The sequence below is a fragment of the Robertmurraya massiliosenegalensis JC6 genome (assembly GCF_000311725.1).
GTDB classification, from domain to species: Bacteria; Bacillota; Bacilli; order Bacillales; family Cytobacillaceae; genus Robertmurraya; species Robertmurraya massiliosenegalensis.
Genome location: NZ_HE978515.1, coordinates 241,502 through 299,172, shown reverse-complemented (window position 1 = coordinate 299,172; position 57,671 = coordinate 241,502). Strand labels below are relative to the sequence as shown.

Below are 57,671 nucleotides of genomic sequence, written 5' to 3'. Positions count from 1 at the left end.
CTAGAAAATATTGTTCAAGGAAGTATGAACACCCAAATATTCAGAGCCATGAATGATATCATTGAGGAAAAAGAAGAAGACAAGGAAAAAGAGAAAGAGAAATAAAAGAAGAGGGACTGGGAACTGATGTGAGCCCGGTCCATTTTTTATAAAATTTCTTTGATCCCCTCATACATAAAATAAAGACCAAATCCTATTAGGGATAAGCCAGAGACAATCGAGATCGCTTTTAGACTATACGTGTTTAAAAATCTGCGCATCCCCGTTGTTAAGCCCGCTATGAGTAAATCCCATAATGTTAGCCCAAGAAAGATCATGCTACTGTAAAGAAGCAGGGATCCAGGCGCATTAACTTGTGCTGTTTTTGCTAATACTGACCCGTAAATCCCGAGCCAAAAAAGAATAGACAGTGGGCTTGTAATGGACATAATGAACCCAGTTAGGAAGCACTTCCCTAAGCTATCCCTTCCACGACGTGCGTCTAGTGAGACGGAACCAGCACTGTTTATTCCTTCAATTCCAGAATAAATGAGAATAAATCCACCAAACAGCCATAGAAATATTTGTACGATGGGAATCTCAAGAAATTGGACCATTCCTAAATAGACAATTAACATAAAGATTCCATCTGCAATCATCGAGCCAGCACCGACTATCCACGCATGCCAAAAACCATTTTTAATGCCTTTATCTAAACGAGCAGAGTTAACAGGTCCAATTGGTGCAGCCAAAGTGAACCCTAACAAAATATAACTAAATAAAAGACTTATACTCAAAATAACCACTCCACAACAACATAGCTTGTACATTGTATGTAGGAAAAAAATAACTATGAGTATTTGTTTCGAAAAAAATGAAAAATAGTGCTTTTGATGAGAAGCATGACAACCTCTTTAGGATTGACATATAAGAATATTTACCATATTCTAAAAATAGATAGTAGAGTCGATTGAAAAAACGAGCAGGTGCACGGTTTGAAAATCGATTTAGACAAGAGTATAAGATTAGTGAGTGATTGCCTATGGCTTTACACAAAGAACATCGAATTGGACGACACGCCACCTTACTTTTACTAGCGGATGATCGTAGCGATTTATCGAAACTGGCTGGCGAATTAGGTTGGAAAAGCTGTTTAGGAAAAGTGGGTTCAATGGAGTCGCAAAAAGTTGTTGCTGCAATTGAGGTGGCAGCGAAGCAGCAAGGAGTTATTAGTCAGGAGCTGTACAGAGAAACACACGCTTTATACCATGCGATCATGGAAGCGCTCCACGGGATTACACGAGGTCAAATGCAGTTAGGTTCTGTAATGAGAACGGTCGGTTTACGCTTTGCTGTAGTCCGCGGGAATCCATATGAGGATCATTCTGAAGGTGAGTGGCTCGCTGTTGCTATCTATGGAACGATTGGAGCGCCCGTCAGAGGGCTAGAGCACGAGACGTTAGGTCTTGGAATTAATCATATTTAAATTCAATAAGAAAGCCCAGAGCTATTAGATACTAGGGGGCTGTACGTTCAAAATCAAAAAAATGATTTTGAGCGTATAGTCCCCTTTTTATGTGGCGCTTTATCTTGGTAAAGGAATACAACGAAAGCAGGTGGACATATGGTGGTATTAACAGGAAATACGTTGACACTAGAGGAAATGAAAAAAATTCTTTTTGATGGAAAAGTGGTTTCTGCTTCTGATGAAAGTTGGGAACGGGTTGAAGAAAGCCGTAAAGCAGTAGAACAAATTGTACAAGAAAATCGTGTTGTATATGGGATCACGACAGGGTTTGGCAAATTTAGCGATGTCTTAATCGAGAAAGAAAATGTTGAGGATCTCCAGTTGAATCTCATTCATTCACATGCAGTAGGGGTAGGTGCTGCTTTTCCAGAAATCGTCTCGCGAGCGATGCTCGTTTTAAGGGCAAACGCACTTTTAAAAGGCTATTCTGGCGTTCGAAAAATCGTCATTGAACAATTACTTGAGTTTGTCAATAAAGGCATTCACCCCGTTGTACCTCAGCAAGGTTCGTTGGGGGCAAGTGGAGATTTAGCCCCACTTTCCCATTTAGTTCTTCCACTATTAGGCGAAGGGGAAGTATTTTACAAAGGTGACAGAGTCGAAGCATTGGATGCAATGTCAAAAGAGGGAATTTTCCCTATTACATTAACAGCAAAGGAAGGGCTTGCTCTTATTAATGGAACACAAGCGATGACGGCAATGGGTGTGATTGGAGTTTTGGAAGCAGAAAAATTGGCCTATCAATCGGAAGTAATAGCGGCAATGACGATGGAGGGCTTAAATGGAATCATCGATGCCTTTGATAAGGATGTTCATATTGCCCGTGGTTATCCAGAACAAATTTTAGTTGCCGAGAGAATGAGAGAACTTCTTGACGGAAGTAAACTTGTGACAAAGCAAGGAGAAAAAAGAGTTCAGGATGCATATTCCTTAAGATGTATTCCACAAGTTCACGGGGCAACGTGGCAAGTATTAAATTACGTGAAAGAAAAATTAGAAATTGAAATGAATGCAGCTACTGACAATCCACTTATTTTTGAAGGTGGAAAAAAAGTGATCTCAGGTGGCAATTTTCATGGCCAACCGATAGCGTTTGCGATGGACTTTCTCGGTATAGCCATTGCTGAGCTTGCCAATATCTCTGAAAGAAGGATTGAACGATTAGTGAATCCGCAATTAAACGATTTGCCGCCATTTTTAAGTGCTGAACCAGGCCTTCAGTCAGGCGCTATGATTATGCAATATTGTGCGGCTTCTCTTGTCTCTGAAAATAAAACATTAGCTCACCCAGCAAGTGTAGACTCGATCCCGTCATCAGCCAATCAAGAGGATCATGTCAGTATGGGGACGATTGGTTCAAGACATGCGTATCAAATTATTACAAATGCAAGAAGAGTGTTAGCAATTGAATTAATCTGTGCCATGCAGGCAGCTGAACTAAAAGGAAAGGAAAATATGAGTCCCATCACAAAAGAAATCCTTATAGAAGGGAGAAAGCGGATACCTTTTATTGAAAAAGATAGAATCTTTTCCAAAGATATTGGCGTCGCTGAAGATTGGTTGAAAACATCGCTCTCTTTTACGAAAAAAAAAGTGAATGTTGAAGTCGAATTCTGTTGAAAAAAATATTTTTTTGAAATGAAGGAGGAGAAAAAATGGTAACTACAAATAAAGTAATTCGCTACCGAGGTATAGAATTAAATACAAAAGGCTGGCAACAGGAAGCAGTACTTCGCATGTTGATGAATAATTTAGATCCAGAAGTAGCAGAAAAACCAGAAGATTTGGTTGTATATGGCGGAATTGGCAAAGCGGCCCGAAATTGGGAATGCTTTGATGCGATCGTTGCTTCACTTAAAAAACTGGAAGCAGATGAAACATTAATGATTCAGTCAGGTAAGCCTGTCGCCATTTTTAAAACACACGCCAATGCACCGAGAGTACTCATTGCCAATTCCAATCTTGTTCCAGCATATGCGAACTGGGAAACCTTCCATGATTTAGACAAAAAAGGGCTGATGATGTATGGACAAATGACAGCGGGAAGCTGGATTTATATAGGCTCTCAAGGAATTGTTCAAGGAACATATGAAACGTTCGCAGAGTTAGCGAAGCAACATTTTAATGGTACATTACGACATACCATTACTGTAACAGCAGGTTTAGGAGGTATGGGTGGAGCTCAACCTCTGGCTGTGACAATGAACGGAGGTGTATGCATTGCTATTGAAGTCGATGAAAAGAGAATTGAGCGGAGAATTGAAACGAAATATACCGATGTCAAAACGAATTCTCTTGAGGAAGCCTTACGATTAGCTGAATCCGCAAAAAGAGATGGAAAAGCTCTTTCCATTGCGTTATTAGGAAATGCAGCTGACATTTTACCAGAAATGATCAGCAGGAATTTTATTCCAGATATCTTAACCGATCAAACATCTGCTCATGATCCATTAAACGGCTATATTCCGTCGCAAATGACATTAGCAGAAGCGGCACAATTAAGAACAGAACATCCAGAGAATTATGTAAAAGCATCGAAAGCTTCGATGGCAACCCATGTAAAAGCGATGTTAGAAATGATGGAAAAGGGCGCCATTACCTTCGATTATGGAAATAATATTCGTCAAGTGGCGAAAGATGAAGGGGTGGAAAACGCTTTTGATTTCCCAGGCTTTGTTCCAGCATATATTCGTCCGCAATTTTGCGAGGGAAAAGGTCCTTTTCGGTGGGTGGCTTTATCGGGAGATCCAGAAGACATTTATAAAACGGATGCAGCAATTGTTAGAGAATTTGCTGATAATGAACATTTATGTAATTGGATTCGCATGGCGCAGGAAAAAATTCAGTTTCAAGGTCTACCTTCTCGAATATGTTGGCTTGGATATGGTGAAAGGGCACGTTTTGGAAAAATAATCAACGACATGGTAGCAAGCGGTGAATTAAAGGCTCCTATCGTAATCGGGCGTGATCATCTAGATTCTGGCTCCGTTGCCTCACCGAATAGAGAGACAGAGTCTATGCTTGATGGATCTGATGCTGTATCCGATTGGCCAATTTTAAATGCGCTCATCAATGCTGTTGGCGGAGCTACTTGGGTTTCCGTTCATCATGGTGGTGGAGTTGGAATGGGCTATTCTCAGCATGCTGGAGTGGTGATTGTAGCAGACGGGACGAAGGATGCAGAAGAACGAATTGAACGTGTGTTAACGACAGATCCAGGGATGGGTGTAGTCCGACATGCGGATGCTGGTTATGAATTAGCAAAGAAAACAGCTCGAGAAAAAGGGATACGCATGCCGATGCTTGACAAGGATGGTGTGCGGTAATGTCAAAACCACTGTGGATCAAGCATGCTACACAACTAGCTACTCTCGCAACAAAACAGGAAGGACCACGTTCAAAAGAAGCGATGTCTGAGCTCGGTTTAATCGAGGATGGCAGCCTCTGGATTGAAAATGGGATCATACAAGCAGTTGGGACGACAAAAGACATAGAAAAACAATACGAAAAACGTTTAACTGAAGCAGAAGTCTATGATGCAAAAGGGTTATTAGTCACACCTGGATTAGTCGATCCCCATACTCATGTCGTATATGGAGGAAGTAGAGAGCGTGAATTTGAAATGCGACTTGAGGGTGCTACTTATATGGAAATTATGAATGAGGGCGGTGGAATTCACGCAACTGCGAGAATGACGAGAGAAGCAACAGAAGAAGAGCTGATTGAACAGACCTCAAAACGACTAGACTCATTTTTACAACATGGTGTAACCACGGTTGAGGGCAAAAGTGGTTATGGAATGGATCTGGAGACGGAGTTAAAGCAATTAAGAGTGATGAAAAAATTGCAAAAAGAACACGCCATCGATCTTGTTTCCACTTTTATGGGTGCACACGCCGTTCCATTTGAATATAAAGGCAAAGAAGATGAGTTTGTTACGTATCTGATAGATGAAATGCTCCCGCTAGTAGCACGTGAGAAGTTAGCAGAATTTAATGATGTATTTTGTGAGAAAGGGGTTTATACTCCTGCACAATCTGAAAGAATTTTAGAAGCTGGGAAGACGTACGGTTTAATTCCGAAAATCCATGCAGATGAAATTGAGCCATATGGCGGAGCAGAACTTGCAGCAAAGGTTGGGGCGATTTCCGCTGAACATTTATTAAAAGTGTCGGAGGAAGGGATGATAAAGATGGCGGAAGGGAACGTTATCGCTTGCCTCTTACCAGCAACGGCTCTTTACTTGAGAGAGGAAGCGGCAAAAGGCAGAAAAATGATCGATGCAGGAGTACCGGTAGCGATTTCTACCGATTGTAATCCTGGTTCCTCTCCCACAACTTCGATGCCATTAGTGATGAACCTTGCCTGTATTTCGATGCGGTTAACACCTGCAGAAGCCTTAACTGCAGCGACTTATAACGCAGCATGTGCGATAAATCGTCAGCAAGTTATAGGGTCTCTAGAGGTAGGAAAGCTTGCAGATATCGTCGTATGGAAGGTAAGCGATTATCGTGAATTGCAATACTTATTTGGTGTCAATCACGTCAAAGCTGTTTGGAAAAAAGGAGTTCAGGTGGTGAACCAAGAATGAGCGATCATTGGCTCCAAGCACCTGAATGGTGTTGGAACAAAGGCAGTGGCCATGTGGAATTTGTTCATCAGTGGGTTCTTCCTCTAGAACAATCATCATCTTCACCAGATATCGTACTTTATGGGGCACCTATTTCCCGTTCTTCTATCAGTGTTTCCGGTGCCTCTCAATATCCAGAAGAATTTCGCAAAATGTGGAAAAAATTCGCCACCTATCAAATAGAAGAGGATATTGATCTAACGAAACTCAATGTTCGAGATGCAGGGGATGTTCAAATGCACATGACTGATATTCTTCTCTCTCACAAACGAATCGAATCTGCAACTTCCTATTTAGTGGAAAAATTTCCTCGTTCCACAACTTGTCTTATTGGTGGCGACCATTCTGTTACGGCCTGTGCCATTCGCGGAATTAAGAAGCAATATCCAGATGAGTTAATAGGTATCCTCCAATTGGATACCCATCTTGATGTTAGAGATCCATCAGTGCTTGGCCCAGCCAATGGAACACCGATTCGACAACTAATTGATGGAGGGGTTGTTGAAGGTGAACATATTGTCAATGTTGGTCTTCATGGATTTTTTAATGCGAAGTCCCTAGTAGACTACGCTAAAGAGCAAAAAATTCAAGTCGTACCATTAAATAAGGCAAGAAAGCAAGGATTGGTGCATACGATAAAGAGGTCGCTTGAATATTTAATGGACCGAGTGGATCGAATCTATGTAACAGTTGATATGGATGTGCTAGATATCTCCATTGCTCCTGGAGTTCCCGCCTCGACACCAGGCGGTATGAGTTCTCAAGAATTATTTGAACTGATGCTTGAAATCGGGACATATCCAGAGGTAAAGCATATTGACTTTGTTTGTCTGGACCCGACGAAGGACTCAAACGTATCAGAAACGGTTAAAGTCGGACTATATGCTTGGTTACAGTTTTTATCTGGAATTGCATTACAAAAGTGAAAATATTTTAAACGATCTGCTTCTAAAATTGACCTACGACCTATAAGCGTTTAAAATTACATATGGTTGCTCACAACATTTGCTTACAGGTGGGGATAAAAATGGCCATTTTTGCACTAATCGTATGTATATATCTTGCCTATATTTTATTAAGGTATCTTCCTGTTTGGGGAGCACGGTGTATACAAATGTTAGAAATAGATGAGAAAAAGACGACAATTGTCGATGTTAGAGATTATAATCAATCCTACAAAGATTCTACTCAAGCAACGATTAACATACCAGTAGCTTACTTAAATAGATATTTTCACGAAATTCCTGGGCAACAAGTACATGTTGTCGCTGCCAATACGCTTGAAAAGAATATAAGTATTCGCTTCTTGCGAAAAAAAGGATATGCTGTTCATAGCTATACATTAACAGAATGTCAATGTCAAAATGAAAAACTTGCTTAAGTAAAATAAGGCTGGGTCAAAAAGTCGCTGGTAACGACTTTTTGATTCTAGTTTGGAGAGTATAAATTCCTTCGACTTGTGGATAAAGTGCTCGTATAGTCAATTGGAGTATCGGTATGAAAAAATAACAGGAAAATTTCCGCTTAATGAACAACCATCATGAAAAAGAGCCGAAATAACAGGAATATTTCCTGCTATTCCCTCAAAAAACACCAAAATAAACGATTTTGCCTTCCATAAGCGGAAAATCTTCCGTTATTTCCTCTAAAAGGGACTCCAATGAGGAGATAACAGGAAAATTTCCGCTTAAGGGTGAGAGATGTAATAGGGTCTTATAGGAGAAGTATAGACAAAGCGGAAATCGATGTCGATTATTGAAGCCTAATTTGCATATCACTCGATTTTTTTGTACGAGGAAAAATTCGAAGGTCTTGCGTTAAGACAAAAATAAAGAAAGGTGAATTTGAGTACCCTCAGGATTCACCTTTCTTATTATTTGAAGCTAGTTATGTCCCAGCCTTATTTACTTGTAAACATTTGTGTCCAGTAATTTCCACTCTCTACATAGCCAACACCGATATGGGTGAAGGAAGTATTTAAAATATTGGCACGATGTCCTTCGCTATTCATCCATGCTTGTACCACTTCTTCTGGTGAACGTTGTCCCATCGCAATATTTTCTCCTGCAGAACGATAAGAAATTCCAAATTGTTTCATCATATCAAATGGAGACCCATAAGTTGGGCTTGTATGACTAAAATAACCCTTTGCTTTCATATCTTCAGATTTTGCCCGTGCAACCTTGCTCAAATTAGTGTCAAGCTTTAAAGCTGGAAGACCTTGCTTTGCCCGTTCATCATTTGTTAAATCTACAACTTTTTGTTCAAATGCACTCACCTGAGTAGTAGCTACAGCCTGGTGATTTTCATTCGCTGCAGGTTTTTCAGCAGGTGCAGGATTTGACGCTACAGGCTTGTCTGTTGTTGATGTCGTTGGTTTATTTTTTATTTGCTGTTTTTGAATATGCTCAAGGTTAATCTCGAATTTTTGAAGATATTTAGTAAGTAGATTATTTAATTGAGCTTTATTGATGTCACGTGATTGGTCATAATAAACGTACTTAACTTGCTTTGTTTCCAGATTGGCTGCATCTGCATTGATCGTAGTTCCTGAGGTAAAGAGAAGAGCTGCTGTTGCTACGATTGGTACAATAAATTTCTTGTTCATTTGGTGTAACCTCCTAGAAAATTGTGATGTTTTGCTTGCCTCTACATGGTAGCATGCGTTTTTTGTCATATTTAAGGGAGGTTTTTCCAAATAAACGATTTATAATACATGGTCAATCATTCTAAATAAATTTAAATCAGTAAATATCTATGCTTTTCTGAAAAAAATGTTTGTAAGTATAACTAGTTAAAAATGGTTTAATTTCCAAGAATTACATCGAATATAGGGTTGACAACATGTGAAACGAGGAGTGTTTATTACATCTATAACGAAAATGTAACTAAGTTTAATGAAAAATAGCAAGAAGGGGTAAGTTACATTTCTTTACTAATATACTTATCCATTTTACCGTTTTTATGAAATGCTCTTTTCCAATTAAAACGATGTTTACCAGCTATATTTTAGTTCTCATCAATTAAAACTAAGGGAGTAGTTAGTACATTATAAAGGAGGAGTTTTGATTGATAAGGAAAACATCGAGTGTTGTACTGACTTCTGCTTTACTTTTCAGCCTTGCAGCATGTGGAGTAGGGAATGATCATGTTGCCTATGACCCATCCAATGACGGTAGAGCAGGGACGATTCCAGTTCGTAATGACGTCAATAATAATCGTGGTTTTTTTGAAAGGAATTTAGAAGATGGACGAAACTTTTTCGACAATGTTGTAAACGACAATCATAATCAAGGAAGAGACAGTACCAATCGCGGCAATGACAATGTTGACATTTCAGCATCCAATACGAACATTAATAGTGACAAATATCCACATACAAGAGCAGTGTTGATTCAAGATGCAAAGTACTCGTTTACATCAGCCAATGGAAATGACTTGGCTTCGATCCAAAAGCAAATTGAGGAACAACTAAAAGCAAGATTTGGTCAATTAACACCACAATTACGTCAACAAGCGAAGCAACAAGCGCAACAACAAACGCAGCGACAGCCAGCTCAACAGCAGCCTGCACAGCAACAACAAACGCAGCGACAGCCAGCTCAACAGCAGCCTGCACAGCAACAACAAACGCAGCAACAGCAACAGCAACAGCAAGCCAAACAGCAACAAACGCAGCAACAGCCAGCTCAACAGCCAAAACAACAGGAACCAGCTCAAGAGCAAGCAGGGAATATTAGTGAGTTTGCACAACAAGTCATCGATTTGACGAATCAAGAACGTGCAAAAGGTGGTTTGGCTGCATTAAAGGCGGATACCCAATTAAGCGGTGTTGCTTTGAAAAAGTCTCAAGATATGCAAGCTAATAATTACTTCTCTCACACCAGCCCTACGTATGGTTCCCCATTCGATATGATGAGGGACTTTGGGGTAACTTATAAGTCAGCTGGTGAAAATATTGCTCAAGGACAAAGAACGCCTCAAGAAGTTGTTCAAGCTTGGATGAATAGTGAAGGTCACCGAAAGAATATTATGAACGGCGATTTCACTCACATCGGTGTAGGTTATGAACAAAACGGAAACCATTGGACACAAATGTTTGTTGGAAGATAATAATGATTTTGGGAGTCTTATTGTCAGCAATAAGACTCCCTTTTATACATAAAGAATTTCATATAAATCAAAGGCTCTTTTCGTTAATAACCACAATCTATACGAAAACGTGTAATTCAAAGAATACAGTATAAAACGCAAAAAAATCCGTTCCTGAGATGGAACGGAGACAAGAGACGGTATTCGAGAAGGGAATCCCTATATGTAGTGGTGACTAAGATGATAAAATCAATATGTTGATTTTATTTTATCATACCGTTTCTAGAGAGGCAAACCCATTCTTTTTTCATATTTCTTTTAGCTCAGATATATCAACGGATGTACGCTCTTCTAATGGCCCTCTTAAATGAACAGTGGCAGTTTGGCCATCTTCATTAAGCTTATCAATCCAGACAGAAGCACCATTATACTCCACTTCAATATCTGCAGAAGAAGAAAGTATCTGTTTAACACGCTTTGTGTCCATCTTATCCCTCCTCAATTTTAGTTATTGTTAGTTTGTGGGGAGATAGGATTTTTTATGCTCTAAACAGTCTTGAATTAATTATTATGTCAGAAGTAGAACAGCATAAGGAATGATGATGAAAACAAGAGATATGGTTAAAAAGGTGGAAAATGATTTCTTCGTTAATTTATTTCCAACCCGTTTTATCGGTAATCCGTTTTTATAAATGATAAAAATGATCCCTAGCATTCCTAAAGCTTGCCCACTAAATAGAAGCTTATGAAACAAAGATGCCGCCATTAATTCTTGCGGGTTTGATTTTGAAATGACCTGAATGAAGCGATCGTTTATCGTTCCGAACAGACCATAAAATAAAATGAGAAGAATAAGGATGATGAAAAATTCGCGATAAAAGATTTTTATTTTTGACATGTATGGACCTCTCCTAGAAGTTAATAAATCATATACATGCTATCATTTCTTGATGTTGGAAACAATCCACCAGTCAGTTTTTGATTGATAATGAATGAATTTGATTATTTTTGAAAGAAAATGATTGATTTTGGTGGTATGCTGAGGTAAGATATAGTCATAAGAGGATGTAAACGCTTCAAAAGGAGGTGCTGTCTTGTTAGAGTCTGAAAGACATGACAAAATTTTAAAGCTTTTGAAAGAGAAAAATACAGTCAAAATTCATGAGCTGGTTGAACTTACGGATTCATCAGATTCAACGATACGTCGTGACTTAACATATTTAGAAAATAGAAAGTTTCTAAAAAGGGTTCATGGTGGAGCAGCTCGACTACAAGGCAAATTACAAGAACCAACAATGATTGAAAAATCATCCAAAAACCACCAAGCGAAGCAAAGAATCGCTCAATATGCCGTTGGATTAATAGAACAAGGTGATTCCATTTATTTAGATGCAGGTTCAACGATTCTTGAAATGATCCATCATCTTCCCGAAAATATCGTCGTCGTAACCAATGGAACGACACATCTACCATTATTATTGGAAAAAAATATTAGAACATATTTAATTGGTGGGTTTGTTAAGCCTTCAACAAAAGCCATAATTGGTCGCGATGCCTTGGCAAGCCTTCAGCATTATCGATTTGATAAGTGTTTTATGGGAGTCAATGGGATTCATCCTCACTATGGATATACGACGCCAGATCAAGAGGAGGCGACTATTAAGGAGTTAGCCATTTCATTATCTCGAGAAGCCTATATATTAGCCGATGATACGAAGTTTACAGAAGTTGCATTCGCAAAAATTGCCGATATTGATGCAGCAACGATCATTACCAATGATTTAGAACAAGATGTAAAAAAGCAATATGCAGGTAAAACAGAAATAAAGGTTGTGACATCATGATATACACAGTTACGTTAAATCCATCTTTAGACTATATTGTCAAATTAGACGAGGTCCGACTCGGTCAATTAAATCGTTCCGTTACGGAATCAAAATTTCCGGGTGGAAAAGGAATCAATGTTTCACAAGTTCTAAAAAGAGTGGGGGTTGACAGTAAGGCACTTGGATTTATAGGAGGCTTTACAGGAGTATATATTGAAGAATTTCTAGAGAACTATGGAATTACAACAGATTTTGTGAAAGTACAAGAAGATACAAGAATTAACGTTAAACTAAGTGCTCATGAAGAAACAGAAGTGAATGCTATTGGCCCAACGATTTTAGCAAGTGATTTTGAAGCATTGAAAGATAAAATAAAGACACTGACTGAGGAAGATATTCTCATTTTAGCTGGAAGTATTCCTAACTCAATGCCGAGAAGTACGTATGAGGAGTTAGCTAACATTTGTTTAGATTCCAATGTTAAATGTATTGTCGATGCAGAAGAAGAGTTGCTAAAGAGTATTCTCACATATAAACCTTTTCTTATTAAACCAAATCATCATGAACTGGGTGACTTTTTTAATGTGAAAATTGAAAGCGCAAAACAGGCTATTCCCTTTGCACGGCAATTAGTAGACATGGGAGCTGAAAATGTCATCGTATCCTTAGCCGATAAAGGAGCCATTTTTGTGAACGAGAATGTAACCTTTGTCTCAAATACTCCAAAAGGAAAGCTAAGGAGTTCTGTTGGTGCAGGGGATTCGATGGTTGCTGGTTTTATTGCGAAATATGAGCGTAATGGTAATTATGAAGAAGCGTTTCGCTATAGTGTTGCATGTGGAAGTGCTACGGCATTTTCATTAGGTTTATGTACGAGAGAGAAAGTTGAAGAGGTATTAACACAAGTAAAGATAGAAGAGGTAAAGGGGGAAGCATTATGAGGATTACAGAATTACTAACGAAACAAACCATTAAACTGTCACTCGATGGAAAAGAAAAAATAAATGCGATTGATGAGCTTGTTGAGGTTCTTGATCAAGCGAATAAATTAGTGGATCGGGAAACTTTTAAAAATGCGATTCTTGCTAGAGAAGAACAGAGTACAACTGGAATCGGGGAAGGGATTGCCATTCCGCATGCAAAGACGAAAGCCGTCAGAGAACCTGCGATTGCCTTTGGACGATCTGTTTCTGGAGTGAATTATCAATCATTAGATGGTGCACCTTCTCATTTATTCTTTATGATTGCAGCGACGGAAGGAGCTAATAATACACATCTGGAAGCCCTTTCGAGACTGTCGACTATCTTGATGAATCAGGAAGTGAGAGAGCAATTATTGACAGCGAAGACAGAAGAGGAAATTATAAATATTATTAATCGTTATGATGAAGAAAAAGAAGAAGAAGTGCAGTCCATGAGTGGGAAAAAAGATTTTATCGTCGCAGTAACAGCTTGTCCAACAGGCATTGCCCACACCTATATGGCGGCAGATTCATTAAAACAAAAAGCAGAAGAATTAGGGGTTGACATTAAAGTCGAAACAAATGGTTCTGGTGGTGCTAAAAATGTTTTGACTGAAGAGGAAATTGAAAACGCTGTTGCGGTGATTGTGGCAGCAGATACAAATGTAGAAATGAACCGATTCAATGGTAAGCATGTAATTGAAGCGCCAGTTGCCGATGGGATTCGTAAGTCTCAGCAGTTGATTGAAAGAGCACTAAAGCAAGATGCACCTATTTATCAAGGGCAAGGTGGAGCAAAAAAAGAAACGAAGCAAGAAACTAGAGGGATTGCAGCAACGATATATAAGCATTTAATGAGTGGTGTTTCAAATATGCTCCCATTTGTTGTTGGTGGGGGAATATTAATCGCCATTAGCTTTATGTTTGGAATTAATGCAAGCGATCCAGCTGATGCGTCCTATCACCCGATAGCTGAAGCGTTAAATACAATTGGTGGCGGGACAGCTTTTGGGTTAATGATACCGATTTTAGCAGGATTCATTGCCATGAGCATCGCAGATCGACCAGGATTTGCTGCTGGTATGGTAGGCGGTATGCTTGCTGCTACTGGTGGGGCAGGTTTCCTCGGTGGTCTTGTTGCAGGTTTTCTCGCAGGTTACTTAGTGGTAGGTTTGAAAAAAGTTTTCTCCGGTTTGCCAGCTTCGCTTGAAGGAATCAAAACGATCTTACTCTATCCATTACTAGGGATTGCTTTAACAGGATTTATTATGCTTTATGTTGTTAATAAACCAGTCGGTGCTTTAAATACGGCGATCTCTGATTGGCTATCCGGACTGGGAACAGGGAACGCAGTGCTATTAGGCATTATTCTTGGACTAATGATGTCTTTCGATATGGGTGGACCTGTTAATAAAGCTGCTTATGTATTTGGTACAGGACTACTAGCAAGTGGAGTTTACGAACCGATGGCAGCGATTATGGCTGCAGGAATGGTTCCACCATTAGGAATTGCTCTTGCAACAACCTTTTTCCCAAATCGCTTTAATAAACAAGAACGTGATGCAGGAAAAGTGAACTATATAATGGGGTTATCGTTTATTACAGAAGGTGCAATTCCTTTTGCGGCAGCTGACCCAGTTCGTGTCATTCCTTCGCTGATGGCAGGTTCAGCTGTTGCCGGCGGTTTATCGATGCTTTTCGGAATTGGTCTCCAAGCGCCACATGGTGGACTATTCGTTATCCCACTCGTTAATGGCGGCTGGTTCATGTATTTACTAGCTATTCTTATTGGTGCGATAGTATCAGCGATACTACTTGGTTTTCTTAAAAAACGTACAAATTAATAAGATAAACGAAACGAACAAAATCGACAAGATTTTGTTCGTTTTTTAAATTTTGTAAACTTGCCACTAAAGACTTAAATACGTTATCTGTACCAATTACGATTAAAATCCAATTCCAATACTTGACCGAACTTGTTAGCGAAGTCAATAAAATAGGCACCTTTTGCAGTCAAAATTCCTTTATCGAAGACATAGGGAGCATCAACATATCCTTTCTCTGAAAAGACTCCTAAAAATTCTCGAGCCTGTTTGGAAATACCTGTCGTATAAAATCGATCAAGTAAAATACCTGCTTTCGCTAATAAAAATGGTGCACTCGAAATGGCACCAATAACGGCATCTTGTTCGTAAACTTTGCGAATAAACTCAAAGAGTGCTTCTTTTTCCATTAAATGCTGAAAGTCGTCTACACCTGGTAGAACAAGGCTTTGTAGTTGGTCAAGATGGACGTTATCAATGGTCGCTTCTGGTAAACATGTTAACCCAGCCTCACCCTTTATTGGAGCGTCATTCAATCCGATGAATATTTTAGGGTGATTGGCTTGTGTGAGAACAGAGAGGATGACAGATAGTTCATACTCGCTGAATCTTGGATAAAGTAAGATGCCAGTTGTCATCACTTCACCTCCTAGGAAAAGGTTCATCTTCTTTCATACCATTTCTACATTTTTCTTAAATCTCCTTTAAGATTCATAAAATTACAAAAATTTAATTTGATCATAATGTACCCGCAAATACTCTATATATGGTAAGAGGTATGAAATTGGAAAGAATCTCGAACTAATTTCCAACAAATAGAAAGAAGGGAAGTTGCCATGACAAAGTATGAACCTGCTGCCAAGTTTGAACATCGTTTTTGGCTTCAAGTATTAGGGGACCATGCTAGATTTATTCATGATTCGCTAGGACCAAATGAGAGGGAGCTTATTGAACAAGCAAATGAGTTCATTACAATTTTTGATCGGTTATTAAAAAGAGTAGATGAGGCAGATTTAATGAAATTAAGCGAAGAGGCTGAAGTAGAGGCAAAGAAGCTTCGCCAATTTAAACTAGATATAATTGAGAGACATTTGACAGCAAAAATAACGATCCATTTAGGTCCTGCTTTTATTAGCCACATGGTGAATGAGTTGGAAGAATACTTGTTGTTATTAGGTTATTTAAAAAAAGGAGAAGTACCGCCACTGTTTCATGAACTTCATCATCACTTAATTTGGCTGTTAGATGGCGCCGGTCATGCAGGTACGATTTCCGATAATATGGAAACCGTTGAAAAGAAAATAAAACAAAAAAGTGATGAATTTACGAAAAATTTTGAAGCATTTTATTTAAAAGCTGTTGAGTTGACGGGGTTTTTACGAACGAATTTGTCGACTTTTCCTGCCCTAGAGAAATTCAATCATGATGTCCAGTTAGAAATGAATGTATTCATGGGGTTTTTAAATGAAATTGAGGAATTAGAGCTAAGCAATGTGGCATTAGGTACATTTGCACCGTTAATGGCAGACCATATGATGCGTGAGGAATGTTATTACTTAACAAAACTCGCAGAAACAACTGATATGGATCAGCCAAATTGCGACCCAACTAAGCCAAGATTAGAAACGTAACTTTTCATAACCATCTTTAGGACTCGTAATAGCAATAAAAACAATGCGATTCAAAAAAACTGAATCGCATTGTTTTTATTTAACTTAGTTGTTTAATAAACTCCCTCATAAAGCCAGGCAAATCTGGCCAAGCATGTCCTGAAACAAGATTCCCTTCAACATGTAAATGTTCCGCAATGTATGTAGCACCTGTTGCTTCTACGTCAGGTTTACACGCTATATAAGCTGTAAGCTCGCGGTCCTTTAAATATTCCTTTACAGTAGTTAAAATTAGGCTCGCATGACAAATTGCTGCAATGGGTTTATTCGTTTCAAAAAAATGAGAAACGATCGCTGGGACATTTTCATTTAGACGGATGTATTCAGGAGCTCTTCCACCAGGAATAATCAATCCATCGTATTCCTCAGGCTTTACATCTTCAAACGTTAAATGGGATTCGATTAAGTATCCTTTACTTTCCGTGTAAGTATCCCACCCAATAAAATCATGCACGACTGTTTGTAGTTGCTTCTTTGATGGAGCGGCAATTTGTACATCATAACCTTCTTCAAGACAGCGGAAATACGGGTAGTAAATTTCTAATGCCTCAACCGCATCTCCCGCAAGAATCAGTACTTTTTTTGACATAATGCATTCCTCCTCTCCAAATATAAAGGGTTATACCCTTCGATTATATATTCGTACAAGACCAGCGTGATTCCTTGTTGTTCACAAAAAATTCATGTCATTTTTACATTTTTGTATGAGAGATGAACGAGCAAGTCATATTAGATAGGAAGAGATATGTAATTTTGGGAGGTTGCTATGCCGATTTTTAAAAATGAAGATTTCAATATGTATTATGATGAACTTGGTTCGGGAGTACCAATCGTTTTTATTCATCCACCTGGAATGGGTAGAAAGGTATTTCTTTTTCAATCATATTTGCAAGAACACTTTCGAGTCATTTTTCCTGATCTAAGTGGTCATGGGGACTCATCAGTGGGTACATATTTAGACAGCTCGATCAGCAGCTATGCCAATGAAATAAAGTTTCTTCTCGATCATTTGCAAATATCGAAAGCAGTGATTTGTGGGTACTCAGCAGGTGGAATTATTGCACAGGAATTTGCCTTAATTTTTCCAGAGCGTACCACTGCAACTATTTTAGTCAGTAGTTATCCGAAAGTACAATCGCTAATTTTAAAAGAGGAGCACTTGATTGGAATGTATTTAGTAAAAAAATTCCCTCGTTTTCTTGCTAAATGTATTGCTAGTAGCCACACCAATCGTCGGGATATTGCTAAGGTGTTATTTGATCATATGATGAAAGCAAATAAGGAATTATGGTTCCAGTATTATGAGAAGACATTGACTTACTCTTGTGTCGAACGACTTACACAGTTGAAAAGTCCATTATTATTAGTGTACGGTTCGAACGATTTCACTAATCAGCACATAAGGTCTTATCGTGACATTCCTCATCAGCTTAAAGTGATCGAAAAGGTCTCCCATCAAGTATTAACTAAAAAATGGGAGATTTTCAACCGATTGGTAACGGATTTTATTACAAAAACGGTTCAGTAAAGAGAATGTAAAGCCAGCCAGTTTATTGAAATATTTTCATAAAATCTGGCTGGGACTTATTTTTTCTTCTTATCAGGTTTAATGGCTAATAAGGTAAGTAAAACCGCCGTGATACCAACGATGGCTAGTATATAAAAAAGGCTTCCCTCGATATGTTTCAGTAAAATCGCCATAACTGGTGGCCCCGCTGCTACTCCAATGAAACGCATCGAATGGTAGATTGATGTAATCGTCCCTCGCTGGTCCTTTTGAATTCCTTCTGTAATAATAGCATCAAGACAAGGTAAGCTTGCTCCTATGCCAATTCCACTTAACAAGAACATGATAATCATAAACCAAAGTCCTTTGGAAAAGCTTAGGCTTGCAATGGATAACGACATTAATAAAAGTGCAGCAAATGTTATCCATTTCATCAATACTTTATTTTCCTTGATGATCTTTCCTGTAATGAGCGAGGTAAGGCATAAAGCACCCAAAGGTAAAGCAAGATATAGTCCTTTTTTTACATTCATAATATGATGATCTCTCTCGAGAATTTCAGACAGATAAAAAAGAACCCCAAAAAGGACAAACATTAAAATAATCCCGATCGCAAAAATAGCGATTAACCATCTGCCGTTATTTTTAAAGATTTTCTTGATTTGCTGAATAAATTCCTTAAATGGAATGGGTTCGTATTCGGTGTTTCCTCGCCTGACAAAGATCGCCATTAAAAAGATAGATAATAAACAGAAAATGGGAAACGACAAAAATGGAATGAACCAAACAAAGGTTGCTAAAAAAGCTCCCAAAATGGGACTAATGACCTTTCCAAGTGTATTCGATGTTTCAATGATCCCAAGGGTACTACTAACTTCTTTTTCGCTTTTAAACATATCTCCTACAAGGGGCATAACAATCGGTGCAGCACCAGCTGCTCCAATTCCTTGAAGTGCTCGACCAATGAGAATAATCCAGTAAGGATCAGTTATTTTCCAAGCAGCCCATCCGGAAATCATTCCACCAATACCCGCAATGATAAGGCTAGGAATGATCACTTTTTTTCGGCCAATATGGTCAGAAATAAACCCCGCAATCGGAATTAAAATAATCGCAACAATGGAATAGACAGTAATGATCATGCTTGATTGGAAAGAAGTAATGTTCAATTCTTCTTTCATTGCTGGAAGAACAGGAATAAGCATTGAATTACCTAATGTCATGACAAGAGGGATCGAGGCTAACGCTAAAACACTCCATTTACTCCCTTGAGATTGTTGTGTTTTTTTACTATCCGCTCTCTTTGATAAAGAATTTTCAATGAAATCCATCTTTTGCTCCGCCTTTTTTATTATTGTTTATGCATTTTAGCAAGTAGAAGACTTCATATCTGATTAAAAATCGATAACTCCCAACATTAATATTTACATAAATGATGAAAAACTAACTGAAAAATGATTGACTATTTATGGATAATTAGAATCTTTTGATAAAATCGGTTGACTTTGAGGCAATATGTGTATATGATAATTAACAATAAAGTAAAGCGTTGACGAAGAAGAGTAACTTAGAAGGATTCTTTAGAGAGCTGATGGTTGGTGCAAATCAGTGTTGATTTTTAAGTGAATGGGCTTCTGAGCTTCCAAACCGAACCAATTTTTTGTAGTAGGCTTTGGCGAATGAGTCTCATCGTTACAAGAGACAGGTATTAAATGGCAAAATGCACATTTGATACTATGAGCGAGCTAATATTTTAGCTAATGAAGGTGGCACCACGGGTTTCTCGTCCTTTTCCTAGGATGAGAGACCCTTTTTGTGTTGGCGAAAAATGAATAGTGAACATCGTCGAGTAAGAAGAGTACATGGAAGATTGGTTTTTACAGAGAGCCGGGGCAGGTGTGAGCCGGTAAAATCAATTCCATCGAATGGGCTTACAAGAGACAGCCTGAAACATCAGTAGGGCTGTACGGAATTCCACCGTTACAAGGATAGGATTTACAAAGAAATTTGCGAATCTGAAAAAGGGAGAGCATGGATGAATGCTCTAACGTGAGGTGGCACCGCGGTAACCAATTATCGTCCTCTATAAGCACAGCTATGCGCTTATAGGGGATTTTTTTATTTTATTCAAAAAGAAGGGGTGTTTTGAGTGATGAAATTGGACGAAGGAGTCGTGTTAACTGAGTCCATACAAGGGGATACGTTAACACCGATTTCCATTTATCAAAAGCTTGGAGGGAGCAAGAAGTTTCTTTTAGAAAGTTCATTAAAGCATGAGGATTCAGGAAGGTATTCATTTATCGGCGCAAATCCTGCATTTGAAATTAAAGGATTTCAACATGAGACGATAATTGTGAAAAATGGCGTAGAAGAAATGGTACAGGAAAAACCTCTTGAAGTTTTAAAACGCTATATGCCAAAGATAGGTGTAAATGAAGTAGAGGGTATTCCTTTCATTGGAGGAGCAATTGGTTTTGTAGGTTATGATGTCATTCGTCACTACGAAAAGATTGGGGAGGCACCACGTGATGATTTTGCAATACCAGATGTGCATTTTATGATGTACGAAGAAATCATCGCTTTTGATCATTTAGAACAAAAGGTTCATTTAGTTGGGCTCCCGCTATTAGAGACAACAACAGAAGCAGTGCTAATGAAACGCCTACAAACAAGGAAAAAGGAAATATCTGAACGAGATGAAGTAGGGGAGCAACCATTTACACTCACTTCATTTGAAGCGGCTATGACAAAAGAACAATTTATGGAGAAAGTGAGAAAAGCAAAGGAGTACATTGTTGAAGGAGATATTTTTCAAGTCGTATTATCCCAGCGGATGACGGCGAAAATGAGCGGAGATCCGTTCTCGTTTTATCGAAAGTTACGTGTACAAAATCCATCTCCTTACATGTACTATTTAGATTTTGAAGATTACATCATAGCAGGTGCATCACCTGAGAGTTTGATCAAAGCAACTAACAATAAGGTTATCACCAATCCAATTGCCGGAACAAGACCAAGAGGAAGAACTGCTGAAGAAGACGAAAGACTTGCCGAAGAGTTAAAGCATGATGAAAAGGAGCTTGCCGAACACCAAATGCTTGTAGATTTAGGCCGCAATGATATCGGCAGAGTAAGTAAGTTTGGAACGATCAAACTTGAAAAATATATGGAGATTGAAAAATACAAGCATGTCATGCATTTAGTTTCTGAAGTGAGCGGGATTTTAACTGAAAAGTACAGTCCACTGGATGCTTTAATAGCTTGCTTACCAGCAGGTACTGTATCTGGTGCTCCGAAAATCAGAGCGATGGAAATTATCAATGAGCTTGAGGAAGTGAAAAGAGGTGTTTACTCAGGGGCGATTGGATATCTTTCAGCAAACGGCAATATGGATTTTGCCTTAGCGATTCGTACGATGGTAATGAAAGGTGAAGACGTCTATATTCAAGCAGGTGCTGGAATTGTGTACGATTCTGTTCCAGAAAAAGAGTATCAAGAGACCTTACACAAACTTAGGGCTTATCTGGAGGATGAGAAATGATTTTATTAATTGATAATTATGATTCGTTTACCTTTAACTTGTATCAATATTTTGGTGAACTAGGAGAGAAAATCATCGTTCGCCGCAATGATATGGTGACAATTGATGAAATAAAATCACTGAATCCAGATGCTATCTGCTTATCTCCTGGTCCTGGAAGACCTGAAAATGCAGGAATCTGTGTGGAGTTGATTCAGACCTTTTACCAACAAATCCCGATTCTCGGAATTTGCTTAGGTCATCAGGCGATTGGGTATGCCTTCAGAGCGAGCGTAGTAAAAGCGAAAAGCATCATGCATGGAAAAAGGTCATCTTTGACCCATGCTGGAACAGAGATATTTAATGATCTGCCAGTTCCAATTGATGTTATGCGCTACCACTCCTTAGTGATTAAGGAAGAAACATTGAGTAATGAATTTCATATTCTTGGGAAGTCGTTAGATGATCAAGAAATTATGGCGATTAAACATAAGGACTACCCATTATTTGGTCTTCAATTTCACCCTGAATCAGTCGGAACGGAGACTGGAAAACAAATGATTGAAAAATTTCTTGAGAGTATCAGAAGGGGGAAGGAAAATGAGAAATTATCTACAACGGTTGGTTGAGAGAGATTCTTTAACAAAGGTAGAAATACAGGAGGTAATGACACACTTTTTTTCAGATGAAACAACAGATAGCGAGATTGCTGCCTTTATGGTCGGCTTAAAAACAAAGGGGGAAACCGTTGATGAAATAGTAGGTATTGTAGAAGCCCTTAGGGAAAAGGCCTTACCTTTTCAGTCGGAAATGCCAAATATCATCGATAATTGTGGAACAGGAGGAGATGGTTCGAAAAGCTTCAATATTAGTACAGCTTCGGCATTTGTTATGGCAGGAGCAGGATTAAAGGTGGCGAAGCACGGAAATCGAAGTATTACGAGTAAAACAGGAAGTGCTGATGTATTGGAATATTTAGGTGTGAATTTGGACTTAGAACCAAAAGTATCACTGGACGTTTTGCGAGAAGTAGGAATCACTTTCCTTTTTGCTCCATACGTTCACCCCAATATAAAACGAATTATGAAAGTTCGTAAAGAGCTACGAATCCCGACTGTCTTTAATTTAATTGGTCCATTAACGAATCCAATTGAATTGGATTACCAGCTCCTTGGCATATATCGAAGGGATTTAATTGAAATGTTTGCCGAAGTGTTAAAAACATTAGGAAGAAAACGAGCGGTCGTACTAAATGGAGCGGGATTTATGGATGAAGCATCGCTAGCAGGTGAAAATCATTTAGCGATCTTGGAAAATGGAAATATTCACTATCGAATTCTACATCCTGAGGAACTTGGCTTTTCTGTTTATAGCAATGAGGAGATTAAAGGTGGAGACTCAAAAGAAAATAGTGAAATTCTCTTAAATGTTTTAAAAGGAGAAAAAGGGCCAAAGCGTGATACGGTTCTCCTTAACGCTGGAATAGGGATCTTTACGAGTGGAGTTGCTTCTTCGATCGAATCAGGGGTCAAACTTGCAGCTGAAAGTATTGACTCAGGTGCAGCCATAGAAAAGTTAGAAAACCTGATTGAAAAAAGTCGAGCAAGTAAAGCAAAGGTGATATAAATGGAAACGATTTTAGATAAGATTATTGCTAAGAAGAAAAAAGAAGTAGCCGTGTTAAAGGAAAGGATCCAGTCTGAACGTAAGGTCCCTTTCCAAAGAAAATCATTTGTTGAACGTCTTGCCGATACGAAAGAGCTGGCCATTATTGCGGAATTCAAAAGAGCCTCACCTTCTAAAGGAGATATTAATCCACATTTAGACCCTGGCACACAAGCTCTAACTTATGTTGGGGCTGGTGCTGATGCGGTATCAGTCCTTACAGACGAAACCTTCTTTAAAGGATCCATGAATGATTTAGAACGGGTAAGAGCGGCGATTTCTAAACCGATTTTATGTAAGGACTTTATCATTGACACCATTCAAATCGATGCAGCGAAAAAAGCAGGGGCTAATGTCATCCTTCTCATTGCAGCAGCGTTAGATGACGAGCAGCTTCACGCTCTTTATCAATATGCAAAAGAGCAGCAATTAGATGTTCTAATGGAGATTCACAATGAAAAGGAGGCAGAAAGAGTTCTCAAAACAGATAACCGTTTAATCGGTGTCAATAACCGTAATTTAAAAACATTTGAGGTCAATCTAGAGATGACAGAGAAACTTGCACCACTGATTCTAAACGAGGGCAGGTATTTAATTAGTGAAAGTGGAATCCGTACGATTGATGATGTAAAAAGAGTCATTGCTGCCGGTGCGAAAGGGATTCTCGTCGGAGAAACATTCATGAAACATAAAAATCCAGCTCTCATTTTAAAAGAAATGAAGCTTCCATTAAGGGAGGGATTGTACCGATGAAGGTTAAAATTTGTGGAATTAAAGATGTGGAAACGGCTCGTTATGCAATTGAAAGAGGTGCAGATGCTGTTGGATTTGTGTTTGCGAAAAGTAAAAGGAAAGTCACTTCTGAAGAAGCGAGAATGTTGGTTGACAGTCTGCCTGTCCATGTTCTTAAAGTAGGAGTGTTTGTCAATGAAGCATTAGAAGTGGTCCAAGAGATCATCGCTCAAACAGGTATTAATGTGGTGCAACTACATGGGGATGAATCTCCTCAATACTGCCGGCAATTAGCTGTTCCTGTCATTAAAGCTTTTAGCATCGAATCAAGAGAGGATTTACAAAAAATTCACGAATTTGATTGTGACTATGCTTTACTTGATAGTCCGAAGGGGAAATATCGTGGTGGAAATGGGATTAAATTTGATTGGAGCTTGTTATCCCAATTCGATAGAAGAGGAAAAAAAATTATTTTAGCTGGAGGATTGGATCCTAATAATGTGGACGATGCCATTAAAGAAGTACTGCCTTATATGGTCGATGTAAGCAGTGGGGTGGAAACGGATGGAAAAAAAGACTTCGCTAAAATAGAAACTTTTTTAAGTAAAGCTAAAAATCGGGAGGAAGTAAAATGAACACTTACGCATTACCGAATGAAAAAGGTCATTTTGGCAAATATGGAGGGCGGTTTATTCCGGAAACGCTTATGCAAGCGGTGAAAGAACTAGAAGTAGCATACAAGGAAGCGATCGGTGATGAGGGCTTTCACGAACAATTAAATACATTGCTAACAGACTATGTCGGAAGGCAAACACCTCTTTATTATGCGGAGAATTTAACAGAACACGCCGGTGGGGCGAAAATCTACTTGAAACGTGAAGATTTAAATCATACAGGTGCTCACAAAATCAATAATACGATCGGGCAGGCTCTTCTTGCGGTTAGAATGGGGAAAAAGAAAATTGTGGCAGAAACAGGTGCTGGGCAACATGGAGTGGCAACCGCTACAGTTTGTGCACTTTTAAATTTAGAATGTGTCATCTTTATGGGAGAAGAGGATATTAAGCGTCAGCAATTAAATGTTTTTCGAATGGAACTATTAGGTGCAAAGGTTGAAGCGGTCACTTCAGGGAGTAGAACTTTAAAGGATGCTTGTAATGAAGCTCTTCGTTATTGGGTTTCAAATGTGCATGATACTCATTATATTTTAGGGTCTGTGATGGGACCTCATCCATTTCCAATGATGGTACGTGATTTTCAAAGTGTGATCGGAAAGGAAACGAAAAAACAATTTGCAGAGAAGGAAGGGAGATTGCCAGATGCGTTAGTAGCGTGTATTGGCGGCGGGAGCAATTCAATGGGACTGTTTTATCCGTTTATCGAAGACGATGAGGTGAACATGTACGGGGTTGAAGCAGCTGGTCTTGGAATTGATACAGATAAGCATGCGGCCTCATTAACGAAAGGAAAACCAGGTGTACTACATGGGGCTCTTATGTATCTTTTACAAGATGAAGCAGGTCAAATTCAAGAGGCTCATTCCATATCGGCAGGGCTAGACTATCCTGGAGTTGGACCAGAGCATAGCTATTTGAAGGATATTGGCAGAGTAGAGTATCAATCGATTGCAGATGAAGAAGCATTAGAAGCATTACAGCTTCTTTGTAAATTAGAAGGGATTATTCCTGCGCTAGAAAGTGCCCATGCAGTCGCCTATGCGATTAAGCTTGCGAAGACGATGAGACAAGAAGAGGGAATTGTCGTTTGTTTATCCGGCCGTGGTGATAAGGATGTCCAAGCGGTGAAAGCAAGATTGGAGGGAGTACAAGGATGAATCGATTAAATAAAACATTCGAACGCATTAGTGAGAATAAGGAGAAGGCTTTTGTTCCTTATATCATGGCAGGTGACGGGGGACTTGATTCCTTAATGGAACGGATTGTTTATCTTGAGTCCTGTGGGGCAACTGCTGTGGAGATAGGCATTCCATTTTCTGACCCTGTGGCGGATGGACCAACGATTCAGGCTGCTGGTTTGCGAGCTCTTGAAAATGGAACCACTTTAAAGGCTGTACTTCAAACGATTTTAAATGTAAGACCGATTGTGTCAATCCCCATTATTGTGATGACTTACATGAATCCGATCTATGCTTATGGAATCTCCTCTTTTATAGAGGATGCTAGTAAAGCAGGTGTGGACGGCTGCATTATTCCTGATTTGCCAATAGAAGAAGAGGATTTATTAATATCACACTTCGATGTTGCTGATATAGAACTGATCCGTTTAGTAACCTTAACAAGTTCCAATGAAAGAATTAATGAAATTGCAAGTAGAAGTAGAGGCTTCCTCTATGCGGTAACAGTAACCGGAATAACGGGTGCTAGAGCAAACTTTCATCAAGATGTTGAAAACTATTTGAAAAATATTCAGGAAATTAGCTCTATTCCTGTGTTGGCAGGTTTTGGGATTTCTACACCTGAACAAGTGAAGAAATTCAGCCAATATTGTGATGGAGTTGTAGTCGGAAGTAGAATTGTTGATTTATTTCACCACAATCAACGAAAGGAGATTGAAGACCTGATAAAGTCGATAAAAACGATTAAAGTGTAAGCGAGTGGATTCCACTCGTTTTTTATCATTTTTAAATGGATTTTTAATGAAAAGATTGATATATTCAGGAAGAGGAAAATATTGGACAGATGTAGGATGTGATTTTTTTAATGGCGTTAGTTGAAAAAAGATGGTTTAAAGTAATGATTGCGATCATTCTCTTTTTACTTATTGTGTTATTACTGAACATTAACAAATTTCTGCTCGTACCAGTAGTAGTCCTGTTACAGACGATCTTTCTCCCGTTTGTATTGGCAGGGATTTTGTATTATTTATGCCGTCCATTGGTGACCTTTCTAGTGAAACAGAAATGTCCAAAGTGGTTGGCAGTAATTGCAGCATATGTTGCGATCATTTTATTTGTATATGGAGTTGTTAAATTAGTTGCTCCAGCTATAAATGATCAGCTAGAAAGATTTGTTGCGAATTTACCAGCGATGATCTCAACCGTTATGGAATGGATTACTTATGTTCAGGAAAACCGTACTACGTTTCCAAGTTTTATTCAGGATGCAATGCTAACAGCTAGCCAAGATATTGAATCAAAGCTCCAAGAGAATGTCGGCAATATCGCGAATGGGATTTTGGGTGTTTTCGGAGTTATTGGTGGATTCATTAATATCATTTTTGGTCTAGTTCTTGTACCATTTATTCTTTTTTATATGTTGAAGGATGGACATCGTTTTGCACCTAGTGTTTCCGTCTTCTTCCCAAGATCAAAAAAAGAGAATGTGTTGTCAATCCTTAAAGATATGGACAAAACGATTGCAACCTATATTCAAGGTCAAATGATTGTTAGTTTAATTGTCGGTATTTTGTTACTGATAGGCTATTTGATAATTGATTTAAATTATTCGCTGGTGTTAGCTGTTTTTGGTATGTTCACCAATGTGATTCCTTTTTTAGGTCCATATATTGCTGTCATTCCAGCGTTATTGGTTGCCGTCTTTCAGGATCCGATGCTGGTTTTATATGTGGCGATTATCATGTTAGTTGCCCAACAAATTGAGGGGAATATTGTTTCGCCTAATATTATGGGGAAAACACTGAATATCCACCCTTTAACGATTATTGTCCTCATTTTAACGGCAGGAAGTTTAGTCGGTATTGTCGGTGTGATTTTCGTCATTCCGCTTTATTCTATTGTGAAGGTGATTGTCGTTAATGTTGTGAAAATCTATCGAACGGCATAAGAAAAAGCATGTTATTTCATGGTCGAAATAACATGCTTTTTTTATGCTTGATACTTTTTCATCGTTTGGATGAGCATTCGCAAATCCTCAATTAAAATCTGTCCAGGTGCTGAAGGTTTATCTCCAACTGAAAAAACAAGGTCTGAACCAAATATCCATCCAGCCATCCGACTAATCGCACCGATATCACCCATTGCCATTGTGGCTATTGATATAGGGAGATTATTTTTTGCTTCTTCAGTTACTTGAAGTAATCGAATGACATCAGCATGACAATTCGGCATGACTGCGATTTTTCCGATATCTCCATGGTATGAAGCGGCTTTATGTAAGATTTGTAGGAGTTCTTCATTTGAAGGCGTCGAGTTAAAATTATGATACGATAAAATAAGGAGCTTTCCATGTTTGTTAGAAACTTTGCGAATATGAGAAATCTTTTCTATCGGGTTGCGTAATTCATAGTCTATAAGATCAATCGATGTTTTTTCACAAATTGCAACGAGTAGTGTATTAATTTCATTTTCAGATAATGATATAGGATTTCCGCCCTCTACCTCTGACCGTATTGTAAAAAGAAGGGGAATGTCTCTTAGGCTTTCCTTTAGTTTGTTAGCCAGTACAATCACTTCATCAACATCATGTAACTCCTCAAAAAAATCAGCTCTCCATTCGATTAAATCTGGTTTTTGCCTTTTCACTCGTTCGATTTCTACTAATAATTCATTCTTCGTTCTTCCAACGATCGGTGCACATATGTAAGGATGGTTTATCGATTGTAATTTTTTTTGCATTTACCTATTCTCCTTCATGTCCGGATGAACCTATACTTGAAAAAAGCATACCATTTACAGATGATTTTATCTAGAATTAGCAAACAAAAAGCGCCTGAAGAGGCGCTTAGTGCAAACTGGTGTGTGGCGAAGAGTCTATTTTAGTTTAGTAACCCATATAGCTAGCTCCGATGATAACTAGCAAAATAAATAAAACAACAATTAGCGCGAATCTTGAGTTGTTTCCTCCTTGTTCATAGCTCATTAAGATCACCTCCAGTTCACAACTAACAGCTTGGTGATTGCTGTCGCTAATATCATATGAAAAACGTTAACAGAGGGTTGGACAAGTAGACGACTCCAATCGCCTAAATTAGTAAAAATGTGAAATTCTTGTTGTTTTGCATACTAATAAATTCTTAAACTATGGTTCAACTGAAAAAATAATCCGAAATAACTAGAATATTTAGCATTCTTTGAGTCCTCGGTCACTATCCCTAGAATTCATTCCTATGATAAGTTTGAAACACATCAAGAATATTCAGAATTTATATACTTTTTGACTAAAAGGAGGACTATATGAAGAAGTTAAAAGTACTATCGATCTTATTATTAGTTCTGCTCTTGTTTAGTACTTCTGTTTCAGGGGCAACCCTTCCTCAACAGAAGGAAACGACACAAAGGACCGTAACAGCCACTAAGTCGATCTCCAAGTCAGAGTTCGAAAAACAATACGCTCCATCTGATACGGTACGTGTTATCGTTGAAATGAAATCAGAGCCTGTTGTTGAGTATGCACAAAAGAGAGGCAAACGTTATAAAGAGCTCCCGGAAGCAACGAAGAAAAGCTTAAAAGCAGCAAAGCTTCAAGAGCAGGGAAAAGTAAAAGAGAAAGTTAAAAAGAAGAAGATTAATTTTCGTGAGAAAGAATCATTTACGACTGTTTTAAACGGATTTAGTGCTGAAGTGAAATATGGAGATATTCAAGAAATTGAAAAGCTTCCGGAAGTAGCGGAAGTTCAAATCACTTTGGAATATGAACGTCCAGAAGAATCTCCAGATATGGTGTACAGTAAAGAACTTGTTCAAGCCCAAGAAGCATGGAGAGATTATGGTTTCAAAGGTGAAGGAATGATTGTCGGAGTAATTGATACAGGAATCGATCCTGCCCATCGTGACATGGTTCTATCTTCGAAAAAGGATGCAGCATTGAAAAAGAATGATGTTAATAAGTACATAAGAGAGAACGGGCTAAATGGTCAATACTTTTCCGATAAAGTCCCTTACGGATACAATTATATGGATGAAAATAATATCATTCGTGATATTGCTCCTGGCGCATCTATGCATGGAATGCATGTTGCTGGTACGGTTGGGGCAAATGGAAATGAGGAAAATGGAGGCGTTAAGGGAGTAGCACCTGAAGCACAGTTATTAGCCCTTAAGGTTTTTGGAAATGATCCTAATATTACAACAACTTACGGGGATATTTATGTCAAGGCCATTGATGATGCGATTATTTTAGGCGCAGATGTATTAAATATGAGCCTAGGTTCAACCGCAGGCTTTGTTTCAGCAGAAACGATGGAACAGAAAGCAATCACTAGAGCGGTTGAAAATGGAGTACTTATGTCGATTTCTGCAGGGAACTCTGCTCACCTCGGTAACGGTTGGGCCAATCCATTAGCTTCAAATCCGGATATTGGCGTATCTGGTTCTCCTGGTCTTGCCTATGATTCTCTACAGGTTGCATCAGTAGAAAATACGTTCATGGATTTGGATGCGGTCAATTATTTGTTAGATGGTGAAGAGGAAAAAGCACCATTCCTTTCAGCTGGGAATACACATCCAAATGATATACAAACAAAAACATTCGATATCGTTTATGGTGGTTTAGGGTATCCTGAGGAACTTGCGGAAGTAGCAGGAAAATATGCGCTCATCCAAAGAGGAGAGCTTGCTTTTACAGAAAAAGCATTAAATGCTCAAAATGCAGGCGCAGCCGGGGTGATCATTTATAATAATGCTGATGGATATGTTAATATGGCCACAGAAGCAGCCATAACGATCCCGCAGTTATTTATGCTGAAATCAGATGGAGACAAACTAGCTTCGGCTCTTTTAGCTGGACAAGCGATTTCCATTACCTTTAATGGGGAAAAGACGACTGCACCAAATCCTGAAGGTGGAAAAATGAGTGCTTTTACGTCTTGGGGCTTAACACCGAACTTAGATTTTAAACCGGAAATTACGGCACCAGGGGGTCAAATATACTCTACCCTAGAAAATAATCAGTATGGCATGAAGAGTGGAACATCGATGGCAGCTCCACATGTTTCTGGTGGTGCGGCGCTTGTACTTGAAAGAGTAGATAATGAATTTGGTGTGACTGGTTTTGAAAGAGTGAATATTGCTAAGAATCTGCTTATGAATACTTCTAGTCCAATTAAAGATCAGGGCTTTGTCAATGGTGTATTTGGTTGGGATAATCCCTATTCACCAAGAAGACAAGGTGCAGGGATCATGCAACTTCATTCTGCTTTGAAAACGCCAGTTATCGTTACAGAAAACCGTACCAATGAAGGAAAAGTAGCTTTAAAAGAAATCCACGATCAATTTGAATTTACATTAACAGCACAAAACTACAGTGACGAAGCTGTTAACTATAATGTTTCAGCAAATCTTCAAACAGATTTTGCAGGTTGGGGAGAACTGGGTTATGATCTAGACGTCTTAGAAGCAGCTCCACTCTATGATGCTAGTATTCTCATAAATGGGGAGTCCGCAACCGAGATTACGGTTCCTGCCAATGAGTCTGTAACATTTACAGTAACGGCAGAATTGGCGAATGCAACAGTAATTGAACCATCGACTGGAGATTTAATCCCAGCCAAAGATGTTTTCGTTAACGGATATTTTGTTGAAGGATTTGTTACGATGACCGATCCTGCAGATGTTAATCCCACTATAACTGTTCCTTACGTTGGTTTTAACGGAGATTGGGACCAAGCACCAATTATTGATGGTATGGTCTATGATGACGAGTCCTTTTATGGTATGGGCGGAGCGGTCTATGATGCAGGAGAAGATAGTTACAACTATTTAGGTTATGACCCGATCACCGCAACAATTTCAAAAGAAAATGTCGCTTTTTCTCCTAATGGTGATGATATTCAAGATGAAATCATTCCGATTCTTTCTTTCCTCCGGAATGCTAAAAATGTAGAGTTAGCGATTCTTGATGAGGATGGAAATGAAATTAGAAAATTGCGTACAGATAATGAAATACGGAAGAATTATTATGATGGCGGATTAAGCCCTCATTATACATTGAATCCATTATGGGAGTGGGATGGAAAGATCCAAAATGCAACGGCAGAAGATGGACAATACTATTTTGAAATTCGCACGGTCATTGATTTCCCTGATGCAGACTGGCAAACTGTTTCAATCCCAGTTAAAGTAGACACTGTAGCTCCTAGTATTGAAGCTGAATTAACGGAGTCAACGCTAGCTTTAAATGTTGCAGATAACGAAAAGGGTTCTGGAATTGCCTATATTGATATTTTAGTAGACGAAAGTTCTATTCTTGAAACACCGCTTCCAGGTGATACAACTGAATACACGCTACCTGAAGACGCTTCATTTGATGAAGTGACAGTAGTTGCGTATGATTATGCTGGGAACATAGCGGAGGAGAAAGTGGAAGCTGGCAGCAGCGATAAAACGATGCCTTTTGTCTATTTAGTAAATCCTGAAGCATTAGAAGTTTACAATTCTGGAGAACTACAGGTAAATGGATATGTGGTTGAAAATGAATCAGGTTTAAAGGAATTGATGATTGCTGGTGAAAAAATTCCATTCCAGTATAATGAAGCAACAGCAAGATATGAATTTGCTTCAACCATTGATGTAGAAGATAATTTTCATCGTCTAGAAGTGAGGGCCATTGATCATGCTGGCAATGAGTTCTCCATTAAGCGTGATGTTTTTGTGGATAGCACAGCGCCAGTATTGGCAGTAAAAGGACTCCCTAAAGACCAATACATTAAGCATAATGCTAAAAATCCAGTTATTGATATTCAAGTAACAGATAACTTTGATGAAATTCGATTTTATTACAATGGAAGTGAAGAGTTTTTCCAAGAGTTAAAAGCTCCTTATGTGATGAGAAGCTTCAACAAAGTCTTTTCCGACTATACATTGGATTTGCAAGATGGTTGGAACTCCTTCACCTTTGAAGTTGAAGATCTTGCAGGAAATAAAACGATTGAAACAATTGAGCTTTATAAGTTAAAAAAGGGTGAAAAAGCACCAAAGAAAGAAAAACCTGGTAAAGGTAAAAAGTAAAAAAATGTGAAAGCAGATTGAATGAGTCTACTGACTCCATTCAATCTGCTTTTTTGTATATTGATTGTGCAAAGAAGGGATTTGATCCATAATAAAGAAAAGAACAATTCCTATTGATATAGTAGGAATAACAAGTGAGGGTTAGGGAATGCAATTTCAAGAGGCAACAACATTAGAAGAAAAACTAAACGTAATGAAAATAATGTCGGAACGATTTTTCGCAAGAGCGGCAAAAGTAGATGTGGAAGCATCTTTTCCTTTTGAAAATATCGAAGAGCTGAAAGCTTCAGGATACACACAATTAACACTTCCAAAAGAATTTGGTGGAGAAGAGATTACCCTATATGAACTCGTTCGTTTACAGGAACAAATAGCCATTGGTGATGGAGCAACGGCTTTATCGATCGGCTGGCATATGGGGATATTGAAAAATTTAGCTGAAAAACGAATCTGGAGTGAAGAGGTTTATAAAAGAATAGTGGAAGATGTTAAAAAAGGAGCTTTGCTTAATGGTGCAGCCAGTGAACCTCAAACAGGCAGTCCAACAAGAGGTGGAAAGCCAACAACGACAGCGACTAAGACGGGAAAGGGCTGGGTTCTTAACGGTCGCAAAACGTTTACAACGATGTCACCAGTACTGGACTATTTTATTGTCAGTGCGAGTGTAATCGATTCTGATGTAGTCGGAAATTTCCTTGTTCGCCGTTCTTTACCAGGTGTTGAAATTGAAGAGACTTGGGACAGTATTGCGATGCGAGGTACAGGAAGTCATGACCTTGTATTAAAGGATGTAGTGGTTGAAAGTGAGGATTTTGTCGAGCGTTTCGTTCCAGGAAAGAAATCGGCTAATGGCTGGATGTTACATATCCCTGCCTGTTATTTAGGAATAGCTCAAGCAGCTCAAAAATACGCAATTGCCTTTGCAAAGAGTTACTCACCGAACAGCATATCAGGAACGATTAGCGATATCCCAACTGTTCAGCAGCGGATCGGAGAAATGGAGTTAACCATATTGGAGGCAAAACATTTTCTCTATTCGGTTGCGAAGCAATGGGACTCTTCAACCGAAGAGGAGCGGCTGAGATTAAACGCTGAACTTGGAGCGGTCAAACATTCCGTAACAAATAAAGCGTTCCATGTGGTCGATCTAGCTATGCGTGTTGTGGGGGCGAGAAGCCTTTCGCAACAAAATCCTCTTCAACGTTATTATCGAGATGTGAGAGCAGGGCTTCATAATCCGCCAATGGATGATATGACGATACAAATATTAGCCAAAAAAGCAATAGCATCAAATTGAACGATAAAAACCGCCAACCGAAGGCGGTTTTTTGTTGTCTAGCAGGAATTCGTATTCGAGGAGTATCGCTATGAAAAAATAACAGGAAAAATTCCTGCTAATGAGAACGCATCTAGAAAAAGAGCTGATATAACAGGAAAAATTCCTGCTATTCCCTCAAAAAACGTCAAAATAAACGATTTTGCTCTCCATAAGCGGAAAATCTTCCGTTATTTCTCCTAAAAGAGACTCCGTTGAGGAGATAACAGGAAAAATTCCGCTTAAGGGTGAGAGATGTTTGAATTTGAATGAGACAAACCGAAGCTGCCTACACGTTGTAGGAGCTTTTTTTCTTTGCCAAACGATCTAGAAAATTTTGTAACATTTATGTAACTTTACCAACTTGATTGAAGTCAAAGAAAGTGAACATCTTTTTTACATATGTCAATACTCGTTTCTGATTGATATAAAAAAGTTAGCACTTACTTTTTAAGGAGGTATTTATTATGAAAAGGAAATGGTTATTTTATACGGGAGTGGCTATTATACTCCTTCCTGTAACGATTTATTTCTTTATCACCCAAGGTAACGACTCTCAGCAGGCCGAAGCACCTCCGTCTAATGTCAATAACATAGACACACCATCTGTCATTTCATCAAAAGAAAAGTTGAATCAGTATTTCAAAGAATTGATTCGAGAAGAAAAAGGAACTCGTCTCTTTATGACAGAAGAATCCCAATCAATCGCAGAAGATAGTAGTGGAGCATTTGAGGAGAGTAGTGAGAGCTATGATGTTTCTGAAACAAATATTCAAGTACAAGGGGTTGACGAAGCAGATCTTGTCAAAAGCAATGGCAGTCATATTTTTCAAGTAGTGGATGGGAAAGTGAATATTGTGGATGCAAACGATGGCGATGATATGAAGCTACTCCATTCTCTTTCCTTTCCAAGTACTTTTAATCCGACAGAACTGTTTCTCCATGACAATAAACTGCTAATCGTGGGATATAGTCATGAAGAATGGAAAGAGCCGAAGATATCAGAAGGGGCGGATAAAATGATGATCGCGCCTATCAATGAGATGACGAAGGCGCTTGTATACGATATCAAGAACCCTAATAAACCTATCGAAGAAAGAACGATTTCTCTAGAAGGACATATTGTTTCGATGCGGAAAATTGATAGCAAAGTGTATGTTGTGACCAATCAATTTCCTCAATATTGGCTATTGCGAGAAAATGAAGATCTTGATTTAAGACCACGCTATAAAGATAGTAGTGTAAGTGCTGAAAGTCTCATCGTGGACTACGATGAAATTCAAATTTTTCCAGAATCGAAGGAAGGGAATTACACTACTATCGCGGCTTTTGATTTAGCTAAACCGCAAGAAGAGGCACATATTACGACCTATTTAGGTGGTGGAAATCAATTATATATGTCGAAGGGGAATTTGTATCTTGCCCTACAAAATTGGGCTGTTAGACCATTAATCGATGGAACAGTCGATTCAGTCCGTACGACTGTTTATAAATATGCCATAAATGATTTGGACGTAACATTCCATAGTTCCTCTGAAATTGAAGGCTCCATTCTAAACCAATTTTCAATGGATGAACATAATGGTTATTTTCGAGTTGTCACAACAAAAGGGAATACGTGGAATGATGAGAACCCCTCTTCCAACCATCTATTCATTTTTGATGAACATTTAAAAAAGGTTAGTTCAATAGATGATTTAGCAAGAGGTGAAAGAATTTATTCAGCGCGTTTTATGGGTGAAAAAATCTATATGGTCACATTTAAAGAAACAGATCCTTTATTTGTCATTGATGCATCCGATCCAGAAGCACCAGAGGTTTTAGGTGAATTGAAAATCCCTGGATTCAGCAACTATCTGCATCCGTTTGATGAAAATCATTTAATCGGTTTTGGTTACGATACGAAGGTGGTCCCATCTAAAGAGTCCAGTGAGCCGTTAATTTTAACGGAAGGGGTAAAGCTATCATTATTTGATGTTTCGGATATGAAAAATCCAAAAGAAAAATTCACAAAAGTGATTGGTGGAAGAGGAACTTACTCACCATTAAATTACGATCATAAAGCGTTGTTATTTGATCAGGGAAAAAACCTCTTTGCTTTCCCTCTTACTATTTATGAAGAAGTAGAAGGGAAGGAGTTCGAGCAGAATTTCATCTTTCAAGGGGCTCAAGTTTACAATATAGATCTCAATCAAGGATTCCAATTAAAGTCTGAGATAAGTCATATGGAAGGGAATCAACCATATGAAGAATGGGAAAATGAAATTAGGAGGCTTCTCTATATAGACGATACCCTGTACGTCCTTTCTAATTCAAAAATTACTTCACATTCATTAACGAATTATAAGTTAAAAGGCGAACTATTACTGAATTAGGTCTAATAAAAAAGCTCAAATCACAAGTTTGAGCTTTTTTCCCTTTATTGAAACTTTTTTTTAGTATATTTGTCTAAAAACATGAGCTCATAAAGCATTTGTGAAGGGGTTTATAGGATGGAGTTTATTAGTAGGTTCGTTTTATATATTGATAATCATTTTTATTTGAGTCATTTTAGCAAAGGGATTATTATTTGGTCATTGACGGCTCTTGCTATTTATGGGATCCTTACTTTTTTTTATAAGAAATGGAATGATACAAGACTCGCTACCTATATTGGGTTTGCGGTACGCCTTGTCCTATTAATTGGTTTATCAATTGAAATGCTACATCAAGCAAATATCACTGAAATTACTGCCGTTTACAATGATCGGCAGCCATCATTACGGCAATTCTTACATTTTTTATTCTTTGGTTACATCATCGTTATTGGTTTTTACTATATTGTTACCTTGAAGCAAAAGAAGATGAAAGGACTGTTTTATACCTTTGACATTGCTGTTCTCACACTTCCATCTTTACAATTAATCACTAGCATCATCATGTTTATCGTAGATGGAGATGTTAATCTCTCAGACTTTATAGGATTTTTTAATATTCTTTTGATTGTCGTTGGAAGTCTATATTTATTTTTTTAAATTATTGGGAGGTTCGTTGGTTTACAATTATCCCCTTTTATTTCATTGTAGTTAGTGTTAGTTTAATCGGAATTCTTGTGGGTGTTAAAATCATGGAGTTGTCCAATTTAATTGTCTTCTTGGGCTTGTTAATGACCTATCACCTCATTAAAAAGAGTGAGTTCAAGTGGTTAGAAAATCTGAAACGTCCGTTTTCACTATGTGTCGCAATCCTATTTCTTTTTTTGTGCAACCCCATATACAATTTGGGGGATGTAGCACTTGCTAGTACAGATGCGGAAGTAAGACTTCGATATTTTGATTCCACCAATTTAGTCCAATTAGAGGAAGCGAAAGAACTGGCAAAGAATATGACAGGAGACGAACAGTTTTCATTTCAACAGCCTGAAACAGAAGATTTCCATAATCGCTATTATCTCAAGTCAAAAAATTATGCCGTTGAGATTCATGGAATTTCTGGCGCAGTATTTCAGCTTCATCGTAAGACGGAGCCAGTCGGAGAAAAACATTCCCAAGAAGAATATGTGAAGATGTCTAAGCAATTATTAGAAAGGATGGGAAGAACGTTACTTGATGATGAGCAAATTGTGAGTACGGTTGTTGAAAAAAATAATCAAGTCCTTGTTGAATTGGCACCAAAGCTTACAGATGGCACTGTTCTAGGAGCTAGTAGTGAAGCAAGAGGCTTTAAATTTGTAAATACAAACTTTACGTGGGAAAAGGATTCGCTTATCCATTTTGAAGAACGATTGAATTTATATCCAATTGAAAGCATGAGGAATGTACAAGTAACATCAGATGATATTGAAACGATCTTGTCGGATTGGTATGAACTACTTGGTCAAGAGCTTCCAGCGTATGCCATTGATGGTTTACAATATGGTTATAGCAATCGAGAGATCGAAATCTCCATTTCTACCTCAACAGACGACTTTCTTTTTTTAGATGGTCACACAGGCGAGGTCCTCTATTTTAGCGGAGAATTGGCAAACTCTAAAGAAATCAACTTTGATGAACTTGTTAGGAAGGTATTTAGGAGCAAAAACATCAATCCACTAAACTGGGAAAGAAAGAGGATATATAGTTCTTGGGAGTGGAGAGAAAAAGAACCGAAAGATATGGAACTTTCCTATGTTCACGATTTTGGATATACAGAGGGCGAAGCGTATTTTTCGTATGAGAAAAGTATCGATATTTATAGAAAAATAGGTCACAATGTGAAAGTAGAATCTAGTAGAGAAGCCTATGAGACTGTCGCCAAAGAACTTAACTATACACCGTATGCGTCAAGGGCTAAACTAACTGAAGTCATAGATGAAAATGACAAAATACGATTAGCGTGGTTAATCGTCATTCAACCGTATAAACAATCAGAGCATCGTCTCTATTTAGTAGATATAGAAACGAAAGAGTGGGTCTCTCTTTATGAATAAAAAAGAAGAGTGTGCAATATTTCAAGATTTGTATGAATTGTATGTGGATGAGGAAGTAGAGGAAGAAACGAAAAGTTGGATGAGGGAGCATGAGAAGAAGTGCCCTTATTGTCACAATGGCTGGAATAAGAGGGATGACGTACTGGTAGATGATGAAGAGAGTGATAAAATATGGGGAATTCGACTGATGACGATGTTGATGTATAGCCTGTTTAGTTTTCTTTCAATATGGATGTCCATTTGGTACTGGTGGTAAATGAGCGGCTGGAAAACGTTAGAGGAGCTTTACGCCCTTTACTATGAAGAAATTTATCGATATTTACTCCAACGTACGAGAAAAAAGGAATTAGCTCAAGATCTAACCCAAGACACATTTTTGAAAGCATTTAATGGATTAGCCACATTTAAAGGAAAATCGAGTATAAAAACATGGCTTTATACGATTAGTCATCATACCTTTATCAATTGGTATCGTCGTGAAACAAAATTTAGTCAACATTCCCTTGAAGAAACATACTCATTAGAGCAGAAAACATACAAAAACCCTGAAGATGCCATTGCCCAAAAAGCAAGACAAGAACAAGTTATGAGTGCCATCCACTTATTAAAAGAAGATTATCAAGCAGTTTTAATATTACGAGAATATCAAGATCTTTCCTACGATGAAATCGCTGAAATTCTGGGCTGGAAACTTTCCAGGGTAAAGACGAATTTGCATCGAGCAAAGCTTGAACTGAGAAACCATTTAAGCATTCAAGAGGATGATAGAAATGAAGTGTAACTTAGTTAGAGATCTGTTGCCGCTTTATGTCGAAGGAGATTGCTCACCGGTCACGAATAAGTTAGTTAAGAACCATTTACAAAGCTGTAAAGAGTGCCGGGAATTATATGATTTAATGAAGACACCAATTGAAATCGATCCAGCAGTACCAGATGATGAATCGGAAGTAGTAGTTGACAATCAAAGAAAGCTGTGGAAGAAATACTATGGTCGTCTTATTATGAAAGGGAGCTTATTATTTGTTGGTGTTTATGCGCTCGTGCTCACACTTATTGAATTACTTAAATAGTCATGAAGCTTGAGTTTAGTAGTTTGGAACTCAAGCTATTTTTATGGTTGTTATCTGAAAAAAAAGAATTCAACTTATTTTTCAATCTAGAATGATTTACATTTTCAATAGTGATGGTTATGATATATTTTAGTAGTTTGCAAACAGGGAGAGCAGATTTGAAAAATATGTTATTCAGAGAGGATTTACAATCATGATTCGTCGTTTTATCGCTTACTATAAACCGCATAAGAAATTATTTACCCTTGATTTTACTAGTGCCATTATCGTGGCTTTATTGGAGTTGGCATTTCCACTAGCTGTTCAATGGTTTATCGATGATCTTTTACCAGATGAAAATTGGTCGATGATTGTGTCAGTAAGTGCAGGTTTGCTTGCTCTTTACTTAATGAGTATGTTCCTCCAATATATCGTCAACTATTGGGGGCATAAACTTGGCATTAATATTGAAACTGACATGCGACAGGAATTATTTCAGCATGTGCAAAAGCAGTCATTTCGCTTTTTTGACAATACAAAAACAGGTCATGTCATGAGTCGGGTTACAAATGATTTATTTGATATTGGGGAATTAGCCCATCATGGGCCAGAAGATGCATTCATTGCGGTTATGACTTTTGTAGGTGCTTTTTGGATTATGCTCACGATTAATGTCCAACTAGCGCTTGTCACGTTCTTAGTCGTACCATTTCTCATTTGGTTAATTACGTATTGTAATATTCATATGAACAAAGCTTGGAAAAGAATGTATGGTGAGATTGCCGATATTAACGCTCGTGTGGAAGACGCTGTTTCTGGAGTGCGTGTCGTACAATCATTCACAAACGAAAAATTTGAGATATCTAGGTTTACAACCAATAATCAAAGATTTCGTACCGCTAAATTAGCTGCCTATAAAGTAATGTCTTATACTTCAGCTGGAATGTATATGATGACTCGTTTGTTTATTCTTATCGTGTTAGTTTACGGTGCATGGTTGAGTTTTACTGGAGCACTTTCATACGGTGAATTGGTCGGATTCGTCCTCTATGTTAATGTTCTCTTTAAACCGATTGATAAAATCAGTGCATTAATGGAACTCTATCCAAAAGGAATGGCTGGTTTTAAACGCTTCACAGAGTTGCTCGATACAATTCCAGAAGTACAAGATAAAAAGAATGCGATCGAAGTAGGAAGTTTACACGGTGACATCTCTTTACAGAACGTGAGCTTTGCTTACGATCAAAGTAAACAAGTATTAGAGAATATTGATTTGCAAATTAACGCAGGTGAAACTGTTGCTTTTGTTGGGCCTTCAGGTGCTGGGAAAACAACGATTTGCTCCTTGATTCCTCGTTTCTATGATGTTGATGAAGGAAGTATTAAAATAGATGGTATCGATCTGCGGGATATGACGAAAAGGTCCCTTCGTTCCAATATCGGGATTGTGCAACAGGATGTGTTCCTTTTTACTGGAACATTAAAAGAAAATATCGCATACGGTAACCTTGATGCAACGGATGAAGAAATTAGAGAAGCTGCACGTCGTGCGCATTTAGAGGATTTCATTCATTCTCTTCCTGAAGGCTATGAGACACAAATCGGGGAGCGAGGATTAAAGCTATCTGGAGGGCAAAAGCAGCGAATTGCTATCGTTCGTATGTTTTTGAAAAATCCACCAATCCTCATTTTGGATGAAGCAACATCGGCTTTGGATACAGAAACAGAACTCATTATCCAAAAGGCATTGAATGATCTCGCCCAAAATAGAACAACTTTAATTATTGCCCATAGATTGGCAACGATTCGCAACGCTGATCGTATCGTAGTCGTAACAGAAGATGGAATTGCAGAAGAAGGAAGTCATGATGAGTTAATTAGACGTGGTGGAATATTTGCCAATCTTCATAACGTACAATATCAGCAAAGTTAAATGCTCTTTTCTATTTTGCTAAGGATGGTTCGTACAAAAAGACTAAGTTAAATAAAAGGGGGAATTTATCGTGAAGCTTCGTGTTTCAGCTGTACAATACAAACTTCAAACAGTAAGCTCCTTCGAAGAGTTTGCTAATCAATGTGTTCATTATGTTAAAACTGCCCAAGAGTTTGGAGCAGAATTTGTTTTATTTCCTGAGTTTTTTACGACGCAACTTCTATCTATCGGAGACGAAACAGGTGCTGCCTTAACGATAAATGATTTACCGCACTTTACAGAACTTTACTTAAGACTGTTTTCAGAACTAGCGAAAACGACCAATATGCACATCATTGGTGGTACCCATGTGATAGAAAGAGAGGGTAAGCTTTATAATGTTGCACACTTTTTTTATCCCGATGGAAGGGTGGGGGAACAAGCGAAGCTTCACATTACACCAACAGAAGTAGAAGAATGGAATATGTCGGCTGGTGAAGATTTTAAAGTGTTTGATACGGATAAAGGTAGAATCGCTATTTTAACGTGTTATGATATTGAGTTTCCTGAGATTGTCAGGATGGCAAAGGCGAAAGGGGCAGACGTTATTTTCTGTCCATCTTGTACAGATGATCGCCATGGTTTTCATCGAGTTCGTTATACAAGTCATGCCAGAGCGATTGAAAACCAAGTGTATGTTGTGCTAACAGGTACAGTTGGTTCATTGCCAACAGTTGACTTTATGAGAGCCAACTTTGGTCAGGCGGCAGTGATTACGCCGAATGATATTCCATTTCCACCAAAAGGGATTATGGCTGAAGGTGAATTAAATGATGATATGATCGTTACTGCTGACCTGGACTTGGCTCTACTTTACGAAGTACGTGAAAGAGGTGCAGTAACGACTTGGAGAGATCGCCGTACAGATCTATATGTCGATTGGGAAAAATCAAGTAAGGACGAAATCAATGAGCTATAGAAGTGAATTCTATGTTTTTGATGAAGGGAAGACGCTGCCTGCGGTTATCAGAAGTTATCATATGAATGATTTTGATGAGCTCATTCAAATCCAGTCAGAATGTTTTCCACCACCATTTCCAGCAGAATTATGGTGGAATAAGGAACAATTAAAGAATCATACAACATTGTTTCCTGAAGGTGCCATTTGTATGGAAGTTGATGGAGAGCTAGCAGGTTCTTTAACGGGTTTGCTCGTTGATTTTGACCCGAATCATCCGAACCATACTTGGGAGGATATTACAGACAATGGATATATTAGAACCCATTTACCAAATGGGAACACCCTTTATATTGTGGACATCAGCGTGCGACCCAAATATCGGAAATTAGGTGTAGGCAAAATGATGATGCAGGCGATGTATCATCTGGTGATTCAAAAAGGACTCGACCGTTTACTCGGTGGTGGTAGAATGCCGGGCTACCATCATTTTGCAGACCGTTTAAGTCCGCAGCAATATGTAGAGGAAGTTGTTGGAGGAAAGGTGAAAGATCCGGTGATATCATTCCTCTTAAAATGTGGAAGAACACCAATCGGACTAGTTGAAAATTATTTAGAAGATGAAGAATCTCATCACTACGGGGTTCTAATGGAATGGAAAAATCCGTTCCAAAAAATGTAATTAAAAACCTATGGGAACTATTCCCATAGGTTTTTTAAGTTGGGAATATATGTTAAGATAACATTATTAATAGAATAGTAGGTGGTTCCAATCGAACATCAAAGCGACGTTGTTTTATCGATAAAAGAACTTCGAAAAAGTTACGGGTCAAAGGAAGTATTAAAGGGAATTGATTTAGAAATAACAGCTGGCCAAATCATCGGATATATTGGTCCAAACGGTGCTGGAAAAAGTACGACCGTAAAGATTTTACTAGGATTAGAAGAAGGTTACTCTGGGGAAATTAAAGTACTTGGAGAAAACATTATTAATAATGTAGATTACAAACGGAAAATAGGCTATGTACCAGAAATTGCAGAGATGTATGATAATTTAACCGCATATGAATATTTAACCTTTATCGGTGAATTATATGGACTTGACTTTGAGGAAGTAGAGCAAAAATCAGAAAAAATGATGGACTTGTTCGGTTTGCGTGGACAATACCATGCGAGAATATCCTCTTTTTCAAAAGGGATGAGGCAAAAGCTTTTGATCATCTCTAGTTTGTTACACAATCCAGAACTACTTTTCTTTGATGAACCGATTAACGGACTTGATGCCAATAGTGTCATGGTATTTAAAGAAATACTCTCCCAGCTTGCGCAACAAGGGAAAACAGTCTTTTATTCTTCACATATAATGGACGTTGTTGAGAAAATTAGTAGTCGCATAATCTTACTTAATGGTGGAAAAATAGTGGCAGATGGTAGTTTTGAAGACTTAAAGACGCAAAATACAGAAGGTACACTTGAGGAAATCTTTAATCAATTGACTGGCTTTCATGAACATAAGGGAATTGCCGAACAATTTGTACGTGTTATTCAAGGTGAGCGAGAATGAGAGAGTTCCAAACATTAAAGTTCCTAGATTTATTCAAACCTATCTTCATAAAGTTCGGGATTGACTATGACGTTATGCGGCGAATTCTTCAAGTTAAGCTTCTGATGGATCAAAGGAGAGTTCCAACGATTTTTAACCAATCTAAAAAGAAGAATCCAGATCAAAATCATTTTTTAAAATCATTATGGATGTATGTTCTGTTAGGAGCTCTATTAATTCCCTTTATGATCTTAGGCGATCATTATTTGTTTCAAACAAGTATTATTTTTGGAGTCGTCATGTTTTTAACGATGACTTCAATGATTTCTGATTTTTCCTCCGTATTATTGGATATTCGAGACAAAACGGTACTCTCTACAAAGCCAGTAGAACGAAAGACAATTAGTATGGCAAAAACGATTCACGTCTGTATTTATCTCTTTTTTCTATCAGGAGCTTTGATAATTCCGAGTATGATTGCTGGTCTAATTAAGCATGGGATTCTATTTACGATTATCTTTGTGCTTGAAATTATTTTAATAAATATGCTGATTGTCGTTGTAACGGCTATGATCTATTTTACGATTCTTAAATTTTTTGATGGGGAAAAACTAAAGGATCTCATCAATTATGTACAAATCGGCTTATCAATTACGATAGCAGTTGGCTATCAATTTATTGCTAGATCCTTTGATCTAATGAATCTTGATATTGTCTTCGTACCAAGTTGGTGGCAATTTTTGATCCCGCCTATCTGGTATGGGGCTCCCTTTGAATGGTTGTTAAAAGGTCAATCCACCCCATTTTATATTGGTTTATCAACGATAGCTCTTGTCATTCCAATTAGTGCAATGTTTGTCTATATTAAAATGATGCCAGCCTTTGAGAAGTATCTACAAAAGCTGTCCAACCATAATGGAACGAAGGGGAAGAAACAGTCTGGATTTAAGCGTTGGGTAATGAATATTCTGTGTTTTAGTAAAGAAGAGAAGGCGTTTTATCGCTTTTCAGAACTAATGATGAAAAATGAACGGGAGTTTCGTTTAAAGGTTTACCCGAGTCTAGGATTCTCCCTCGTTTTCCCCTTTATTTTTATCATGAATCAGTTGACGATTAATACTTATTCAGAAATTGCCTCAAGTAGATGGTATTTATCGATTTATTTTTGCTCGATCGTGATCCCTACTGCAGTGATGATGATCAAGTATTCCGGTAAATATAAAGGGGCATGGATCTATAAGGCAGCACCGATTAAAGATTGGCATGCCTTATACAATGGAACCATGAAAGCATTTATTGTCAATTTGTACTTACCTGTATTTTTGTCAGTTAGTCTTATATTTATCTTTATTTTTGGATTTAGAATTATTCCAGATCTAATGATTGTCTTATTAAGCTCACTTTTGTTCGCCTATATTTGTATGAAAACGTTGTTGAAATCACTTCCTTTTTCAGAATCATTTGATGACTCACAAAAGGAAATGGGCTTAAAAGTGTTGCCGTTTATGTTCGTAATTGCTCTCTTCTTCGGAATTCATTACCTCGCTCTTCTCATCCCGTAGGGAGCATGGCTATATACGGTATTATTAGTGATCGTTCAAATCATTATTTGGGCAAATCCTTTCAGATCTCGAAGTAAAGCGATCCAAAAGCAAAATCCTCTTGACATCTGACCGTGAACTCGGCATAATATATAAAAATATTGAACGTTAATGAAGGACTAGTACGCCATAAGCGAAAGTGTAAGAGAGTGGAATTTATGAGCTGAGAGATTCCATCACGTGAGCTTTGCGGAACCTACCTTTAGAGTCCTATGCAAACATAGGCGCAGATCTTCAGCGTTATGAGTTTAAGTGGAATGTATTAACATTCAAACAAGGTGGTACCACGGAAAGTTCAACCCTTTTCGTCCTTATTTATGAGGGCGAAAAGGGTTTTTTGATCTTTATTTAAGGCTCTTTCAAAAATATCAAATGGACGATCCTTATTGATAGAATCAAACACAACAGAGAAAAGAGTTTGCTTCTTTCATCCGTGGAACGATGCAACAGGGCGTTAGGTCCTTTCAAAAAACGATAATCCAAACGAAAATAGCCTGATATAAAGGAGTAAAAATAATAATGGATAAGAAACGAATCGTAGTTAAAATTGGCAGTAGTTCTTTAACGAATTCAAAAGGGGAGATCGATGAAGAAAAACTAGGTGATCATGTGAAAGCGATCGTTTCAGCGAGGAAAGCAGGGCATGAACTTATCCTTGTTTCTTCTGGAGCAGTAGCAGCTGGGTTCACAAAACTTGGTTATCCAAGTAGACCTGTGACATTAAAAGGAAAACAAGCTTCAGCAGCTGTAGGGCAGAGTCTTTTGATCCAAACATATGCTAGAGAACTTGAGCCATTTGGGATCACGCCAGCACAGATCCTTTTAACGAGAAATGACTTCTCTAAAAAAGAGCGTTATCGCAATGCGTATTCAACGATTTCAGAACTTTTGGGGCGGGGGATCCTTCCTATTATTAATGAAAATGACTCGGTCTCTGTTGAGGAACTGACCTTTGGCGATAATGACATGCTATCAGCACTAGTTAGTGGCATGATTCATGCTGATCAGCTCATTATTTTGACCGATATTAATGGCTTATATGATCGCAATCCTCGAGATCATCGTGATGCGATACGATTTGATTTTTTAGAGGATGTTACGGAAAAAATGATTGATGGAGCGGATGGAGCTGGTTCAAATGTTGGAACAGGTGGAATGAAATCAAAACTACTCGCAGCAAAGATGGCGATCTCATTAGGGGTGAAAGCATTTATCGGTTTAGGAAGAGGAGAGGATAAGCTCCTCCGGATTCTAACTGGAGAGGGTGATGGAACGTATATCGGAAAGGAATTCCTTTCGACTGTGAAAAATCATAAACAATGGATTTCTCTACATTCACCAATAGCAGGGAAATTATTTATTGATCAAGGTGCGGAAGAAGCTCTACTTTCACATGGGAGTAGTCTCCTTCCTGCAGGAATTTATGGAGTGGATGGAGTATTTGATAAAGGGAATGTTGTTGAAGTATATGGTCGAAGCGGCTTTTTAGGAAAGGGTGAGGTTTTATATTCTTCCGATGAAATTCGCAAGCTGATGGGGAAAGGGAAGGAAGAAATCCAATCAGAAAAAATATATACGACAAATGAAGTGATCCATCGGGACCAGTGGGTTCAATTATATGAAGGGAGAGATGAACATGAGTGAGGTTATTTTAAAAGGTCAAAAGGCAAAAGCAGCTAGTTATCAATTAGTAGGAGTCACGACGGAAGAAAAAAATCGAGCTTTATTAAAAATTGGCGATAAATTAATCTTTGAAAAAGAGCAGTTGATTGCCGAAAATCAAAAGGATTTGCATGCTGGAAAAGCAAAAGGTTTATCTGACAATGTGCTTGATCGAATCATGCTAAATTCGAAACGCATTGAGGACATGGCAGCGGCGATAAAGCTATTAGTGCAGTTAAAGGATCCAATTGGAAGTAATCTTGAAACAATCGAGAAAGACAATGGCTTATTGATAAAAAAAAATCGAGTTCCAATCGGAGTAATCGGCATGATCTATGAGGCTCGTCCGAATGTGACCATTGATGCCGCCACTTTATCTTTAAAAACAGGGAATGCCGTTATTCTTCGGGGAAGTTCCTCGGCATATTATTCAAATAAAGCGCTCGTTCAAGTAATCCACCAAGCACTTGAAGAAACGATTATTCCTCTTGATGCTGTACAACTGATTGAGGATACAAGTAGAGAAACGGCGAAGGAATTGTTCACATTAAATGATTATTTAGACGTACTTATTCCTCGAGGTGGTAAGGCGTTAATTGATACGGTTGTACGAGAATCGACCGTACCGGTATTAGAAACTGGGGCAGGGAATTGTCATGTCTATGTAGATGAGTCAGGAAAGTATGAGATGGCAGAGAAGATTATTTTAAATGCAAAAACCCAACGTCCATCTGTTTGTAATGCAATTGAGACCGTACTTATTCACGAAAAGTGGTTTAAAGATCATGGTTCCCAATTATTAACCGCTTTATCAAATCACGGGGTAGAAATTTTCGGAGATGAAAGAGTCGTCCAATTTTATGAGAAAGCTTTGCCGGCAACGGAGGAGGATTGGGCAACGGAGTACTTAGCACTTAAAATGAGTGTAAAAGTGGTTGGTGATGTGTATGAGGCAATTGAACATATTAATCAATATGGGACAAAGCACTCGGAATCGATTGTGACAGAAACAAATGAAAATGCTGAAGTATTTATGTTGAAAGTGGATGCGGCAGCAGTGTATCACAACGCTTCTACTCGATTTACCGATGGCTTTGAATTTGGCTATGGTGCAGAAATTGGGATTAGTACGCAAAAATTACACGCTCGAGGCCCAATGGGACTCGAAGCGTTAACATCAAGCAAATATTATATTTTGGGTACTGGACAGATAAGAGAGTAATATAGTCATTGCCTACAAACCACCTATTTGAAGGTTTTATCCTTTCGGTCCATGCGTTTATTCTGTAATAACTTTAATTCAAGACGGTCGTCTTCTAGCGATAGATACCCTAAATTGCTGTCCATTTCTACAATCGTATTGTTCGATAATGTGTAAGGCTGGATGAACTCTTTCCATAAGTAGGACTTCCCCTTAGTTGAATTTTTTTGATGATAGAGAAGATTAAAGGTAGAGTCACACGAGCGTTGGAGTTCATTCTTTCCTTTCAATAAATGATAACCCTTCAGAATCCGTTGTAATAAGAATTTGGATAAAGTAGAAAAGCTTTCATTTTTAAGTGGACTACTTGTCAATTGGTGTACATATCTAGTTTGTTCGTCTTCAAAATGTACTTTTGTCTTTAAAGCTGAGGCGATGTGAGTATCCCCAGATAAGATGACGCAGTGATTTGGATTCCACTGTGCAATGCGGCGGTGAAATTCATAGAAGCCTTTCCCGTTGAATCTCCAAAGTTCTAAATCAAAAGCAGTTTGTACGGGTAGTCGCCAACTTTTTAGTGGCATGACAAAACGGTATAGGAGCCTTTCTAATAATCTGATTCCATAAAATGGAACAGGTGAGACTAATATAAGGGGACTGTTACTTTTCCATCCGCTTTTGTGAAGTTGTTGAGAAAGAATATCCCACCCTTCATCATTGATTAATCGTGGTCCAGTTGTTATTTCTTTTGAGGCTTTTAGAGGTTGAACTGGTTTCGGTGTGAGGTCATAGGAGCGTTTCGTTCTCGTATCTAGAAATAAAGCCAATGGATTCGTTGGTGCAACAAAAGACCATTTATCAAATTTTAGTACCGTCTCGATCCAGTATCGGTACGTAACGGAGTGAGGATGAAGTGTATTTAAATATTGCTCAATATGATACGTAAAACGATGGTCAAATTGTTTCGGATCATTTCCCCATCCTTGGAAGGCAAAAAATGCAGTTAATCCATTAGCAATTACATGTTTTCCTAAATTCGCGTGTTTTACATTTTCACTCCACTCTAAAGAGATATTCCAATCGTCTGTAATATCGTGGTCATCAAAGATCATATAGGTGGGAATATTGGCTAATAATCTTCGAATCTTTGGTAATGCTTGCTGGAACCGGATTAATTCTTCTAGATGACGATCGTACTGTCTTTTTTGCTCCAGAAATTCTCTTGCATGCTCCCCCTCATAGCCATTTTCTTTCGGATAAATAAAGTAATATTTCTCTTTGTTTACGAGTTCGTCAAAGGAAGGAATGAGATGTTCTTCGTTTGCCACTTGCCACAATTCTGGACTAAAGCTTAGAAGATACATCGCTGCAAACTCTCCGAAGGTTAGTAAATGATTATGCCCTTTACTTGATGTGAATTTACAAAAATTCTCTATTATAAATTGTCTACCATGAACTTGATTGAGCGCCTTCTTAAAATGTTCGTTCTTCAGCCGTTCATCTATATTCGTGACATTTTCTTGATCGTTCGTCAATTCCAATGCAACATCAGAGATGAAAGGCATAATGGGATCGGCTACATCATCTGCGTAAATTTGATCCCCTATTAAAAATAGGGAGCTAGGTCTGTTCATTTTATCAAAATAGGTTTCTTTCAGCTTCATGTCACCACTCTCTAATGCATCCTTACCTTTTCCATGAAGTTTTCGACATGAACCAAATAAAATATTTTTATCTTGATTCGTGAGAAAAAAAGTAGGATATTTTACATGATGGTATGTGATGGAAAATTCATTTTTCGATGAAAGTAAGCCTAAACTTCCTAGATCAAAAGTTTCATCCGGACATGTAAAATGAAGATTATAACCGAATAATTGTTGCTGCGGGAACAGACCCATCCTAGGTGAAAGTTCGATCAAATATATATAAAGATTGTTCCCAAGTTTCATTGAATTTACTTTCGTGTAAATCGAGACTGGTTCATATTTATATTCATATTGAAAGGAGGTATGTTTAATCTCATATAAATCGGCAATGATTTCAAAGGCATCGCTCATGGCAACCCATATATAGGCTTTTGTAGGTTCGACTCTGCGAATAATAGGTCCTGCTAAAAGTTTTGGTAGTTTCATTGAACATCACAGCTCCAATAAGTTAGAGTTATGATAGTATATTCATTTATCGCTATTACGTGTGCTCTAGCCCATTTTGGTTAGATTCTTTCTTGAATGGAATCCTTATAAAGCACATACTGAATGATTCTTATTATAAAAATTCGAAAAAAAGAAACTTTTTCCATATATTTTTAGTCTAATATAAAGAAGAATATTGGAGAGGAGGTCACATATGTTTCCGGAAAAAAAGAAAAAGAAATCCAACGCTCCCTTCCGTGTTAATCTATTATTTTTTGCTGTTTTTGCCATGTTTTCAATACTTGTATTACGTTTGGGAGTCGTTCAAATTGTTAAAGGAGAAGATTATAAGAGAGACATTGAGAAAACAGAAGATGTTATCGTCAGTCAATCCGTGCCACGTGGCAGAATGTTTGATCGAAACGGAGCCATTATTGTAGATAATACTCCGAAAAACGCCATTACATATACGAATTATGGAGTAAGTGCGAAAGAGATGCTCGAGGTAGCGGAAAAGCTTGCTTTACTCATTGACTTCGAGCCAAAAAGAGTGCAGGAACGAGATAAAAAAGATTACTGGCTGACAAAAAATCTTGAGCGTGGCGATGAAAAAGTCCCTGAAGAAGAACGGAAAAAACTAAAGGATGAACTTGATCAGAAGGAATATGACAAAAAGGTATATGACCTAAAGTTAGAGAGGATAACCGAAGAAGATTTAGCAGAATTAACAGAGCAAGATCTCGAAATTATTGGCATTTATGCAATCTTTAGCAGTGGTTATGCCTTAACACCACAAATTGTTAAAAATGAAGGAGTAACTGACGAGGAATTTGCGATTGTGAGCGAAAACCTTCAATATTTGCCTGGAGTCGATACAACGACAGATTGGGATCGGACGTATTCATTTGATAAAACGTTAAGAACAATTCTAGGTGGAGTTACAAATACGAACGAAGGCTTGCCGAAGGAGCGTTTAGACTATTTCCTAGCAAGGGATTATAGTCTAAACGATCGCGTCGGAAAAAGCTATCTTGAGGCTCAGTATGAAGATGTTTTGCATGGACAGAAAGCAAAAGTGAAAAATATTACCGATAAAACAGGAAATACGTTAAGTACAGAAGTAGTATCAGAAGGACAAAGAGGAAAAGATCTTGTGTTATCGATTGATATGGACTTACAGCTGGAAGTTGAGAAAATTATAGAGAAGCATCTTACGAGTGCGAAGCAAAAACCTAGAACTGGTTTTCTAGACAGAGCCTTTGTGGTGATGATGGATCCGAATACGGGGGAAGTTCTGTCAATGGCAGGGAAGCAACTTGCGAAAAATGAAGAGACAGGAAAAATGGAAATGCAAGATTTCGCTGCAGGTACAATCACAACATCCTATAATGTCGGTTCATCTGTGAAAGGGGCAACGATTTTAACTGGATTTCAAACAGGTGCTATTACACCAAATACATATATTCGTGATACGCCAATTAAAATTAAAGATACCCCTTTAAAAGGTTCCTACAGTAATAATTTGGGAACACTAGATCCTGTTGGGGCATTAAGGGTATCCTCTAACGTTTATATGTTCCACACAGCTATCAGAATGGCGGGAGCAAGGTATGAATACAATCAGCCATTAAGAATTAGTCCTGCTGCATTTGATACGATGAGACAGTCTTTTAGCCAATTTGGTTTAGGGACTCGAACAGGCATTGATCTTCCAAATGAACAAATTGGTTTTAAAGGAGAAGCCACTAAACCAGGTTTCCTTTTAGATTTATCAATTGGACAGTACGATACGTATACACCAATGCAACTCGCTCAATACGTTTCAACGATTGCCAATGGTGGAAATCGTGTTCAAGCACGACTTGTGAAAGAAATTCGTGAGCCGATTATGGAGGGAGATAAGCTAGGTCCTTTATTTGAAGAAATCCAACCGACAATACTAAATCGATTAGATCTAGAATCTGGTTGGATGGAAACGGTCCAAAATGGATTTCGTCAGGTTGCAACTTCAGGAACGGCAAGTAAATTCTTTGCCGGAAAAGAATATTTGCCTGCAGGGAAGACAGGTACAGCACAGGCGTTTTATGATGGCCCTGATCGAAAAAACTACGATGAGCCACCTAGTGTGATAAATTTAAGTTTTGTTGGCTATGCACCTTATAATAAACCCGAAGTAGCCATTGCAGTCATTGTTCCGTGGGCATACACAGGACAGAGCGTTCATCAAGCAAATCTAACTATTGGTGAAGAAGCAATGGACGCTTATTTTAACCTAAAAAAACAACGTGAAGAAAAGAAAATGCAAAACGTTAACTCAGATTAATGTTACGAAGTATCGGAGGCACTAAATGGCGCCTCCGATTCCTTGTTTAATGTTGTTCATTATTTTGTTGCAATTGTTGTTGACCGAGTCGGACGAGTCGTTTCGTCATCTCCCCTCCAACTGATCCATTTGCACGCGCGGTCGTATCTGCACCAAGCTGTACCCCAAACTCGTTGGCGATTTCCTCTTTCATTTGGTTAAGAACATTTTCAGAACCAGGAACCAAAAGTTTGTTTCTTGCCATGATACATCACTCCCTTGCATGATTTGAGCATTGATCATCAATCAATTGCTCATTTTTAATGTAACCGAGTTGATTTAACACTATGCAAGTAATCATCAAGCTTCATCATTCGTCATTTCTTCCAAAAAAGGTTTATTTACAAAATAATACATATATCCCATCAAAACACTTCCACCGATTAAATTCCCTATTGTAACAGGTACTAAATTATGAATAACGCCACCGAAAGAAATCGTGCCTGGGTGATTGAGTACGAGTGCGATCGCAAATGTACACATATTAGCAATACTGTGTTCATAACCAGAAATAAAAAAACAGAAAACAAATAAGATCATGACGAATAGCTTTGCTCCATCTTGCTTTAATGTCATCGGAATAAAAAAGGCAAGGCACACGAGCCAATTACAAAGAATACCGCGAAAGAATAACTCGGTTGTTGGAATATGCATTTTTTTCTCTACAACATCAAGGAGATAGGCATTGACGGAAGCTTCTGCATACAGTTGAGTCGTGAAAATAAGAAGCGCAAACATGGTGGCCCCAATAATATTACCGATATAGCTCCATGTTAAGAGAATCGCCACATCTACCCACTTCATTTTTTTCGTAAAGCAGCGAAAGTAAAATAAAATGTATTCCCTGTAAACAAATCTCCTCCACCGTTAGCGATTAAAATGATCGCTGCGCCAAATGTGAAAGCTGCCATTGGATAAGCAACAGGTGAATGTTCATTATAAAAATATCCCCCTGTTTTAAAGGCAACAATGACTCCGAAACCAATAAACATACTAGCTAATGCGGCTCTTAAAATATAATGAATCGGATTAATATGATAATATTTTTGTTTTTTTAACGCTAATTTTTCGACCTCTAATAACGGTTTTACTTCCATCAAAACCATCCATTCTGAGCAAATTTTATACCCTATTTTTTGTATGTCATGAAGAAATATGTAGGGGTACATCAAAAATAATCTGTTTTCATATAAAAGGAGGAATTGGGGATATTATGAAAAAATGGATCAAGGGAGGGGGGAGTTCGTGCGCCGCCATTTGAAAAAACCTAAAAAGCTTAAAGAGACGATAGAATTACAGCGCCAAATTGAAAAGGAAGTAGTGGGGGAAATTACACGTAATATTGATCTTCTAAAATCGATATTTACGGACTGTTCAGATGTTAAATTCCGTCCTTTAAAGGTCGAAGAAAGAACTGCTTACTTAATTTTTATAGATGGATTAATTGACAATACAAGTATCCAATTTAATGCATTGCACGAATTATTATCTGAAACCCAAATAGACGATTTAACAGCTGACTATATCCAACAAAAAATGGTTTCAATTAGTGATGTTTTGGAAGCAAACCAGTTAGCTGAGATTGTGAAGCAGGTGTTAGATGGCAATACGATACTTTTAGTCGATGGCATTGCTCAGGCACTCGTCTTAAATGCGAAAGGTGGTGAAAGACGAGCAGTAGCAGAACCTGAAACGGAGACAGCAGTCCGTGGACCTAGAGAAGGGTTTACAGAAAGTATTGCTGTTAATATCGCCTTAATTAGACAAAAAATTAGGTCAAGTCATCTTAAATTAATCACGAGAGAAATCGGAACAGAAACGAGAACGATTATAGGGGTCATGTATCTTGATAATCTTGCTTCACCAGATTTAGTAGCAGAAGTTCAAAAACGTCTTAGCCGCATAAAAATTGATGCTATTTTAGAAAGTGGCTATATTGAAGAACTCATTGAAGATGAACCAAGAAGTCTATTCCCACAAATCCAAAATACAGAACGTCCAGATACAGTAGCAGGCAATCTTTTGGAAGGTCGTGTGGCAATACTTGTGAATGGAAGTCCATTTACATTAATCTTGCCAACAACCTTTTGGCAACTACTACAGGCAAATGAAGATTATTATCATCGCTTTCATATTTCCATTTTCATTAGAGCTTTACGGATATTAATGATTTTCTTAGCCTTAATGCTACCAGCCATTTATATTGCGGTAACAACGTATCATCAAGAAATGATCCCCACCAATTTACTATATAGTATTGCCGCAAGTAGAGAGGCGATTCCATTCCCGGCATTTGTTGAAGCGATGATTATGGAGATCGCTTTTGAGTCGCTTCGGGAAGCAGGTCTACGCTTACCCAAGGTGATTGGGCAAGCAGTGAGTATCCTCGGTGCTCTTGTCATTGGACAAGCTGCTGTTGAGGCAGGAATTGTATCTGCCCCGATGGTCATCATTGTTAGTTTAACAGGTATCGCTTCATTCACCATTCCTAAATTCAATCTAGCGATAACGATTCGTATGCTAAGGTTTCCGATGATGGTTCTTGCTGGCCTTTTTGGCTTGTTTGGGGTTTCAATTGGCTCCATCATGATTGTTACCCATTTATGTAAACTTCGCTCATTTGGAGCTCCATATTTTTCTCCACTAGGTCCATTAAATTGGAAAGAGCTAAAGGATGTATTTATACGTGCACCATGGTGGGCAATGGACAGACGTCCTACTCAAACGATACGAGAGAATGTGAAAAGACAAACTGATCATTTGAGGCCATCACCAATGAATAATGAGTAGTTCTACAGTAGAGGTGTATTCGGATGAAAAAAAGCTGTTTTATCATAATATTATTCATTTGTGTGTCACTTTTGAGTGGATGCTGGGACCGTACAGAAGTGAATGATTTAGCGTTTGTCATTGCGACCGGATTTGACAAATTAGGGGAAAATGATTTTCGTATTTCTGCCCAGACACCTTTGCCAAGTGCAATGGGCGGTCCAAGTGGTGGTGGAGGAACTAGTGGGAACTCTCCATTTTATGTTGATTCAGGCAAAGGGAGAAATATAAGGGAGGCGGATGATGACCTGCAAAAACGAGTGTCACGTGAGTTATTTTTAGCCCATCGTCGTGTTTTTATCTTTGGGGAAGAGGTAGCTTCAGGAGGAATTGAGCGTTCATTAAATTATATTTTGGAGCATCCCGAATCCCGCTTATCTACTTTTTTGCTCATTGCTAAAGGTGAAGCTCTTGATATTTTGACAGCATCTCCCCATTTTGAACTGCTTCCTTCTGAAGCGGTGAGGGAGCTGGCGAAAACAAACTTAAATATCGATACTCGTGATGTTATTAATGATTTGCATCTCCCTGGAAAGGATCCGATCATCCCCGTCGTTAAAACAGTAAACACACAAAATAAAGGCAATGACGAAAGAAAGGAAGTTCAACTGGACTCAATCGGGATTATGAAGGATGATACCTTAAAATTTTTTACCAATGAGGATGAAACAAGTGGAATTTATTGGCTACATAATAAAATGCGGCAAAAGAAAATCACTGTCGCCATTGACAAAGAGTCTGAATTAAATTTAATCATTCGTGATTATAAACTTAAACCAAGTTATCAGGTAAACAATCATATTCCGGAGTTTACGATTGGGCTCTTTGTAAATGGAACACTTTTACAAAATGAAGCGATGCTTGATTTAGAAGATGAAGAAGTTTATAAAATGGCCACCACTAAATTTGCCGACCAGATAAGGAAACAAGTCGAAGGAGTCATCGACCATGCGAAATCTGAAGGGATAGATCCATATGGTCTAGGTTGGTTTGTGTATAAAACAGATAATATTCTTTGGGAAAAACATTTGGCCAAAAAATGGAGGGATATACTCCCGAATTTAAAAATCCATATAGATGTAAATGCAGAGATTACAAGAGTGAACAATAAAGGAATTAAAATAAGGGAGGCAAAGTGATGCGGATACTGTTAATGATTGTTCTCTGTTTAACGATTTATTTCATCAGGCTTCGAAAAGCGATTATGAAAGATAAAAAAGAGCGTCGCGCATTCTTTTTCTTCTCGTTTTTATCCATTACAATGGCTACTTTTATTTTCTTTGAAGTTCCAATTGATCGAATTACCAGTTTTTTCAACCAAACATTAGGCGAAATAACTAAGCATGTGATTAAAATATGATTAGACAACAACTTTCCACCTTTCAAATCGCCTGTCTAATCGGGAACTTTATCTTTTCAGGCACGCTTATTTCATTGCCGCAAATCATGATTGAAGTTTCTAAGCAAAATACATGGCTCGTTGTCCCGCTTACATATCTTCTCACAATCATGCTTATTTTCTTACTTTGTAGAAATCCGGAAAAATTAAAGAAAATGAGAGGATTGTTTAATGCTGATAAAAAAACATGGCTTCAGAACACTTTTCTCATCCTCTTCTTTTTCTTTATTTTATTTATGTTTATCCGAGATTTTCGTGCCGTTAACAGTTTTATCGATGGTGTTTTACTACCTGATACGCCAATAGAAGTTATCGCGATATTGACCACACTGACGTTAATTTATATTACTTTAACAGGTGTTGAGGTAATTTCAAGAATTACCGTCATCCATTTTATGACCATT

General features: G+C 38.2%; 52 protein-coding genes, 1 pseudogene and 2 other annotated features (2 of these 55 running past the window's edge). Of the genes and pseudogenes, 41 read left to right on the top strand and 12 right to left on the bottom strand.

What is annotated here, in order from left to right; genetic code table 11:
- A protein-coding gene (locus tag BMSHG_RS17745) for a hypothetical protein (RefSeq protein ID WP_019155808.1) crosses the window boundary here: on the top strand, window positions 1–105 show its final stretch. It extends 252 nt beyond the left edge of the window; 105 of the gene's 357 nt are visible here — the last part of the coding sequence; the start codon falls outside the window, past its left edge; it ends in the stop codon at window positions 103–105.
- 41 nt (window positions 106–146) lie between these two features.
- On the opposite strand, the gene BMSHG_RS17740 is transcribed toward BMSHG_RS17745, so the two are convergent.
- Complete coding sequence (locus BMSHG_RS17740; protein WP_019155807.1) at window positions 147–776, bottom strand: LysE family transporter; 630 nt, start codon at window positions 774–776, stop codon at window positions 147–149.
- 245 nt (window positions 777–1,021) lie between these two features.
- Between BMSHG_RS17740 and hutP the strand changes: the two genes are divergently transcribed.
- The 6 genes from hutP (at window position 1,022) to BMSHG_RS17710 (ending at window position 7,518) form a co-directional block, all read left to right on the top strand.
- Entirely contained in the window at window positions 1,022–1,465 is a 444-nt protein-coding gene (hutP, locus tag BMSHG_RS17735) for a hut operon transcriptional regulator HutP (RefSeq protein WP_019155806.1), read from the top strand.
- A 138-nt stretch (window positions 1,466–1,603) separates the two neighbouring features.
- Window positions 1,604–3,127 (top strand): histidine ammonia-lyase, encoded by a 1,524-nt coding sequence (hutH, locus tag BMSHG_RS17730; protein ID WP_019155805.1) that lies wholly within the window; start codon window positions 1,604–1,606, stop codon window positions 3,125–3,127.
- Between the two features lie 35 nt (window positions 3,128–3,162).
- Complete coding sequence (gene hutU, locus BMSHG_RS17725; protein ID WP_019155804.1) at window positions 3,163–4,833, top strand: urocanate hydratase; 1,671 nt, start codon at window positions 3,163–3,165, stop codon at window positions 4,831–4,833.
- The gene (hutI, locus tag BMSHG_RS17720) at window positions 4,833–6,098 is read left to right on the top strand and encodes an imidazolonepropionase (RefSeq protein WP_019155803.1); all 1,266 of its coding nucleotides are present in this window, start codon (window positions 4,833–4,835) and stop codon (window positions 6,096–6,098) included. The genes hutU and hutI overlap by 1 nt, the downstream gene beginning before the upstream one ends.
- Entirely contained in the window at window positions 6,095–7,063 is a 969-nt protein-coding gene (locus BMSHG_RS17715; RefSeq protein ID WP_019155802.1) for an agmatinase family protein, read from the top strand. The genes hutI and BMSHG_RS17715 overlap by 4 nt, the downstream gene beginning before the upstream one ends.
- Before the next feature lie 101 nt (window positions 7,064–7,164).
- On the top strand, window positions 7,165–7,518 hold the full coding sequence (locus BMSHG_RS17710) for a rhodanese-like domain-containing protein (RefSeq protein WP_019155801.1): 354 nt from the start codon (window positions 7,165–7,167) through the stop codon (window positions 7,516–7,518).
- Window positions 7,519–8,037: 519 nt separating this feature from the next.
- On the opposite strand, the gene BMSHG_RS17705 is transcribed toward BMSHG_RS17710, so the two are convergent.
- Complete coding sequence (locus tag BMSHG_RS17705; RefSeq protein ID WP_019155800.1) at window positions 8,038–8,745, bottom strand: CAP domain-containing protein; 708 nt, start codon at window positions 8,743–8,745, stop codon at window positions 8,038–8,040.
- Window positions 8,746–9,206: 461 nt separating this feature from the next.
- Between BMSHG_RS17705 and BMSHG_RS26480 the strand changes: the two genes are divergently transcribed.
- Window positions 9,207–10,250, top strand: a complete 1,044-nt coding sequence (locus BMSHG_RS26480) for a CAP domain-containing protein (RefSeq protein ID WP_026073512.1) — start codon at window positions 9,207–9,209, stop codon at window positions 10,248–10,250.
- Window positions 10,251–10,536: 286 nt separating this feature from the next.
- Here BMSHG_RS26480 and BMSHG_RS17695 read toward each other — a convergent pair whose 3' ends face one another.
- Both BMSHG_RS17695 and BMSHG_RS17690 read right to left on the bottom strand, forming a co-directional pair.
- On the bottom strand, window positions 10,537–10,716 hold the full coding sequence (locus tag BMSHG_RS17695) for an H-type small acid-soluble spore protein (protein ID WP_019155799.1): 180 nt from the start codon (window positions 10,714–10,716) through the stop codon (window positions 10,537–10,539).
- Between the two features lie 81 nt (window positions 10,717–10,797).
- Window positions 10,798–11,127 carry a hypothetical protein gene (locus tag BMSHG_RS17690; RefSeq protein ID WP_019155798.1) on the bottom strand — a complete coding sequence of 110 codons (330 nt, stop codon included), beginning with the start codon at window positions 11,125–11,127 and terminating at the stop codon, window positions 10,798–10,800.
- Window positions 11,128–11,323: 196 nt separating this feature from the next.
- On the opposite strand from BMSHG_RS17690, the gene BMSHG_RS17685 reads away from it, so the two are divergent.
- From BMSHG_RS17685 to BMSHG_RS17675, 3 genes are read left to right on the top strand one after another with little or no spacing between them, the layout of a single operon-like run.
- Entirely contained in the window at window positions 11,324–12,073 is a 750-nt protein-coding gene (locus tag BMSHG_RS17685; RefSeq protein ID WP_019155797.1) for a DeoR/GlpR family DNA-binding transcription regulator, read from the top strand.
- Complete coding sequence (gene pfkB, locus BMSHG_RS17680) at window positions 12,070–12,996, top strand: 1-phosphofructokinase (protein WP_019155796.1); 927 nt, start codon at window positions 12,070–12,072, stop codon at window positions 12,994–12,996. The genes BMSHG_RS17685 and pfkB overlap by 4 nt, the downstream gene beginning before the upstream one ends.
- Entirely contained in the window at window positions 12,993–14,861 is a 1,869-nt protein-coding gene (locus tag BMSHG_RS17675) for a PTS fructose transporter subunit IIABC (protein ID WP_019155795.1), read from the top strand. The genes pfkB and BMSHG_RS17675 overlap by 4 nt, the downstream gene beginning before the upstream one ends.
- Before the next feature lie 83 nt (window positions 14,862–14,944).
- Here the strand turns inward: BMSHG_RS17675 and BMSHG_RS17670 are convergent, their stop codons facing one another.
- Complete coding sequence (locus BMSHG_RS17670; RefSeq protein ID WP_019155794.1) at window positions 14,945–15,478, bottom strand: DJ-1/PfpI family protein; 534 nt, start codon at window positions 15,476–15,478, stop codon at window positions 14,945–14,947.
- 198 nt (window positions 15,479–15,676) lie between these two features.
- Between BMSHG_RS17670 and BMSHG_RS17665 the strand changes: the two genes are divergently transcribed.
- Window positions 15,677–16,471 (top strand): DUF2935 domain-containing protein, encoded by a 795-nt coding sequence (locus tag BMSHG_RS17665; protein WP_019155793.1) that lies wholly within the window; start codon window positions 15,677–15,679, stop codon window positions 16,469–16,471.
- A 79-nt stretch (window positions 16,472–16,550) separates the two neighbouring features.
- On the opposite strand, the gene BMSHG_RS17660 is transcribed toward BMSHG_RS17665, so the two are convergent.
- Entirely contained in the window at window positions 16,551–17,099 is a 549-nt protein-coding gene (locus tag BMSHG_RS17660; protein WP_019155792.1) for a DJ-1/PfpI family protein, read from the bottom strand.
- A 177-nt stretch (window positions 17,100–17,276) separates the two neighbouring features.
- On the opposite strand from BMSHG_RS17660, the gene BMSHG_RS17655 reads away from it, so the two are divergent.
- Window positions 17,277–18,038, top strand: a complete 762-nt coding sequence (locus tag BMSHG_RS17655) for an alpha/beta fold hydrolase (protein ID WP_019155791.1) — start codon at window positions 17,277–17,279, stop codon at window positions 18,036–18,038.
- A 56-nt stretch (window positions 18,039–18,094) separates the two neighbouring features.
- On the opposite strand, the gene BMSHG_RS17650 is transcribed toward BMSHG_RS17655, so the two are convergent.
- Window positions 18,095–19,348 carry an MFS transporter gene (locus BMSHG_RS17650; RefSeq protein WP_019155790.1) on the bottom strand — a complete coding sequence of 418 codons (1,254 nt, stop codon included), beginning with the start codon at window positions 19,346–19,348 and terminating at the stop codon, window positions 18,095–18,097.
- 209 nt (window positions 19,349–19,557) lie between these two features.
- Window positions 19,558–19,811, top strand: a binding site (T-box leader).
- A 42-nt stretch (window positions 19,812–19,853) separates the two neighbouring features.
- Window positions 19,854–20,104, top strand: a binding site (T-box leader).
- A 65-nt stretch (window positions 20,105–20,169) separates the two neighbouring features.
- On the opposite strand from BMSHG_RS17650, the gene trpE reads away from it, so the two are divergent.
- The 8 genes from trpE (at window position 20,170) to BMSHG_RS17610 (ending at window position 27,737) form a co-directional block, all read left to right on the top strand.
- Entirely contained in the window at window positions 20,170–21,558 is a 1,389-nt protein-coding gene (gene trpE / locus BMSHG_RS17645; RefSeq protein WP_019155789.1) for an anthranilate synthase component I, read from the top strand.
- Entirely contained in the window at window positions 21,555–22,166 is a 612-nt protein-coding gene (locus tag BMSHG_RS17640) for an anthranilate synthase component II (RefSeq protein WP_019155788.1), read from the top strand. The genes trpE and BMSHG_RS17640 overlap by 4 nt, the downstream gene beginning before the upstream one ends.
- Window positions 22,138–23,163, top strand: a complete 1,026-nt coding sequence (gene trpD / locus BMSHG_RS17635; protein WP_019155787.1) for an anthranilate phosphoribosyltransferase — start codon at window positions 22,138–22,140, stop codon at window positions 23,161–23,163. Before BMSHG_RS17640 ends, trpD begins: the two co-directional genes overlap by 29 nt.
- Entirely contained in the window at window positions 23,164–23,955 is a 792-nt protein-coding gene (gene trpC, locus BMSHG_RS17630; protein ID WP_019155786.1) for an indole-3-glycerol phosphate synthase TrpC, read from the top strand. It begins immediately after the preceding gene.
- A complete protein-coding gene (locus BMSHG_RS17625) occupies window positions 23,952–24,569 on the top strand; it encodes a phosphoribosylanthranilate isomerase (protein WP_019155785.1) in 618 nt (205 codons plus the stop codon). Before trpC ends, BMSHG_RS17625 begins: the two co-directional genes overlap by 4 nt.
- Window positions 24,566–25,768 (top strand): tryptophan synthase subunit beta, encoded by a 1,203-nt coding sequence (trpB, locus tag BMSHG_RS17620; RefSeq protein WP_019155784.1) that lies wholly within the window; start codon window positions 24,566–24,568, stop codon window positions 25,766–25,768. Before BMSHG_RS17625 ends, trpB begins: the two co-directional genes overlap by 4 nt.
- Entirely contained in the window at window positions 25,765–26,544 is a 780-nt protein-coding gene (trpA, locus tag BMSHG_RS17615; protein ID WP_019155783.1) for a tryptophan synthase subunit alpha, read from the top strand. The genes trpB and trpA overlap by 4 nt, the downstream gene beginning before the upstream one ends.
- Window positions 26,545–26,654: 110 nt before the next feature.
- On the top strand, window positions 26,655–27,737 hold the full coding sequence (locus BMSHG_RS17610) for an AI-2E family transporter (protein WP_019155782.1): 1,083 nt from the start codon (window positions 26,655–26,657) through the stop codon (window positions 27,735–27,737).
- A 41-nt stretch (window positions 27,738–27,778) separates the two neighbouring features.
- Here BMSHG_RS17610 and aroD read toward each other — a convergent pair whose 3' ends face one another.
- Both aroD and BMSHG_RS27730 read right to left on the bottom strand, forming a co-directional pair.
- Window positions 27,779–28,528: a type I 3-dehydroquinate dehydratase gene (aroD, locus tag BMSHG_RS17605; protein WP_019155781.1), complete on the bottom strand. Its 750-nt coding sequence runs from the start codon at window positions 28,526–28,528 to the stop codon at window positions 27,779–27,781.
- A gap of 145 nt (window positions 28,529–28,673) precedes the next feature.
- Window positions 28,674–28,772 (bottom strand): YjcZ family sporulation protein, encoded by a 99-nt coding sequence (locus tag BMSHG_RS27730; RefSeq protein WP_019155780.1) that lies wholly within the window; start codon window positions 28,770–28,772, stop codon window positions 28,674–28,676.
- A gap of 314 nt (window positions 28,773–29,086) precedes the next feature.
- On the opposite strand from BMSHG_RS27730, the gene BMSHG_RS17595 reads away from it, so the two are divergent.
- The 15 genes from BMSHG_RS17595 (at window position 29,087) to BMSHG_RS17525 (ending at window position 48,566) form a co-directional block, all read left to right on the top strand.
- Entirely contained in the window at window positions 29,087–32,857 is a 3,771-nt protein-coding gene (locus BMSHG_RS17595) for a S8 family serine peptidase (protein ID WP_019155779.1), read from the top strand.
- Between the two features lie 148 nt (window positions 32,858–33,005).
- A complete protein-coding gene (locus tag BMSHG_RS17590; protein WP_019155778.1) occupies window positions 33,006–34,154 on the top strand; it encodes an acyl-CoA dehydrogenase family protein in 1,149 nt (382 codons plus the stop codon).
- Between the two features lie 485 nt (window positions 34,155–34,639).
- Window positions 34,640–36,547, top strand: coding sequence for a beta-propeller domain-containing protein (locus BMSHG_RS17585; RefSeq protein ID WP_019155777.1), 1,908 nt, complete (start codon window positions 34,640–34,642; stop codon window positions 36,545–36,547).
- Window positions 36,548–36,664: 117 nt separating this feature from the next.
- Window positions 36,665–37,186, top strand: coding sequence for a hypothetical protein (locus tag BMSHG_RS17580; protein ID WP_026073511.1), 522 nt, complete (start codon window positions 36,665–36,667; stop codon window positions 37,184–37,186).
- A 92-nt stretch (window positions 37,187–37,278) separates the two neighbouring features.
- Window positions 37,279–38,619, top strand: a complete 1,341-nt coding sequence (locus BMSHG_RS17575) for a hypothetical protein (RefSeq protein ID WP_026073510.1) — start codon at window positions 37,279–37,281, stop codon at window positions 38,617–38,619.
- Window positions 38,612–38,875, top strand: coding sequence for a zf-HC2 domain-containing protein (locus tag BMSHG_RS17570; RefSeq protein WP_019155776.1), 264 nt, complete (start codon window positions 38,612–38,614; stop codon window positions 38,873–38,875). The genes BMSHG_RS17575 and BMSHG_RS17570 overlap by 8 nt, the downstream gene beginning before the upstream one ends.
- Window positions 38,876–39,400, top strand: a complete 525-nt coding sequence (locus BMSHG_RS17565; RefSeq protein ID WP_019155775.1) for an RNA polymerase sigma factor — start codon at window positions 38,876–38,878, stop codon at window positions 39,398–39,400.
- Window positions 39,390–39,689 (top strand): anti-sigma factor family protein, encoded by a 300-nt coding sequence (locus tag BMSHG_RS17560; protein WP_019155774.1) that lies wholly within the window; start codon window positions 39,390–39,392, stop codon window positions 39,687–39,689. Before BMSHG_RS17565 ends, BMSHG_RS17560 begins: the two co-directional genes overlap by 11 nt.
- Window positions 39,690–39,882: 193 nt before the next feature.
- Entirely contained in the window at window positions 39,883–41,601 is a 1,719-nt protein-coding gene (locus BMSHG_RS17555) for an ABC transporter ATP-binding protein (protein ID WP_019155773.1), read from the top strand.
- A 70-nt stretch (window positions 41,602–41,671) separates the two neighbouring features.
- A complete protein-coding gene (locus tag BMSHG_RS17550) occupies window positions 41,672–42,559 on the top strand; it encodes a carbon-nitrogen hydrolase family protein (RefSeq protein WP_019155772.1) in 888 nt (295 codons plus the stop codon).
- Window positions 42,549–43,220, top strand: a complete 672-nt coding sequence (locus BMSHG_RS17545; protein WP_019155771.1) for a GNAT family N-acetyltransferase — start codon at window positions 42,549–42,551, stop codon at window positions 43,218–43,220. The genes BMSHG_RS17550 and BMSHG_RS17545 overlap by 11 nt, the downstream gene beginning before the upstream one ends.
- 81 nt (window positions 43,221–43,301) lie before the next feature.
- Window positions 43,302–44,102, top strand: a complete 801-nt coding sequence (locus BMSHG_RS17540; RefSeq protein ID WP_019155770.1) for an ABC transporter ATP-binding protein — start codon at window positions 43,302–43,304, stop codon at window positions 44,100–44,102.
- The gene (locus tag BMSHG_RS26475; RefSeq protein WP_019155769.1) at window positions 44,099–45,643 is read left to right on the top strand and encodes a hypothetical protein; all 1,545 of its coding nucleotides are present in this window, start codon (window positions 44,099–44,101) and stop codon (window positions 45,641–45,643) included. Before BMSHG_RS17540 ends, BMSHG_RS26475 begins: the two co-directional genes overlap by 4 nt.
- A gap of 558 nt (window positions 45,644–46,201) precedes the next feature.
- The gene (gene proB, locus BMSHG_RS17530) at window positions 46,202–47,326 is read left to right on the top strand and encodes a glutamate 5-kinase (protein WP_019155768.1); all 1,125 of its coding nucleotides are present in this window, start codon (window positions 46,202–46,204) and stop codon (window positions 47,324–47,326) included.
- The gene (locus tag BMSHG_RS17525) at window positions 47,319–48,566 is read left to right on the top strand and encodes a glutamate-5-semialdehyde dehydrogenase (protein ID WP_019155767.1); all 1,248 of its coding nucleotides are present in this window, start codon (window positions 47,319–47,321) and stop codon (window positions 48,564–48,566) included. Before proB ends, BMSHG_RS17525 begins: the two co-directional genes overlap by 8 nt.
- A 23-nt stretch (window positions 48,567–48,589) precedes the next feature.
- On the opposite strand, the gene BMSHG_RS17520 is transcribed toward BMSHG_RS17525, so the two are convergent.
- Window positions 48,590–50,677 (bottom strand): metallophosphoesterase family protein, encoded by a 2,088-nt coding sequence (locus BMSHG_RS17520; RefSeq protein WP_019155766.1) that lies wholly within the window; start codon window positions 50,675–50,677, stop codon window positions 48,590–48,592.
- A 214-nt stretch (window positions 50,678–50,891) separates the two neighbouring features.
- Here BMSHG_RS17520 and BMSHG_RS17515 point away from each other — a divergent pair, with 214 nt between their 5' ends.
- On the top strand, window positions 50,892–53,000 hold the full coding sequence (locus BMSHG_RS17515; RefSeq protein ID WP_019155765.1) for a peptidoglycan D,D-transpeptidase FtsI family protein: 2,109 nt from the start codon (window positions 50,892–50,894) through the stop codon (window positions 52,998–53,000).
- Between the two features lie 46 nt (window positions 53,001–53,046).
- On the opposite strand, the gene BMSHG_RS17510 is transcribed toward BMSHG_RS17515, so the two are convergent.
- Complete coding sequence (locus BMSHG_RS17510) at window positions 53,047–53,244, bottom strand: alpha/beta-type small acid-soluble spore protein (protein ID WP_019155764.1); 198 nt, start codon at window positions 53,242–53,244, stop codon at window positions 53,047–53,049.
- A gap of 95 nt (window positions 53,245–53,339) precedes the next feature.
- Window positions 53,340–54,136, bottom strand: a pseudogene (locus BMSHG_RS26470) (formate/nitrite transporter family protein).
- A 124-nt stretch (window positions 54,137–54,260) separates the two neighbouring features.
- Here BMSHG_RS26470 and BMSHG_RS17500 point away from each other — a divergent pair.
- The 4 genes in view from BMSHG_RS17500 to BMSHG_RS17485 are tightly spaced (at most 23 nt apart) and all read left to right on the top strand, a layout consistent with a single transcriptional unit that may run on beyond the window.
- Complete coding sequence (locus BMSHG_RS17500) at window positions 54,261–55,829, top strand: spore germination protein (RefSeq protein WP_019155763.1); 1,569 nt, start codon at window positions 54,261–54,263, stop codon at window positions 55,827–55,829.
- Between the two features lie 23 nt (window positions 55,830–55,852).
- A complete protein-coding gene (locus BMSHG_RS27175; protein ID WP_019155762.1) occupies window positions 55,853–57,007 on the top strand; it encodes a Ger(x)C family spore germination protein in 1,155 nt (384 codons plus the stop codon).
- Window positions 57,007–57,228 carry a hypothetical protein gene (locus tag BMSHG_RS17490; RefSeq protein ID WP_019155761.1) on the top strand — a complete coding sequence of 74 codons (222 nt, stop codon included), beginning with the start codon at window positions 57,007–57,009 and terminating at the stop codon, window positions 57,226–57,228. The genes BMSHG_RS27175 and BMSHG_RS17490 overlap by 1 nt, the downstream gene beginning before the upstream one ends.
- A protein-coding gene (locus BMSHG_RS17485) for a GerAB/ArcD/ProY family transporter (protein WP_019155760.1) crosses the window boundary here: on the top strand, window positions 57,225–57,671 show its beginning. The gene runs 645 nt beyond the window's last position; the window shows 447 of its 1,092 coding nt (coding positions 1–447); the start codon lies at window positions 57,225–57,227; its stop codon lies off the right edge, out of view. Before BMSHG_RS17490 ends, BMSHG_RS17485 begins: the two co-directional genes overlap by 4 nt.

Coding starts and splice junctions, on each gene's coding strand:
- hutP (WP_019155806.1), top strand. CDS start 1,022: ATGGCTTTACACAAAGAACATCGAATTGGACGACACGCCACCTTACTT.
- hutH (WP_019155805.1), top strand. CDS start 1,604: ATGGTGGTATTAACAGGAAATACGTTGACACTAGAGGAAATGAAAAAA.
- hutU (WP_019155804.1), top strand. CDS start 3,163: ATGGTAACTACAAATAAAGTAATTCGCTACCGAGGTATAGAATTAAAT.
- hutI (WP_019155803.1), top strand. CDS start 4,833: ATGTCAAAACCACTGTGGATCAAGCATGCTACACAACTAGCTACTCTC.
- BMSHG_RS17715 (WP_019155802.1), top strand. CDS start 6,095: ATGAGCGATCATTGGCTCCAAGCACCTGAATGGTGTTGGAACAAAGGC.
- BMSHG_RS17710 (WP_019155801.1), top strand. CDS start 7,165: ATGGCCATTTTTGCACTAATCGTATGTATATATCTTGCCTATATTTTA.
- BMSHG_RS17705 (WP_019155800.1), bottom strand. CDS start 8,745: ATGAACAAGAAATTTATTGTACCAATCGTAGCAACAGCAGCTCTTCTC.
- BMSHG_RS17695 (WP_019155799.1), bottom strand. CDS start 10,716: ATGGACACAAAGCGTGTTAAACAGATACTTTCTTCTTCTGCAGATATT.
- BMSHG_RS17690 (WP_019155798.1), bottom strand. CDS start 11,127: ATGTCAAAAATAAAAATCTTTTATCGCGAATTTTTCATCATCCTTATT.
- pfkB (WP_019155796.1), top strand. CDS start 12,070: ATGATATACACAGTTACGTTAAATCCATCTTTAGACTATATTGTCAAA.
- BMSHG_RS17675 (WP_019155795.1), top strand. CDS start 12,993: ATGAGGATTACAGAATTACTAACGAAACAAACCATTAAACTGTCACTC.
- BMSHG_RS17670 (WP_019155794.1), bottom strand. CDS start 15,478: ATGACAACTGGCATCTTACTTTATCCAAGATTCAGCGAGTATGAACTA.
- BMSHG_RS17665 (WP_019155793.1), top strand. CDS start 15,677: ATGACAAAGTATGAACCTGCTGCCAAGTTTGAACATCGTTTTTGGCTT.
- BMSHG_RS17660 (WP_019155792.1), bottom strand. CDS start 17,099: ATGTCAAAAAAAGTACTGATTCTTGCGGGAGATGCGGTTGAGGCATTA.
- BMSHG_RS17655 (WP_019155791.1), top strand. CDS start 17,277: ATGCCGATTTTTAAAAATGAAGATTTCAATATGTATTATGATGAACTT.
- BMSHG_RS17650 (WP_019155790.1), bottom strand. CDS start 19,348: ATGGATTTCATTGAAAATTCTTTATCAAAGAGAGCGGATAGTAAAAAA.
- trpE (WP_019155789.1), top strand. CDS start 20,170: ATGAAATTGGACGAAGGAGTCGTGTTAACTGAGTCCATACAAGGGGAT.
- BMSHG_RS17640 (WP_019155788.1), top strand. CDS start 21,555: ATGATTTTATTAATTGATAATTATGATTCGTTTACCTTTAACTTGTAT.
- trpD (WP_019155787.1), top strand. CDS start 22,138: ATGAGAAATTATCTACAACGGTTGGTTGAGAGAGATTCTTTAACAAAG.
- trpC (WP_019155786.1), top strand. CDS start 23,164: ATGGAAACGATTTTAGATAAGATTATTGCTAAGAAGAAAAAAGAAGTA.
- BMSHG_RS17625 (WP_019155785.1), top strand. CDS start 23,952: ATGAAGGTTAAAATTTGTGGAATTAAAGATGTGGAAACGGCTCGTTAT.
- trpB (WP_019155784.1), top strand. CDS start 24,566: ATGAACACTTACGCATTACCGAATGAAAAAGGTCATTTTGGCAAATAT.
- trpA (WP_019155783.1), top strand. CDS start 25,765: ATGAATCGATTAAATAAAACATTCGAACGCATTAGTGAGAATAAGGAG.
- BMSHG_RS17610 (WP_019155782.1), top strand. CDS start 26,655: ATGGCGTTAGTTGAAAAAAGATGGTTTAAAGTAATGATTGCGATCATT.
- aroD (WP_019155781.1), bottom strand. CDS start 28,528: ATGCAAAAAAAATTACAATCGATAAACCATCCTTACATATGTGCACCG.
- BMSHG_RS27730 (WP_019155780.1), bottom strand. CDS start 28,772: ATGAGCTATGAACAAGGAGGAAACAACTCAAGATTCGCGCTAATTGTT.
- BMSHG_RS17595 (WP_019155779.1), top strand. CDS start 29,087: ATGAAGAAGTTAAAAGTACTATCGATCTTATTATTAGTTCTGCTCTTG.
- BMSHG_RS17590 (WP_019155778.1), top strand. CDS start 33,006: ATGCAATTTCAAGAGGCAACAACATTAGAAGAAAAACTAAACGTAATG.
- BMSHG_RS17585 (WP_019155777.1), top strand. CDS start 34,640: ATGAAAAGGAAATGGTTATTTTATACGGGAGTGGCTATTATACTCCTT.
- BMSHG_RS17580 (WP_026073511.1), top strand. CDS start 36,665: ATGGAGTTTATTAGTAGGTTCGTTTTATATATTGATAATCATTTTTAT.
- BMSHG_RS17575 (WP_026073510.1), top strand. CDS start 37,279: ATGGAGTTGTCCAATTTAATTGTCTTCTTGGGCTTGTTAATGACCTAT.
- BMSHG_RS17570 (WP_019155776.1), top strand. CDS start 38,612: ATGAATAAAAAAGAAGAGTGTGCAATATTTCAAGATTTGTATGAATTG.
- BMSHG_RS17565 (WP_019155775.1), top strand. CDS start 38,876: ATGAGCGGCTGGAAAACGTTAGAGGAGCTTTACGCCCTTTACTATGAA.
- BMSHG_RS17560 (WP_019155774.1), top strand. CDS start 39,390: ATGAAGTGTAACTTAGTTAGAGATCTGTTGCCGCTTTATGTCGAAGGA.
- BMSHG_RS17555 (WP_019155773.1), top strand. CDS start 39,883: ATGATTCGTCGTTTTATCGCTTACTATAAACCGCATAAGAAATTATTT.
- BMSHG_RS17545 (WP_019155771.1), top strand. CDS start 42,549: ATGAGCTATAGAAGTGAATTCTATGTTTTTGATGAAGGGAAGACGCTG.
- BMSHG_RS26475 (WP_019155769.1), top strand. CDS start 44,099: ATGAGAGAGTTCCAAACATTAAAGTTCCTAGATTTATTCAAACCTATC.
- proB (WP_019155768.1), top strand. CDS start 46,202: ATGGATAAGAAACGAATCGTAGTTAAAATTGGCAGTAGTTCTTTAACG.
- BMSHG_RS17525 (WP_019155767.1), top strand. CDS start 47,319: ATGAGTGAGGTTATTTTAAAAGGTCAAAAGGCAAAAGCAGCTAGTTAT.
- BMSHG_RS17520 (WP_019155766.1), bottom strand. CDS start 50,677: ATGAAACTACCAAAACTTTTAGCAGGACCTATTATTCGCAGAGTCGAA.
- BMSHG_RS17515 (WP_019155765.1), top strand. CDS start 50,892: ATGTTTCCGGAAAAAAAGAAAAAGAAATCCAACGCTCCCTTCCGTGTT.
- BMSHG_RS17510 (WP_019155764.1), bottom strand. CDS start 53,244: ATGGCAAGAAACAAACTTTTGGTTCCTGGTTCTGAAAATGTTCTTAAC.
- BMSHG_RS17500 (WP_019155763.1), top strand. CDS start 54,261: ATGGATCAAGGGAGGGGGGAGTTCGTGCGCCGCCATTTGAAAAAACCT.
- BMSHG_RS27175 (WP_019155762.1), top strand. CDS start 55,853: ATGAAAAAAAGCTGTTTTATCATAATATTATTCATTTGTGTGTCACTT.
- BMSHG_RS17490 (WP_019155761.1), top strand. CDS start 57,007: ATGCGGATACTGTTAATGATTGTTCTCTGTTTAACGATTTATTTCATC.